This window comes from Streptomyces sp. NPDC101776, assembly GCF_044766845.1.
Lineage (GTDB): Bacteria > Actinomycetota > Actinomycetes > Streptomycetales > Streptomycetaceae > Streptomyces.
The window spans coordinates 462,194-519,021 of record NZ_JBIWMV010000004.1; the positions used below are offsets into that span (position 1 = coordinate 462,194).

Here is a 56,828-nt window from a genome sequence, read left to right on the forward strand (position 1 = left end):
CGCAGGACGATCTGTACGTGAACATCGGCGAACTCGGCCCGGAGGAGAGCGAGTTGGACGACTTCCTCTGCTCGGACGAGACCACCGCGCACACGGCCATCACCGCGGACCTGGCCGTCTGGCTGCTGGACCGGCTCCCCGACTGATCACCTCCCGTCGCGCGTAAATCCCCTCGCGGGCGCGGTCGTACGACTGCTAGCGTCCGCCGCATGAAGCGCGCCAAGCCGTTCCCGTCCTCCTGGACGACGACGCCGGAGAGTGTCCCGGCGCGCTGACTGCTGACCCAAGTCGAAGCCCCGGGGCGAGTGCCCCGGGGCTTTGTCGCGCGGTGCTCGCCTCTCGGCTCTCTGATGCCCTGATGCGCTGATCCGCGAGGAGTTCACCATGTACGACCACCGACGTCTCGGCCGCGAACTCGGCCTCTTCGACACCGACCCCCTGATGGGCGCGGGACTGCCGTACTGGCTGCCCGACGGTGCGACCGTGCGGCATGAACTGGAGGAGTATGTAAGGGAGTTGGAGTGCGCTGCCGGGTACCGGCATGTGTACTCGCCGGTCCTCGGCAAGCGGGAGCTGTACGAGATCTCCGGGCACTGGTCGCACTACAGCGAGGACATGTTCCCGCCGATGGAACTGGGCGCGGAGGAGGTCGTCCTGCGCCCCAGCCTCTGTCCGCACCATGCCCTCATCTACCGTTCGCGCTCCCACAGCTACCGCGAACTACCGCTCCGTATCGCCGAGTTGGGCGGCATGTACCGCTCCGAACTCTCCGGTGTCCTCGGCGGACTGACCCGGGTCCGTGCCATCCAGCTCAACGACGCGCACATCTTCTGCACCCTGGACCAGGCCGTCGAGGAGGCCCGCGCCGCCCTGGCCCTCATCGCCCGCGCCTACGCCGACCTCGGCATCCGCGCCTCCCGCTACCGGCTGTCGCTGCCGGGCGGGGACGTCTCGGGCGAGGGCGGCAAGTACGTTGCCGATCCGGCCCTTTGGGGGCGGGCCACCGCGCTGCTGAAGGAGGTCCTGGACAGCTCCGGGGTCGCCTACGAGTCCGCCGAGGGCGAGGCCGCCTTCTACGGCCCGAAGATCGACGTCCAGATCGCGGACGCGGCCGGCCGCGAGTCCACCCTCTCCACCGTCCAGATCGACTTCCACCAGCCCGAACGTTTCGACCTGCACTACATCGGCGCCGACGGCGCGAAACACCGGCCGGTGATGGTGCACCGCAGTGTCATCGGGAGTGTGGAACGGGCGGTGGCGCATCTGGTGGAGGAGCACGGGGGAGCCTTCCCGGCGTGGCTGGCGCCCGTGCAGTTGACCGTCCTCCCGGTGTCGGAGGCGCAGGCGGCGCAGGCGTACGACCTCGTGGAGTGGGCCCGCGCCCAGGGACTGCGCGCCGAGGTGTCCGTCGAGGGCAGCCTCGGCGCCCGGGTCCGGGCGGCGCGACTCGTCCCGTACCAGGCGGTGATCGGTGAACGGGAGGCCGCCGCCGGCCTGGTCGCCGTACGACTGCGGGACGGCCGTCGCATCGAGCCGCTGTCGCCCGCCGGGCTTCTGCACGGCATCGGCGCGCGGGTCGAGGCGCGCGGCGCCGCGCTGTGGGCGGATGCGTAAGGTCACCAGTGATCCGCCGAACCGTCCCCGAGAGGAGCCTGCCGTGACCGGTCAGCCCATCCCCGTGATCATCGACTGCGACACGGGGGTCGACGACGCCCTGGCGCTGCTGTTCGCCGTCCGGCACCCGGGTCTCGATCTGCGCGCGGTCACCTGTGTCGCGGGGAACACGGACGTGGACCAGGTCGTACGGAACACGCTGATCGTCCTGGACCACGCCGGTGCCGGTGACATCCCGGTCGCGCGCGGCGCGGCCCGGCCGCTGATCGAGCCGGCGAGGTCGGCCGCGCACGTCCACGGGCAGGACGGGATGGGCGACATGGGGCTGCCCGCGTCGACGCGCAGGCCGGTCGACGTGGACGCGGTGACGCTGCTGCGCCGGGAGATTCTCGCGTCCCCGAGCCCGGTCACGCTCATCCCGACCGCGCCGCTGACGAACATCGCGCTGCTGCTGCGCACGTTCCCCGAGGTGACGGCCAACATCGAGCGGATCGTGTTCATGGGCGGCGCCGTGGCGGTCGGGAACGCCACGCCGGTCGCGGAGTTCAACGTCTGGCACGACCCGGAGGCGGCGGCGATCCTGCTCACGGCCGGGGTGCCGATCACGATGTACGGGTTGGACGTGTTCGAGCGGGTCCAGGTCCCGGCGGCCGACGTCCAGCGGCTGCGGCAGAGCACGGAACCCCGCCTGAAGCTGGCCGGCGACCTGCTCGCCCACCGCGACCCGGCCGCCTCCGGCGACCCCACCCCCACCGGCGGCCTCGGCGACGCGGGCGCGGTCTGCGCGGTCGCGGACCCCGGCGGCCTCACCACCCGCCTCCTCCCGGTCGAGGTCTCCCTCGCCCCGGGCCCGTCCCGCGGCCAGACCATCGTCGACCGCCGCCCGCGGCACGGCGAGTCCGAGATCCACGACGGGGCACGCGAACAGGCCCTGGTGGACGTGGGGTTGGACGTGGATGTGGAGCGGTACGTGAAGCTGTGGCTGGGGACGGTGGAGGGGTGACGGCTATGCTAGGGATATAGTCCTTAGGGGTATATCCCTAACTCCCTGGAGGGTGCGTGCAGCAACACGCAAGGCCGGACAAGCCGTCACGCCTCTTCGATCGCGGTACCGAATGGGACGCACTCACCGCCTTTGTGAATCGCCCGCTGCCGCACGCCATGCTCGGCATCGTCAGCGGGCGACGGCGCATGGGGAAGACGTATCTCCTGCGGGCGCTCGTCGAGCAGCGCGGGGGGTTCTACTTCGGGGCCACCGCCGGAACCGAGGCCGAGTCGCTCCGGCAGTTCAGTGCCGCCTTGGCCGAGTACCAAGGTTCCCCGGTGCCTTTCTCCTTCGCGACCTGGGACGACGCGATCTCGTACCTCTTCGGTCTGGCCGTCCCAGGGCGAGGGGACAGTCCGCTCCTCGTGGTCATCGACGAGTTTCCGTACCTGGTCAAGGTGGCGCCGGAGCTTCCCTCGCTCATCCAGCGTGTGATCGACCGCTTCCAGGTGGAGGAGAGCGGCATGCGGCTGCTCCTGTGCGGTTCGGCGATGTCCGTGATGGGAGGGCTGCTCGCCAGCACCGCGCCGCTGCGCGGGAGGGCCCAGCTCGAACTCGTCGTGCGCCCCTTCGGATACCGGGCCGCGGCGGATTTCTGGAGCGTGGCCGACGATCCGGCACTTGCCGCACGGTTGCATGCGGTGGTCGGAGGCACTCCCGCCTACCGTCGCCAGTTTCTGGCGGACGACGTCCCGGCCGGTCTGGAGCACTTCGACGACTGGGTGTGCCGTACCGTCCTCTCGCCGTTCAGTCCGCTCTTCCGCGAGGCCCGCTATCTGCTCGCCGAGGAGGCCGACATCCGTGACACCGCGTTGTACCACTCGGTCCTCGCGGCGGTGGCGCAGGGCAACACCACGCGAGGCGGCATCGCCGGCTACATCGGCCGCAAGTCCGTCGACATCTCGCATCCGCTCAACGTCCTTGAGGACAGCCACCTGTTGGCGCGCGAGGCGGACATCTTCCGGGCCGGGAAGTCGCAGTACCGCATCACCGAACCGCTGATCAACTTCTATGAGGCGGTCATGCGTCCGGCCTGGGCGCGGCTGGAGAGCGGACAGGCTGCGGAGGTCTGGGCACAGTCGGCGGAGCGCTTCGCGGCACAGGTGGCGGGACCGCATTTCGAGGCGGTGTGCCGGGACTATGTGCTCGGACCCGGGCGGTCCTTGCTGAGTACGTCGTTGGGCGAGGTCGGCAGCGGGGTGGTGGCCGACCCGAAGGAGCGCCGGCAGATCGAGATCGATGTGGCCGTCGTCGAATCGGGGTCCGGTGCGAGCAGACCGGCGGTCGCGTTGCTGGGTGAGGCGAAGTGGGGGACCGTCATGGGAGTGAACCATCTGGAACGTCTGAGGCGAGCCAGAGACCTCCTCGTCGGCCGGGGCATGGACACGACGCGGTGCGGGCTGGCCTGCTTCAGCGGCGTCGGCTTCAGCGACGCCCTCCGTGCCGAGGCGCAAGGAGGAGGCGTGCTGCTGATCGGCCTCGACGAGTTGTACGGCCGTGCAATGCCGACGGCCCTGCTGCCCTGAACGAACGATCCCCGCCGCTCACGAACCGTGAGGCTGTCGTGAACGGCGGGGTGTCCGCAGAGATGGTCTCCGCAGAGATACGCGATACGGCTACGAGTGCGAAGCCCGCCGGCGTCGCGTGGCGACGACGATCGCCGCGCCGCCCGTCAGGAGGGCCGCCGCGCCGCCGATGATCGTGCCCGTGTTGCTGCCGCCGCCGGTCTCCGCGAGGTCACCGCCACCGCCGCCGTTGGGCGAGGGGGCCGCCGGGGGAGTGGTCGACTCGGAGTCGGACGGGGTCGGCGTGGCGGACTCCGGGGTCGACTCGGAGGCGCTCGGGGTCGGGGTCGGGGTCGAGGACTCCGAGGCGGGCGGGGTGGACTCCGGGACCGACGGGGGGACCGAGGCCGGGGCCGACGGGGACGGGGGCGTGGACTCGGTGGTCGTGCAGTCCTTCGTGCCGCCGTTCCAGGCCGCGATCAGCTTGTCCTTGATGACCGTGTGGTCGGGGCCCTTGGGCAGGTCGCCGTGGACGAGGCCGTCGCCGGCGGCGGGGTTGCCGTCGTACTTGACCGCACCGCGGTAGAGGTCGATCTGCGCGAAGCAGCCCTCGTCCGGCACCGCGATGTCGAGCGAGTCGGTCTGGCCCTTCTTCACGGTGACCGTGTCGAAGTCGACGAAGACCTGCCGGCCGGAGGTGGCGAAGGTGGGGCCGTGCGCGATGTACGAGGCGAGCGAGGCGGTGCAGGTGGCGGCGTCACCGGCGGTGCGGACCTTGATGTGGACCTTGCCGTCGTCGGTGGGCTTCAGGTTCTGGTCGTCGACCTTGACGGAGGGGAAGAAGTCCGTGCCGTTCAGCGAGAACTGGCAGCCCTCGGTCTCGGTGACCGTGCCGGCGCCGGAGCCGGGCTTGTACTGACCGCCGGACTCCCAGCCGTCACCGCCGTTGCCGCCACCGCCGTGGGCCCAGGCCCCGGACGCCGCGCCGACGGAGGCCGCGGCGAGGGCGAGGGAGGCGGCGCCTGTCCCCAACAGGCGACGCACGGTGACACGACTCGCTATGGACATACTTATCCCATCTTGGCCTGACAAGGAGTGGAGGAGCTGAGCAGCGAAGGAAACACCGGGCTCATAGGTCACATGCGCCACAGCGTGTGCACATCGTGGGTCTACCGGAAGTTGACTGTCAACTTCCGTCAGCGCAGCGGGAATTCATAAGGAGACCACGTGCCCGACCTGTCCTCCCGTGACCCGAACTGGTGGCGGCAAGCCGTCGTCTACCAGGTCTATCCGCGCAGTTTCGCCGACGCGGACGGCGACGGTCTCGGCGATCTCCGGGGCATCACCCAGCGCCTCGGTCACCTGGCCACGCTCGGCGTCGACGCCCTCTGGCTCAGCCCCTTCTACCCGTCCGAACTCGCCGACGGCGGCTACGACGTCGCCGACTACCGCGATGTCGACCCGCGCCTGGGCACCCTCGACGACTTCGACGCGATGGTCGCCGAGGCTCATCGGCTGGGCCTGAAGGTGATGGTCGACATCGTGCCCAACCACACCTCGCGGCTGCACAGTTGGTTCCAGGAGGCGCTCGCCGCCGAGCCCGGCTCCCCGGCCCGCGACCGCTACGTCTTCCGCGCCGGACGCGGCCCGGACGGCCAACTCCCGCCCACCGACTGGCCGTCGGTCTTCGGCGGCAGCGCATGGAAGCAACTGCCCGACGGACAGTGGTACTTGCACCTCTTCACACCCGAACAGCCGGACCTGAACTGGGACAACGAGGAGGTGCGGGACGACTTCCGCACCACGCTCCGCTTCTGGTCCGACCACGGGGTCGACGGCTTCCGCGTCGACGTGGCCCACGCGCTGGTGAAGGACCTCGGCGAGCCGTTGCGGGACGTCGGCCCGGTCGCGGCGTCCGCCGAGAACGTCCTCGACTCCCTCCCGCCCGGCAGCCACCCCTACTACGACCGCGACGAGGTCCACGCGATCTACCGCGACTGGCGGCGTACGGTCTTCGACACCTACACCCCGCCCCGCATGGCGGTCGCCGAGGCCTGGGTCCCGGCCGCCCGCCGCGCCCTGTACGCCCGCCCCGACGAACTCGGCCAGGCCTTCAACTTCGAGTACCTGGAGGCCGGTTGGGACGCGGACGAACTGCGCGAGGTGATCACCGGCTCGCTCGCGACGGCCCGCGCGGCAGGCGCGTCGGCCACCTGGGTGCTGTCCAACCACGACGTCGTACGGCACGCCTCGCGCCTGATGCTGCCCCGGGGCACCGACCCGAACACCTGGCTCCTGTCCGACGGCCGCACTCCACCGGTCGACCCGGCGGCAGGCCTGCGCAGGGCCCGCGCCGCGACCCTGCTGATGCTGGCGCTGCCCGGTTCGTCGTACGTCTACCAGGGCGAGGAACTCGGACTGCCCGAGGTCGCCGATCTGCCCGTGGAGGTCCTCCAGGACCCCATCTGGGAACAGGAGGGCCACACCCACAGGGGCCGAGACGGCTGCCGGGTGCCTCTGCCGTGGACCTCGTCCGGTCCGTCGTACGGCTTCGGGGCGGGGCCCGCGTGGCTGCCGCAGCCGGCGAGCTTCGGGTCGTACGCCGTCGAGGCGCAGGACGGGAGCGAGGGCTCGACCCTGGAGCTCTACCGCACGGCGTTGCGGCTGCGCCGCAAGCTGCTCGAAGGGGAGTCGCTGACCTGGGCCCCCGAAAGCCCGCCCGGAGTACTGCACTTCACGCGCTCCGCGGGCTGGCGGTGTGTCACCAACCTGTCGGCCGTGCCGGTCGCCCTGCCGCCGGGAGAGGTGCTGCTGAGCAGCGAACCGGCGGCAGGGGGCCGTGAGTTGGCGCCCGACACGACCGTCTGGCTGGGGGCGTAGCGCGCTCGGCGGCGCACTCACCCCACGGTCGGGGTCTGGGTGGAGCTGGGTGAGGCCTCGCCCGGCAGGACCGGCGGCTGGGTGGTGCTGTTCACCGGCGGGGTGAGCACCACCTCCGGCTGGCCGGCGGCCGGGGGCGGCGGGGTCAGGTCCACGGCCGGCAGCTTCGGCGGGGTCGTCTCCTGGAAGAGGACCTGGCTGAAGTTGACCAGACCGGTGTCCTCCATCACGGTGATGTGGTCCAGCACCGTCGCGTTGGCCTGGTTGGCCAGGATCCGCACCAGGGTGTTCTCGGTCGTCCCGCGGATCTTCGCGATGGTGGCGAAGATCGAACCGTGCGTGACCCGCAGGATGTTGGCGAAGTCCGTGTCGAACTGCTTGCCGCTGTCCGCGGTCAGGGTGTTGATGAACCCCTGCTGCTGCGGGCTGGGCTGGTTCGGGATCGTGATGTTGAGCATCGGCGCGATCTTGCGGACGGTCGAGTCCAGCGCCGCGTGCCCGTCGATGAGGTGCTTGCTCGCGGTGATGACCGCGGGGCTCGCCCCCTTCTTCAGACCGATCTGGCCGACGGGGTACTCCCACAGCCCTGCCGCGCGCACCTTGACCACGAAGTCGCGGTCGGCCTCGGTCAGCGGCCCCCACTGCGTGTTGGCGATCACACGTGCTGGCGCGCTGGAGACCGTGGTCACGCCCAGCATTGCCGGATAGGCCAGTGCGACGAGGGTCAGGCTGAGGGCACCCCCCACAACCATGGTTCCCGTCGCGTTCCGCGAAAAGCGCACCGTACCTCCTGTGTCGTGGACCGCCCGTCGGCGGTACGGACAGTCATCAGTACGGATCGGGGGAGCGCGCGAAGTCTTTGGTTTTGGTAAAGCCCGAGTGGGGCGCGTCACAAGTGGGGGGTGATACTTCCGGATAGGTGGGGGTTAGGGCGTCCCGGGGGTGGCGTGGTTCGGCGTGGGCGACGCTGCGGTTCGGGCGCGGGGCGCGGTGTGGTTCGGCATGGGCGGCGGTGAGGTTGGGCGCGGAGATGGTGCGGGTCGGCACGGAGAGCGTGAGGGTGGGGTCGGAGAGTGTGCGGGTGGAGACGGCCTGCGCCCGCAGCGCGGCACTCCTGGCCCCGCCCCGCCTCGCCCCCCGCCGACCCCGGACCCGACCGTCACCCCTCGCACCCACCTGGAGCAGCGCCAGGGGTCGGCTCGGTGAACTACCCCCTGGCCCCGGCGGCGCTGCTCCTCGGTTCGTCGGCCTAGGCGTGCTGACCGGGCTTGTAGCCTCCGGCGGGAATCGTGAGCATGACGTTCATGCGGTTGAAGCTGTTGATGAGGGCGATCAGCGAGACGAGCGCCATGAGCTGTTCCTCGTCGTAGTACTTGGCGGCGTTGGCCCACACCTCGTCCGACACCCCGCCGGCCGCGTCCGCGATCCGGGTCCCTTCCTCGGTCAGCTCCAGCGCGGCCCGCTCCTCGTCGGTGAACACCGTCGCCTCGCGCCACGCGGCGACGAGGTTGATCCGCAGCGAGGTCTCGCCCGCGGCGGCCGCGTCCTTGGTGTGCATGTCGGTGCAGAACCCGCACCCGTTGATCTGGCTCGCCCGGATCTTCACGAGCTCCTGTGTGACGAGGGGCAGCGACGATTCCTCGATGACCTTGCCCGCGGCGACGAAGTGCTTCAGGGCCTTGCCGGCGAGGGGGCTGACGAAGGGGTTCAGTCGAGCACCCATGGTGGGCTCCTCTGTTCTGTCCTGGCTGGCGCTTACACAGCTCTGACGGAACGGGGCCCTACGAATGTGACAGCCCTGATTGTGAGCTGGGTCTCGTGGGGTGGTTATGGGTGCGGGCGGGGGTGGGAGGCGCCGGTGTGTATCGCCTGGAGGAGGTGGGTGAGGGGGGTCGGGGTGGTGGTGAGTGTGGTGGAGTCACGAGGGCATCGACCAATTCGCCGTCCGCGCACGCGAAATTGGCGGCGAGTCGGCGCACGGTGTCCTCACTGACCCCGGCCACGCCGGACTCGATCCGGCTCAGTCGCCCCGCGTCGGTCCCCAGCGCCGCCGCTGCCTCGCGTCCAGGACTTGTTCGCCGTAGAGGCCGAGGAGGGCGAAGGGGTGGAGAGCCCGGCCCGCGCCTCCCCGGGATCGTCCTGACCTTGCACTTCAACTACCCTACGTTGGCGGAATGTTGACCGGTGTATGGCACAGCATTGGCGAACCCCGGCTATACGTTCGGCCCCATGCCACCACTCCCCCCACACCCCCAGCGCGCGGCCCGTCAGGCCCCGCTCCCCGTGCTCCCGTATCGCAAGCCCACCAAGGGCCGTGACTACTGGGTGCTGAACGACGTGCTTCCGGACGTGGACGCCGTACGGGAACGGTGTCTCGCGAAGGACGACTGGGTGAAGGGATATCCGTACACGTCGGAGACCTGGCCGGGGCTGCGTACCATGCCGGGGCTGGAGCCGGCCGAGCTGGGGCGGATCGAGCGGCTGGTCAAACAGGCCACCGGCGCCAAGGAGTTGTGGGTGCAGAAGGCGCCCGGGGGCGGGACGCTCAACCACAACTGTATCCAGGTCGTGGGGAAGGGCGAGAGCGAACCCCGGCCGCACACCGACTCCCGCTCCCTGTGCCGGTACGCCGCCGTGCTGTACCTCAACCCCTCCGTGCCGAAGGACTGCGGGACCAGTTTCTACCGGCAGCACCTGCCGGGCGGACGGCTCGGCGGCAACGTCGTCCAGGCCCCGCACAACAACCTCGTCGACGCCCTCGGGACGCGGTTCGTGGCGCCGGACGCCTTCGAGGAGGACGTGCGCGTGCCGCACAAGTACAACAGCCTGCTGCTTTACCACGCCAACCTCGTGCACAGCGCGACCGACTACCACGGCAGCACCCTGCAGGAGAAGCGGATGACCGCCGTCTTCTTCTGGATGGCCTGACCCGACCAACACCTCTGTAGAACACGGGACTTACTGCCGCCGCCGGGGTTCCGTCAGGGCCGCGCCGAACACCATCCCCACCGCGATCGCCGTCACGATCGTGACCAGTTTCAGCAGGTCGCGGAAGCCCTCGACGACATGCCCGCCCGCCAGCGTCGTCAGGCCGCGCATGCCGAGGGAGCCGACGGTGAGGGTGAAGAAGCCGGGGAGGAGCAGGACCAGGCGGGGCGGGCGACGGTCCGCGCGGGCGAGCAGCGTGGCCGCCGCCGACAGCACCGCCGCCGCCACGAACGTCCCCCCGACCTCCCCCACCAGCTTCGTGAACAGCGACTGCACGCCCACCGTGACGTACACCAGCAGGAGCAGCGGCCAGAACAGGCGGCGGGGGATCGCGAAGGCCAGCACCGTGCCGAAGGTGAACACGATCCAGCCCAGGAACAGGGCCCAGCGCGCCATGTCCGAGTCTGCCGCGATGTCCCAGAGCGCGTGGGTGGAGGTGCCGGTGGCGAACACGCCCAGCAGCACGCCCAGATACAGCTGCACCAGCAGGAACACGGCGTAGACGAGCCGGATCGCGCCCGTGGTGATGAGACCGGCGGCCAACTCGGCGGTGGCCGCGCTCAGATAGTCGCCGGGGACGAAGTAGAAGAGGGCGGGCAGCATCAGCAACACCGGTCCGCCGTGGGACGGTTCGCGGGCGAACACCTCAAGTGCCGTCACCGACACCGCCGTTGACACGACCAGCGGCAACACCTTTGCCAGGCGCGGGAGTCGGTCGGCCGCGATCGCCAGCGCCGCCGCGATCGTCGCCAGTACCGCCGTCGATCCGACCTCGTACCAGGTGGGCTGCATGAGCGGGGCGAAGCCCAGGGAGAACAGCACGATGCCGAGGAGCTTGAGCGGCCAGGGGTAGGGGGCGGGCGCGTTCTCGATTCCGGCCAGGCGGCGGTCCGCCTCCGCGACACCCAGGCGGCCCGCGACCACGTCCGTGAGCAGCGGTTTCAGCGCCGTGACCTGGTCCAGCCGGAACACCTCGGGGAAGCCCCGCACGGTCACGGTCCGCGTCCCGCCGCCCGCGGTGACCGTGAGTGCCGCCGCGTCCGGGACCAGCAGGAGGGAGGCCTCACCGCCCAGCGCGCGGGCCGCCGACCGTACGGAGTCCTCGATCAACTCGGCGCCCTCACCGCTGGATCGCAGCAGCAACCCGGTCAACCGGGCCAGGAACGCGGTGAGTTCGTCGAGCGTGGGGGCGGTGCGCTGCTGTTCCACGAACGCCTCCCTCGCCTCGACCACACACATGACCAGCCTGAACGCTCCCCGCCCCGGCGGCATCCCGAGCCCCCACCCCTCACCCGAACGGCCCACCTCGACCTGGGCCCGCCCACCCCCGTGCCGAGCCTGGCGGCATCCCCGCAACCCCCTTGGGAGGGCCCGTGGCCTCGATGGACGTCCCCGACGACCTGCCGAAGTCGAAGCAAGCAGCGGTGCGTACGCAGACGAGAACCCGGGCCGCGCCCACCCTCACCTGGGTCACCCTGGCGCTGATGACGACCTCGTCGGTGGCCAGTCTGCGGGCCGCCCCGACGATGGCCGTGTACGGCCTGGCCTGCGTGTTCCTCTATCTCGTGCCGGCGGTCGTGTTCCTGCTGCCGACCGCGCTGGTATCGGCGGAACTCGCCTCCGGCTGGAGCGGCGGTGTCTACCGCTGGGTGAGCGAGGGGCTGTCGAAACCGCTCGGATTCCTCGCCGTGTGGTGCCAGTTCGCGATGACGATCTTCTATTACCCGAGCCTGCTCGCGTTCGTCGCGAGCACCATCTCGTACGTCATCGACCCGGCCCTCGCCTCCAACGGCCTCTACACCGCGATCGTCATCATGGTCCTGTACTGGACGGGCGTGTGGGTGTCCTCGCGGGGCACCAAGGCCCTTGCGGGACTGTCCAGTTGGGGCCTCATCATCGGGACGCTCATCCCGGGCACCATCCTGGTCGTGCTCGGCATGGTCTTCCTCGCCCAGGGCAACGGCTCCGCCGCCCCGATGACGTCGAGCCATCTGCTCCCGGAGTGGACAGGCCTCGCCAGCCTGGTGCTGATCGTCAACAACTTCCTCTCCTACTCCGGCATGGAGATGAACGCCGTCCACGTCTCGTCACTGAAGGACCCGGCGAAGGAGTACCCCAAGTCGATGTTCCTGGCGATGGGGTTGGTGCTGCTGATCTTCATCCTGCCCGCGCTGGCGATCAGTTGGGTGGTGCCGTCGGACCAGACGAGCCTCACCGCCGGGGTGATGCAGGCGTTCAACGCGTTCTTCTCGTACTTCCACATCGGCTGGATGACCCCGATCGCCGCCGTGATGCTGGTCTCCGCCTCGCTCGGCGGCATGCTCACCTGGCTGGCCGGACCGTCCAAGGGGCTGCTGGAGATCTCCCGCAGCGAGGGCTATCTCCCGCCGTTCCTGCAGAAGTTGAACCGGTTCGGGGTGCAGCAGAACATCCTCGTCACCCAGGGTGTCGTGACGACCGTCATCGCCCTCGGGTACGCGCTGCTCCCCAACGTCTCCAACGTGTACTGGATCTTCTCGACCATCACCACGCAGGTGTACCTGATCGTCTATCTGCTGATGTTCGTCGCCGCGATGCGGCTGCGGAAGACCCAGCCCGACCACCCGCGCGGCTACCGCGTCCCCGCGCTCCATCTGCTCTGCACCGTCGGCCTGTTGGCGTCGGTCGCCGCGCTCGCGATCGGCTTCGTGCCGCCCTCGCAGTTCGGCGGCGGCAGCATCTGGTCGTACATCGGCATCATCGGCGGCGGCCTGGTCATCCTCGGGCTGCTGATCCCCTGGGCGTTCCTCACGTTCCGCAAACCGTCCTGGCGCACGGAAGCGCCGGCGGAGGACGCGGCGGCCGGTGGTGTCGCATGAGGACCACCCGGTTCGCCTCCGAACACCGCTGGATCTACGTCGGCGCGATCGTCGTGCTGGTCGCGCTCGCCGTCGTCGGTGTCATCCGGTGCAACAGCGTCAAGACGAGCAACGAGGCCTCGAAGAAGGCCAATCAGCTCGCCGACATCGCGGTGGAGGACGGCTATCCCCGCCCCGACACCAGCGTGATCCAACGCGCGCTCGGCACCGACGGGGGCGCGGTCTGTGACGATCCCGCGACCGCCCTGAAGTCCGCGCTCTGGAAGATCAACGTGTCCAACGGCGCCGCGTTCGTCGGCCAGCGGCCGATCATCGGCGACACGGCCTCGCTGCGGGCGGAGGCGCGGATCCTGGAGGTCTACTGCCCCGACAAGCTGCACAAGATCCAGAAGAAGCTCGACGACCTGAAGACCGACAACACGGTGAGGCAGTGACGACCATGGCTGAACTAGCGTCCCGCATCGCCGAGTCGATGCCCCGCGCGAAGACCGACCTGACCGAACTCGTCGCCATCCCGTCCGTCGCCGACCCCCGTCAGTACCCGCCCGAGGAGTGCCAGAAGGCCGCCCGGTGGGTCGCCGACGCGTTCACCGGAGCGGGTCTGCGGGACGTGCACCTCGCCGAGACCCCGGACGGCAGCCACGCCGTGATCGGCCACCGCCCGCCGCCGCCCGGCGCGCCGACCGTCCTCCTCTACTGCCACTACGACGTCCAGCCCCCGCTCGACGACAAGGCCTGGACCACCCCGCCCTTCACGCTCACCGAGCGCGACGGCCGCTGGTACGGACGCGGCACCGCCGACTGCAAGGGCAACATCGTCATGCACCTCACCGCCCTGCGCGCGCTCGGCGAAGACCTCCCGGTCGGGCTGAAGTTCGTCGCGGAGGGCTCGGAGGAGCAGGGCACGGGCGGGCTCGAACAGTACGTCGCCCAGCACCCCGAGAAGTTCCTCGCGGACGCGCTGCTGATCTGCGACACGGGCAACGCGGCGGTCGGCGTCGGCACGGCGACCACGACCCTGCGCGGCCTCGCGAACGTCGTCGTCACCGTCAACACCCTTGCGGGTGAGGTCCATTCGGGCATGTTCGGCGGCCCCGCCCCGGACGCCCTCGCCGCCCTGATCCAGATCCTGTCCTCGCTCCGCGATCCGGAGACCGGCGCCACGGTCGTCAACGGCCTGGACTGCGAGGGGACTTGGGAGGGAGTGGGCTACGACGAGCAGCAGTTCCGTACGGACGCGGGCGTGCTGGACGGCGTACGGCTGACCGGCACCGGGACCGTCGCCGACCGCCTCTGGTCCCGGCCCGCCGTCACCGTCCTCGGCATCGACTGCCCGCCGGTGGTCGGCTCGGCGGCTGCCGTACCGGCGACCGCCCGGGCCCGCGTCAGCCTGCGCGTCCCGCCCGGCACGGATCCCGGCGCCGCCCGCGAGGCGCTCACCAAACACCTGGTGGGCGCGGCCCCTTGGGGTGCGAAGGTGTCGGTCGAGACGGAGGGCACCGGGTCGCCGTTCCGCGCGGCCACCGACGGGCCGGCGTACACCGCCCTCGGTACCGCGATGCAGCAGGTCTACGGCAAACCCCTCGCCTTCCTCGGCCAGGGCGGCTCCATCCCCCTCTGCAACGTCCTCGCCGAGACCTACCCCCGCGCCGAGATCATCCTCATGGGCGTCGAGGAACCCCGCTGTCTCATCCACGCCCCGAACGAGAGCGTCGACCCGTCGGAGATCGAGCACATGGCGCACGTAGAGGCGCTGTTTCTACGGGAGTTCGCGAAGGTGCGGGCCAACTGACGGACACGGCAGGGGAGTTCACGGGACGGGAGCCGGGACGGGGGCTGTCGGGCGGGCCGGGCGGGTGGGCCGTGCGGTAGATCCCCCGCGCCCGCGTCACCCGAACGGCGCGGCACTGGTCGCGGGCCCGGGGCATCCGGGATGCGCTGGCAGTCACAGGCGGCGCGGAGGAGGCAGGGGTGACGGAACTCGACCATTTGCGGGCCAGGGTCGCCGAGCTGGAGGCGGAGGCGTCTGCTGGGCGGGGGCCGCGGCACCGGGTGCGTTCGCTGGTCGCCGCCGTGCTGGTGGTCGTAGGGTGCCTGCTCGTGCCCTTGGGGGTGGTGGCCGCGTGGACGGCGGACACGGTGGGGGACACCGACCGCTATGTGGCGACGGTGGCGCCGCTCGCCTCCCACCCGGACATCCAGCACGCCGTGGCGAACCGGGTGACGTCGGCGGTGATGGACCACCTCGACCTCACCGACCTGCTGTCCGGGGTGGCACCCGCCCAACGCCCGCTGCTGGAAAAGGCGTTGGGGGCGCTGGGCGGTTCGCTGGAGGACGCGGTCCGTGCCTTCGTCCACGACAAGGCGCAGGCGGTCGCCGCGTCGGACGCCTTCGCCGGGATCTGGAAGGACGCCAACCGTCGGGTCCACAGCACGATGAACAAAGCCCTGACCGGCAGCGGGGGCGGCGCGGTACGGCTCGACGACGGCGCGGTGACGCTCGACGTGGGCCCGGTGGTGGACCAGGTGAAGGGGCGGCTGGTCGACGACGGGATGACGGTCGCCGGGAAGATCCCCGAGCTCCACACCTCGATCACCCTGCTCAAGAGCGACGACCTCGACACGTACAAGACGTACTTCCGACTCCTCCAACTCGCCGGTACCTGGCTGCCTTTGGTGGCGGTGATCCTGGTCGCGGCGGGCGTCCTGCTGGCGGGCCGCAGACGGCGCGCGCTGGTGACGGGCGCGCTGGGAGTGGCCGCCGCGACGGCTCTCCTGGGCATCGCGCTACGCATCTTCCGCGCCGCCTACCTGGACGCCCTCCCGGCGGGGGTGTCACCGGCGGCGGCCGGCGCGGTGTACGACGCGCTGACCCGTTTCCTGCACACGACCGTACGGATGGTCGTGGCCCTGGGCGTGGTGATCGCCCTGGCCGCCTGGCTCACGGGCCCGGGCCGCCGGGCCCGTCTCGTACGACGGCTGTGGACGTCCGGCATCGGCGCGGTACGGACCACGGCGGACGGGGCGGGGTTGCGCACGGGGCCGGTCGGACCGTTCGTACGCCGGTACCGGGGGTGGATCAGCTGGGTACTGGTGGGCGGGGCGCTGCTGGCGTATCTCCTGTGGTCGTATCCGACGGGGTGGGTGGTGGTCGGGCTGGGCCTTGCGTTGCTGTTCGGGCTGGCGGTGGTGGAGTTCCTGGCGGCGGAGACGGGGGTGGAGCCGGGGGAGGGGAAGGGAGTGAGGCCGGGACTGGGGTCGGAGTAAGGGGGCGGGGCCGGGCCGGGGGCGAAGGTGGGTCGAGCAAGGTGGGGCGAGCCTGGCGGTCGCAAGCCGCGCCGGGGCCGGATTCGGGGCCGGGAGCCCCTCCGGAAGCCGCGCCCGGTATCACCCGGACGGCGTAACCCCCCTGGTGGAGGGCGTGGCCCGGTCGGATGGTCGAAGCACCACACACCACAGAGAGGTGGGGTACGGCCATGACCCAGCAGCCGCACTCGACGCAGCAGCCGCAGTCGCCGTCCGCCGGCGGCGAGGAGAAGCACTCGGCCTGGAGCGATGCCGGCGGGCGGCCCGGCCGGGCCCCCGGCACCCGGGGCTACGGCGCGCCCCCGTCCGGCGGTGGTCTCGCCGCGGGCGGCGCGGTCTTCGCCGGTGTCCTGATGCTGATGAACGGCGTCATCGCCGTCCTTCAGGGCATCTCCGCGATAGCCAAGGACGACGTGTACACCCGCGTCGGCGACTACATCTACAGCATCAACCTCACCGGCTGGGGCGTCATCCTGATCTGCCTCGGCGCGGTCGGCATGATCACCGGCTGGGGCATCCTCAGCGGCATGAGCTGGGCCCGGGTCTGCGGCATCGTCCTCGCGAGCCTCAGCGCCATCCTCCAGTTCATGTTCCTCCCGTACGCCCCCATCTGGTCGGTCCTCATGATCGCGGTCGACGTGTTCGTGATCTGGGCGCTGGCGGTCTACACCCCGGAGCGGTCCGGAGCACAGCAGTAGGGCAGCGGTACGCCGACACGGGCGCCGGGGTTCTTACGAAATACGGACGTCCGGCGCCCGAACCCGGTCCGGGGCGGCATCGACCAGGCATGTGGTGCGAGGCTGACGACATGCAGCAGCCGTACGAGAGGACCGCGCGGGCCGGGGCGACCGGGAAGGCCGGGGTGACCGGGAAGCCCGGGGCCACTGGGAAGGCCGCGAGGACCGGGGTGTCCGGGGCGACCGGGCGGGTCGCGTCGTCCGGGGCGAACGCGATCACCGGAGGGACTAGAGCGACCGGCGCAACCGGGAAGGCCGTGACGACCTCGACGATCGGAGTGTCCGCGACGGCCGGAGCGATCGGAGCTTCCGGGGCGACGACCGTGCGGGTCGTGGAATCCGGTGAACCTCGTCAGGCTCGTGAGCCCGGTGAGTCCCGTCAGTTCCGTCAGTTCCGTGAGCCCGGCGATCCCCGTGGGCCTCGTGAGTCCGGTGAGCCCCGTGGGTCCCGGGAGACCCAGGAGTCACGTGAGTCCCGGGGAACCGGCGGAGCCACCCGTGTCCTGGTCGTCGACGACGATCCGACCGTCGCCGAAGTCGTCTCCGGGTATCTCGACCGGGCCGGGTATCTCGTGGAGCGGGCCGCCGACGGGCCCGAGGCGCTTGCGCGGGCCGATGCGCACTGGCCCGATCTGGTGGTGCTCGATCTGATGCTGCCGGGGATGGACGGGCTGGAGGTGTGCCGGCGGATGCGGGAGCGGGGGCCCGTGCCGGTGATCATGCTGACGGCCCGGGGCGACGAGGACGACCGGATCCTGGGGCTGGAGGTCGGGGCCGACGACTACGTCACCAAGCCGTTCAGCCCGCGGGAGTTGGTGCTGCGGGTGGAGTCCGTGCTGCGCCGCTCCCGGTCGCCGGTCGGGTCCGCCGTACCGCTGAGCGCCGGTGGGCTGGCCGTGGACCCCGCCGCCCGCCGGGCCACCAAGGACGGTGCCGAACTCGCCCTCACCCACCGCGAGTTCGACCTCCTCGCCTTCTTCCTCCGGCACCCGGGGCGGGTGTACGGCCGGGAGGACCTGATGCGCGAGGTGTGGGGCTGGGACTTCGGCGACCTCTCGACCGTCACCGTGCATGTACGGCGGCTGCGCGGCAAGGTCGAGGACGATCCGGGGCGGCCCCGGTTCATCCAGACGGTGTGGGGCATCGGGTACCGCTTCGAGCCCGCCGGCACCGAAGCCACCACCGGTACCGGGGGAACCGACCATGCGTGACGCCCTCCTCATCGCCCTGTTCGCCTTTCTCGGCGCCGCTGCCGCCGGTGTGCTCGGTGCCGGCGCCCTGTGGCTGCTGCGTCGGCGGTCCCTCACCGCGTCCGTGTCCGTGGTCGCCGTCGTCGCCGTGACCGCGATGCTCGCCGGCACGCTGGCCGTGGCCCAGGCGATGTTCCTGTCCCGGCACGATCTGTCCGTGGTCACGACGGTGGTCGCGATGGCCGCCGTCGTCTCCCTGCTCACCGCCCTGCTGCTCGGCCGCTGGGTCGTCGCCCGCAGCCGCGAACTCGCCCTCGCCGCACGCGACTTCGGTGACGGCGGCGACTACTCCGCCCCGGCCCGCCCCGCCACCGCCGAACTCGCCGACGTCAGCCGCGAGTTGGCCGCCACCAGCGCCAGGCTCGCCGAATCCCGCGACCGCGAACGGGCGTTGGAGTCGTCACGGCGTGAACTCGTCGCCTGGATCTCGCACGATCTGCGCACCCCGCTGGCCGGCCTGCGCGCGATGTCCGAGGCCCTGGAGGACGGGGTCGCCGCCGAACCCGAGCGCTACCTCCGGCAGATCCGCACCGAGGTGGAACGCCTCAACGACATGGTCGGCGACCTCTTCGAACTCTCCCGTATCCACGCCGGCTCCCTCGCCCTCACCCGCTCCCGCATGTCCCTCTACGACCTGATCGGCGACGCCCTCGCCGGCGCGGACCCGCTCGCGCGCGAGCACGGCGTACGGCTGGTCGGCGACCGGATCGCACCGGTACCGGTCGAGGTGGACGGCAAGGAGATGAGCCGGGTGCTGGGGAACCTCCTGGTCAACGCGATTCGCCGGACGCCCGCCGACGGCACCGTCGCCATCGCCGCCGAGCGCACCGCCGACGGTGTCGTCCTGTCCGTGACCGACGGCTGCGGTGGCATCCCGGAAGACGATCTGCCCCGTGTCTTCGACACCGGCTGGCGCGGCACGCACGCGCGGACCCCGCCGGCCGGAGCCGGACTGGGGCTCGCGATCGTGCGCGGCATCGTCGAGGCGCACCAGGGGCGGGCCGCCGTACGGAATGTGTCGGGCGGCTGCCGCTTCGAGGTGACGCTGCCCGCCGCGGAGGCGTGAGCGGTCCACCCTGAGACCCTCAGGGGCGTCCACTCTGAGACCCGCAGGGGGAGGTCACACGTGGCCTATGCCGCCGCCCCCGAACGAACCGCTCCGTCCCGGCAGCCAGCGCAGCCGGTTCTGGTCCTTTCCCGTTCTGCTCCCGGAGTGGTGGAGCTGGTACGGCATCAGCCGCTCCTTCTCCTCCGTGGCGAGGGGCATCTCGTCGGGTTCCCGCATCTCGCGCATCTCGTGGACCGCGCCGCCGACGGGGAGGTGGGGCTGCTCCTCGGGGAGCGGCCGTGGAAGTTCCTGGTCCCGGACCTTCATGCCGAAATGGATGGCCCAGACCAGCGCGCCTGCGATCACCAGGCCACCGAGAAAGGCTGCGCTCACGTCGAGGGTGTTGTGCGACGCGGCCAGTAGTTCGTACGTTGCCGTGCTCATAGTCCGAGTATCACTCTTTCGGGGTGAATGTGCCGATACGGGTTAGATAGTTCGCCACGTCTGCCGGGTCCCGGGTCAGCAGCGCGACGTGGTTGTCGGGGCGGACCAGGACGAGTGCCGGGTCGGTGACGCCGTACGCCCGCCGCGCGTGCCCCTCGTGGTCCCTCAGGTCCTCCGTGTCCCCGGCGTCCACCGCGAACGCCTGCACCAGCCCCGCGTACTCCGCCCCCAACTTGCCCACCGCGTCCGCGACTTCCGGGCCGAAGCCGAGCAGGGTGAAGCGGGGGTCCGCGTAGACCTGGAAGAGCCGGACCGGGCGGCCGGAGGCGTCGAGGCAGGGGGCGTCGGGGGCGCGGTCGCCCGGGCGCAGGACTGCGGGGTCACCGACGGGGGTGCCGGTGGAGGAGTCCACGGGGGATCCGGTGGCGTCGCCGGTCCTCGCCGCGGCGGCCAGGGAGCTCCAGCGATACCCCGTGCCCATCGGCGGCGGGGCCGCGGACTCGATGCCCGTGCCGGGTTCCCTGACCGCCTCGATCGCCCGGTGCAGGGCCTCGTTCGTCACGTCGAGGGTCCAGGCGGCGACCGGGAGGCGCTCCTCCTCGTAGGTGTCCAGCAGGGCCGGTCCCGCCCCGCCCGTCGTCACGAGGGCGAGTTTCCAGCCCAGGTTGTAGGCGTCCTGGATGCCGGTGTTCATGCCGAGGCCGCCGGCGATCGGGTGGACGTGGGCGGAGTCCCCGACCAGGAAGACGCGGCCGACGCGCATCCGGTCGACCATGCGGACATTGGACCGCCAGGTGGAGAGCCAGGTCGGGTTGGCCAGCCGCACGCCGGGCATGCGTGCGTACCGGTCGAAGATGCGCTGGAAGCTCTCCAGGGACGGGGGTGTCTGCCGCCCCCGCTCGTCGAGTTCGGGGCCCGCCTGGAACTGGAAGCGGTCGGTGCCGGGGAGCGGGCACAGCAGGACACCGCCGCCCTCCGAGGTGAACCACTGGTGCCAGACATCGCGCGGGACGCCCTCGGCCTCGACGTCCCCGCAGACCATCGCCTGCGCCTCGTCCGTCGTACCGTCGAACCGCACCCCCAACGCCCTGCGGATGCCGCTGCGCCCGCCGTCGCACCCCGCCAGATAGGCGGCTCCGATGCGGCCGCCGTCCGCCAGGGTCGCGGTCACGCCGTCCGCGTCCTGCTCGAACCCGGCCACCTCCGTGCCGAGTTCGACGCCGATCCCGAACTCGGCGAGCCTCTCGCGCAGGATCTCCTCCAGCTGCCACTGGCCCAGGAGGACCCCGCTGTCGTAGGGCGCGTCCGGTGTCGGGGCGACGTCCGCGAACGGGTCGGTGTCCGACACGTGCACCCCGTCGAAGTACTTGCGGAAGGGCAGATGCGTCAGCCCGACGTCGAGCACCCGCTCGGCGACCCCGACGTCCTCCAGCACCTCCACCGTGCGGGCCTGTACCCCCTTGGCGTGCGAGTGCTGGTGCGGGACCGGTGCCGCGTCCACGATCCGCACCCCCGCACCGCGCCGGGCCAGCTCGATGGCCAGGGTGAGGCCGGTCGGCCCGGCGCCCACGATCAGGACGTCGTCGTCGCTCATGGCGGTCCTCTCGTCGTCGTTGTGTCGCGCTGTGTCCAGGGAACACCGGACGAAGAGAAAATGCAACCGGGTATCAGAAGATTCCCGGTCTCACCTGATCCCGGGTTCCATCTGCCTGGTAAAGTGGCCGGTATGGACGAACCCGCCGGTCTGCGCGAGCGCAAGAAGGAACGCACGCGGAACCTCATCGCACAGGAAGCCCTGCGCCTGTTCCGCGAGAAGGGCTTCGACGAGGTGTCCGTCGTCGAGGTCGCGGCGGCGGCCGAGGTCTCCAAGGCCACGCTGTTCCGGTACTTCCCGACCAAGGAGGACCTGGTCCTGCACCGCTTCGCCGACCACCTGGGCGAAGCGGCCCGGGTGGTGCGGGAGCGCCCGGCCGGCCTGACCCCGACCGTGGCGCTGCGCGATCACTTCCTGGCCGGTCTCGCCGCCCGCGACCCGATCACCGGCCTGAACGACCAACCCCAGGTGCTGTCCTTCCAGGACCTCGTCTATCGCACGCCCAGCCTCCACATCGGCATGAGGCTGCGGTACACCGGCCAGGACATCGACGCGCTCGCGGACGCCCTGCCGGCCGTCTCCGGCGGCAGCAACCCGCCGATCGTGAGACGTCTGGCCGCGGCCCATCTGATCGCCGTACAGCAGGAGTTGGGCCAGGAGAACTGGCGGACGATCACCTCCGGCCGCACCGCCGACGAGGCGTACGGCGACGCGGTCACGGCCGCGAAGGGGGCGTACGGGCAGCTCATGAGGGGGCTGGACGCGGGCTGAGCGGCGGGGGTGGACATGCGAACAGCCCCGCCCGACGACCGATGGCCGTCGCGACGGGGCTGCGTTGCACCCCTGCACCCGGTGCACCCCAATGCCTGGGGAAACGGGGGCTAGTTGGAGAAGTACAGGTACTTCCAGCCGGTGTACGTCGTCGAGTTGACGCTGTCGCCCGACGAACCGTTGATGTACGCGGCCCGGATGCGGGCCTTGATGCCGGACTCGCCGGGGGCGCCGAGGTTCACGGCGACCTTGCCGTTCGTGCCCAGGCCGAAGTACTCCGAGTCGGAGTCGTACCACGTGCCCTGGTAGTAGACCTGAAGGTCGAGCCGCTCCTGGCGGTCCTTGTAGTAGGTCATCGTCGTGGTGACGACCGGCGCCGAGTTCTTGTGGAACCAGTAGTACGACGTCGAGCCGATCTTCGCCGTCTTGTAGTGCTTGCTGATCGCGGTGGAGACCTTGACCTTGGCGTACGACGTGACCTTCACCGTCTTGGACGCGTAGCGCCCGTCGCCCGCGAAGACCGCGCTGACGGCGGTGTCACGGGTCATGTCCACGGTGACCGAGATGTTGCCGCTGGAGTTGACCTTGCCGGTCTTGATCAGCTTCTTCGGCTTGTCGGCGCCGAAGGGGTCCGCGTAGATCGCGACCGTGCGGTTCTTGTACGTCTTGCCGAGGTGCGCGGTGAACTTCACGTCGGCGCCGTACGCGTACAGCTTGCCGTTGTTGTTCAGGCTCAGGGACGTGGCCGCGCGGGAGACGGCGACCTTGTCGGAGGCGCTGACCGCCGCGTGCCCGGAGTCGCCCGCGTAGCTCACCTTGTACGTGACGGTGCCGCCGGCCGGCGGGGTGTCCGTGAAGGAGTAGGTGCCGTCCGCCTTCACCGCGACGGCGGGCAGCGCCTTGCCCTTCGTGGACTCCACGTCGGTACGGGTGACCTGGAGCTTCGCGCCGGCGGGCAGCGCGACCGTCGACGAGAGCTTGCCGGTGACGGTGAGCTTCTTGGCGCGGGCGGCCGAGGAGGGCGCGTTGACCGTGAGGGTCGGGACGTTCTTGTCGGGGTCGGTCAGCACCTTGAGGCTGTACTTGCCGGTGGACGTCCCGACCAGGGCGAAGATGCGGGAGGAGTCGGGGGACCAGGTCAGATCGGCGGTGCCGTAGGAACCGACGGTGTACGAGCGGATCGGCTTCGTCGCTCTCGGCCGGTACGTGGTGATCTTGTTGCCGTCGACCTGGGCGACGAATCCGACCCGGGAGATGTCGGCCTGCTGGGACGCCGGGAGAGTGCCGGACTGGGTGAACTTGCCGTCCGCGTAGGCGTCCAGGGACTGGCCGTTGACCAGCACCTGGTCGGAGCCCGCGACGAGGTCGATGTCGCCGATGCCGTTGTTCAGGGTGTAGTCGCCGTGGTGCCAGGCGGTGAGCACGGGCGTGCCGCTCGACACGTCGAGCACGGCCATGGAGTCGGTGGACAGGCCTGTCTCGCCGATGGCCAGTACGCCGGGCCGCAGCGGGTCGGTGTCCAGGAGGGCCTCGCCCCAGATGTCGACGGAGGTGCCCGAGTTCGGGAACTGCGCCATCGTCACCGGGTCGGTGCCGCTCGCCGGGTCCACCGCCGGGTCCACCGCCGGGTCCACGGAACCGAGGTCGCCGTCCCACTGGTCGCCGTAGGTGAACCACACCTTGCCGCCGCTGAAGGCGATGTGGCGCGGGCCGGTGTCGGTCGGGATCGCGTAGCGGGTCTTGACGGCGAGGGTGGCCGCGTCGATCGCCACGATCTCGTGGGTGTTCTGCACCGCCGCGTACACCGTGGCCCCGTCGTCGGAGACGGTCAGGCCGGTGACCGAGCCGATGCCGCCCACCGAGGCGAGGACGTTGCCCGAGTAGTCGGTGGCCGCGACGGTTCCGGCCGAGGTGTCACCGACGAACACCCGCTTGAGGGCCTCGTCCGCGACCAGGCCGCCGGGCGAGGTCACGCTGGCGGTCGCCGCCGAGGCCGTACCCGTCGCCACGACGCTGAGCGCCGCCGAGCCGAAAAGTACCGCGAGCGCTGTCGCGGTCGAGATGCTGCGCATCCGCACTGCTGTTCCCCCCACAAGGAAAACCGGTCCGGGGACCGGGAGTTGAGAGCGCCGCGCAACACCCGGACGTGACCGCGGATGAGAGACGCGGTGACGCGCGGGGCGCGGCTGCTGAGAGCAGCGTATGACATGGCTGTGACAGGAGGGAAAGGGGTTATCGCGCACACGGGCCCGCCGGGAGGGTGCGGCACCTCCCGGCGGGCCCCGCAGGCCAGGTGGGCCATGCGGGCCGCGCGGGCTTTGCCGTGCGTCAGTTCTGGTGGACGACGTTCCGGCCGGGGCCGCCGGACAGGACGTCCGTGCCCGCGCCGCCCCACAGGGTGTCGTTGCCGGAGTTGCCGTAGATGGTGTCGGCGCCGGCGTTGCCGTAGAGGACGTCGTTGCCCGTGCCGCCGTAGATGAAGTCGTTCCCGGCGCCGCCGGAGATCCTGTCGTTGCCGGCGCCGCCGGTCAGGCTCTGGTTGTCCGCGCCGGCGGTGATGACGTCGTTGCCCGCGCCACCGTCGGCCGCGCTGCCGGTGGTGGTGATCGTGTCGTTGCCGTTGCCGCCCTGGGCGATGGTGCCCGCGCCGCCGCGCAGGGTGTCGTTGCCGTTGTCACCCCAGCCCACGGAGTACTTGCCGAGGGTGAGGCTGTCGTTGCCGGTGCCGCCGGAGACGTAGTTGCCGTCCACGCTGCCGTCGTCGGTGGACTGGTCGTTGCCGGCGCCCAGGTCGATCGAGGCGAAGTAGTACGCCTGGTTGGTCCTGTTGTGGTAGCTGAGGGTGTCGTTGCCGTCGCCGAGCATCAACTCCACGCCGGGGTACGGGTCCTGGCTGTCCAGGATGGTGACCGTGCAGGACACCTTGGTGTGGTCGGCGGCCGTGGGGTACGCGCAGCCGGCGCCCGGCTTGATGGTGACCACGTCGTCGATGACGTACGTGATGGTGTCGCTGCCGGTCACATGGGTCGCGGTGACGACCGCCTTGTTGGCCTGGCCCGCGGCGGCCGTGTAGAGGATCTCGTGGTCACCGTTGGCGAGCGCGGCGGTGGCCGGCGCCGCGGCAGCGCTCGCCGTCCCGGCGAGGAACAGCGGCGCGGCCAGCGCGGCGGTGAGGGCGAGCGTCAGCGCCGAGGCGGAACGCAGCGCGCGGCGACGGGAAGAACGAGCGGACATCGCACAACCTCCGTGGAACGTAAGGGAGTTGACGGAAACTGAGGAATTTCTGATTCCGGCAAAGCGTCTGACCGTCCCTCCGGCCCCTTGGTTGTGCGCCCTTTCGCACGGGTGCCTTGTCCCCGCGAAGTGTCAGCCGCGGTTCAGCGCGAGTTCACGAAGTGGTCCGCCGATCCACCACAACCATCGCTAGGGCCGGGCGAGTTCACCCGCGTCGCGGCGGAACGCCCACCGCAGTTCCGGTTCCGTCACGCAGCGGAAGACCCGGCGCACCGGCGCGGTGCACAGCGCGGTCACGACGGCGGCGGCGACCACGGTCACCGTGATCTCGCCGAGGGGACCGTGGACCCACGAAGGGCCGTACCAGCCCCAGGACTTGGCGCCCTGTGCGAGGAAGCCGTGCAGGAGATAGCCGTAGAGCGTGCCCGCGCCCAGGGCGGTGAACCAGGTACGGCGGCGCGGCACCAGGGCGAGGAAGCAGCCGACCAGGAGCGTCGAGCAGGCGAACAGGGCCAGCGTCATCAGCGGCCCTTCCCAGTCGGGCGCGCCGAGTTGCTCCGCGCTCGCGTTGTGGAAGAGCCAGGCGTAGTCGAGGCGCGGGACGGCCCAGTGGGCCGCCGCGAGCGTGACCACGAACACCGGCAGCGCCAACTGCCTTACCCCGGACCGCTGTACGAGCCGGAAGTGTTCCGGCCGCAGACACAGACCGAGCACGAAGTACGGGAGGAACTGCAACACCCGTTGCAGATCGAGGTCGTTGCCGATGGACGGGGAGAGGGTCGCGAGCATCGCGATGACCAGGGCGAGCGGCAGCGGGTGGCGTACGTGCGTCCAGACCGGCGTGGTCAGCCGCCAGACGAACAGCGCCGCCAGGAACCATGTCAGATACAGCGGGTCCAACAGGCTGATGGCGCGGTCGGGTTGGTGGTCGGTCCAGCGCGTGTAGAGCGTGTACGCCGTCTCGAACACGACGTACGGCACGACGACCCCGCCCAGCAGCCGTCTGATCTGCGACGGGGTGGCACGGAAACTCCGCGAGAAGTACCCGGAGATCACGATGAACGCCGGCATGTGCACGGCGTAGACGAGCGTGTACAGCGCGGTGACGCTCCGGCTGCCGGAGCGCAGCGGCTCCCAGGAGTGGCCGATCGCCACGAGGACGATCGCCAGGTATTTGGCGTTGTCGAAGAACGGGTCGCGCTGCTTAACGGGGGCGGGCTCCGCCGCGCCGCCGACGGCGGCCGACGGTCGTACGGGGGTCTCGGCGGAGGCGGTGGGGGAAGCGCGCATCCCGCTCGCCTCACCGCTTCCCGGCGATCCAAACTCCCTCGTCCGTGTGACGCGGGTGACGTGCACGACACACGTGTCGCACGTGTCGCACGTGTCGCATGTATCGCATGTGTCGCTCAGCCGAAGCGGCCCGCCACGTAGTCCGCCGTCCGCTCGTCCTTGGGGGAGCCGAAGACGTCGTCGGTGGCGCCGGCCTCCACGATCCCGCCGGGGGTGCCCTGTTCGGCGAGGAAGAACGCGCACCGCTGGGAGACGCGGGCGGCCTGCTGCATGTTGTGGGTGACGATCACCACGGTGACCTGTCCGGCCAGTTCGTGGATGGTCTCCTCGACCCGGCGGGTGGAGGTCGGGTCGAGCGCCGAGCACGGCTCGTCCATGAGCAGTACCCGGGGGCGTACGGCGAGCGCGCGGGCGATGCACAGGCGCTGCTGCTGGCCGCCGGAGAGCGCGCCGCCGGGCTGCCGCAGCCGGTCGCGGACCTCCTTCCACAGACCCGCCCGGGTCAGCGACTCCTCGACCAGCCCGTCCTTCTCACGACGGTTCACCCGCGTGCCCGTGAGGCGCAGTCCGGCCACCACGTTGTCGTAGATCGACATCGCGGGGAACGGGTTCGGCTTCTGGAAGACCATGCCGATACGGCGGCGGGCGTCCGTCAGCCGCCAGGAGGCGTCGTAGATGTCCTCGCCCTCGAAGAGCACCTCGCCGCCGAAGGCCGCCGACGGGATCAGCTCGTGCATCCGGTTGAGGGTGCGCAGGAACGTCGACTTGCCGCAGCCGGACGGGCCGATGAGCGCGCTGACCTGGCCCGCGGGCATGGTCAGCGACACCTGTCCGAGCACCTGGTGGGTGCCGAACCAGGCCGAGACGGCGCGGGCTTCGAGGGTCGCGGGGGCGGCCGTCGGATCGACGGAGGGCAGGACGGCGGTGTCGGTCACGGTCATGTCTGGTTACCTCGGTTCACAGCAGGTTCGGCAGCAGTTCGGTGGTGCGCGTGGCGACCTGGAGACCCAGGACCGCGACGAGCGGGGCGAAGACGATCCAGGTCTGATGACGGCCCCAGCGATGCCAGGCCCATACGGCGGCAACGGCGGTCAGCAGCAGCGCCTGGAGCCACATCACCAGGGGCCACGGCACCCCGTCGGGACGGGCGAGGGGTTCTTCGGAGTCCGGCAGGGTGCCCGAGCGGATCACCGCCGCCGGGGTCTGGAAGGCCTTCGAGATCAGGTCGGCGTCGACACGGAGCACGCCGGACGGCATGAAGTGCGGGCCGGTCGCCGAGACCAGGACCAGCCGGCCCGCGCCGGCGGCGAGCGCGGCGGGCGCCGGATCACCGGCCCGGCGGACGTCGGTGACCTGGTAGGTCGCCTTGCCCTGACCGGTGGTCACGGTGAACGTGACCCCCTCGCGGAGTTCGGCCAGCCGCCCGAACGGGCCGCCGTAGGCCGCCGCCCGGCCCATCAGCACGCTGGTGCCGGACTGGCCGGGCAGCGGGGTGTCACGGCGGTGCCCGGGACCGTCGGTCAGGACGGTGGAGTCGGTGCCCTCCAGGACGACCTGGCTCAGACCCAGGGACGGGACGGCGATCAGGGCGACCGGGGTGCCGGGCGCGAGGAGCTTTCCCTGCTGGTCGGTCTGGGACACCGGGGCGGTGCCCAGGGCGAGTCGGCCGCGCAACTCGTCGAACGAGGCGTGCTGCGCGGAGTGTTCCTGGGCGCCGCTGAACACGAGCAGTTGCGCGGTGATGCCGAGCAGGAGGGCGGCGAGGCTGAGCAGCCCGCCGCGGGCGATGTGGCGGACGGCGGTGACGCTCCGCACGCTCCGGACGAGCGTGCGCGGCGCGGCCGGCGCGAGCCTGATGGGGGTGGCGACGGTCACGGCGGCCCGCCTCCTTCGCTGTCGTCGTCTGCTGTCGTTGTCATGGGCCGCCGGGGAGACTCTGAGGTCTCCCCGGCCGCACGATCGGTCAAGCGGTCAACTGGCCGTGGATCAGGTGGACTTGATGACGAAGTTGGCGCCGCTGCGGGCGTTCACCGTCGTCGAGCCCGCGAAGTAGGCGTGCAGGGTGTGCTTGCCCTTGGCGAGCTTCGGCAGGGTGACGGTGACCTTGCCGCCGCTCAGGGTGCCGGTCGCGAGGAGCTTGGTGCCCTCGTAGATCCGCACGGTGCCGGCCGGCGTGGTGCCGGTCGCGGTGACCTTGACGGTGACCTTCGCGCGGGCCGTGTGGGCGATCGAGGCGGGCGCGGTCTTGGTGATCGCCGGGGTCGCCTTGGCGATCTTCAGGGAGACGGTCGCCGAGGACGCGTTGAGCTTGGCGGCACCGGCGTAGGAGACGGTCAGGCTGTGCGTGGCGACCGTGAGGTGGTTCGACACGTTGACGGTGACCTTGCCGGCGCTGTTCAGCGTGCCGGTGCCGACGACCGTCGTGCCGTCCTTCACGGTGACCTTGCCGCTGGGGACGACGCCGTGCGTGCCGGTGACGGTGACCGCGACCTTCGGGGTCACGCCGTACGCCGTGGTGGCGGTGGTCGCCTTGGTGGTGCTCGCGTACTTGACCGCGCCGGTCCAACCGGCCGCCGTACCCGAGCCGACGAGGTTGGCGGCGGAGACCGAGGCGCTGTACGTGCCGTTGGCCAGACCGCTGAAGGTGTACGTCCGGGCGCTCGCCGCCAGGTCCTTGACGGCGACGACGGCGCCGTCCGAACCGGTCAGCGTGACGCGGTAGTCGGTGACCGGGAGGGCCGGGTCCGCCGGGGCGGTCCAGGTCAGCTTCACGCTCGCGTCGCCGAGGGTGCTCTTCAGGACCGGCGCGGCGGGCAGCGACTTGTCGATGCCGGTGCCTTCCAGGCCGCCCACCTTGGCGTGCTTGGCCTGGTTGACCGAGCCGTTGTACGACTCGTTCAGGAAGCCGAAGGACGAGATGACCGCCTCGGAGCTGTCGGAGGCGAGGCCGGCCTCGTGGGTGCCGCTGGTGACGAAGACGTCGTAGAGGTTCTTGTCGAAGAAGACGCTGGTCGGGTCGATCGCGCGGCTCGGGACGACGTTGTAGACGTCGCGGCCGAAGGTGGCGTTCTCGTAGTAGCCGCCGACCGGGGTGAGCTTGCCGTTGACCGTGGTCACCGGGCTGGTCGCGCCGGTGTCGCCGGGCAGGACGACGGAGGCCAGGTAGCCGCCCGCGGCCACCGACGTCTTGGTGTAGTCGGGGGAGATGCCGTTGTTCTGGGCGATCCAGCTGCCGACCGAGAACGGGACGATCGCGCCGTCCTCGGTGAGGGCGGCGTTGCCCTGGTTCTCCTGGACGACCGGGATGCCCGCGGCGAGGTCGCCGTTGGCCACGCCGATCGCGTTCAGGAAGAACTTGCGGGTGCCGGAGTCGGTCTGCGGGAGCTTCGGGTGCAGGGTCTGGCCGTTGATCTCGGTGAGGTGGCCGATGTAGATGTCGCGCAACTGGGCCACGGTCAGGTTGTTCAGACCCGAGCCGCGCACCGCGACACCCACCGCGTCCCGCGCGAACGGGACGTAGGTGAGGGTGCTGCCCGAGGCGGACGGGCCGCCGGAGGAGCGGGCGAAGTCGACCTGGCCCTTGATGACGGGACCGGTGCTGCTCAGGTACTTCTCGCCGGTCAGCGCCTCGCTCAGGGCGGTGCGGCCGGCGCCGGAGCCGTTCGGGCGCGCGAAGGCCGGGCCGCCGGAACGGGTCGTGATGGTGGACGCGGTGGAGCCGGTGCCGGGCTCGATCGCGTCGTAGGAGGCGATGCCCGCACCGGTCGACGACTTCACGGCCGTGGCGGAGTAGCTGATGCCGTTGACGGTGTCGCCGGCGAGGGCGTTGACCACGTCCTGAGTGGTGTCGGAACCCACGCCGACGAGCTGGCGGAAGGTTCCGGCGGGGGTGGGGTCGGCGGACGCCGGGCTCGCCAGAGCCAGCGTGCCGGACACCACGGCGGCGGCGACCATGGCCGCCGAGAGGCGCATTCTGCGCATTGCGGTTCTCCAGAAGGTGGATGGATCTGGGAGGGTGGTGCGAACCGTCCGCCCCGACTGCCTTTCGGGGCGGACGGTGGTTCTTGGGGAGTTCTGAACTCCGTGAGGTGGAGCTTTTTAGGGGCGCGCGGCTGTATTAATCTGCGGCTCCGCCGCGTGGGCGCGACCAGCCACGACGGTCTCGCAGCCGACGAACTGCCGTCAGTACGTTGCCGATTGACACCCGCCCGCCGCCGGCGAACGGAGCCCCGACACCGGCCACCGCACCGAGCGCCGCACCGACCGGCACCGCGTACCGCAACGGACTCGCCGGGTCGGCGGGCGTCGTCCCCGCCGCGGTCGTCTGCACGGCCTTTCCGCCGTCGTACGACGGTGAGTCACTCGGCGTGACAGCCGCGGTGGACGGGGTGCCGTCGGAGGCCGGGGCACCCGAGATGACGCCACTCGAACCCTCCCCGGAGCCGATCGTCTCGCTGCCGCTGCTGGACCCGCCGCTCCCGGTCGAGCCGCCCGCCTTCGAGGGACCGGTGTAGTCGACCAGCGCGGTGGCCGCCCGCCCGGCAGCCGCACGGAACTTGGCGGGCAGCGGCGCGTAACCGACCGGGAGCAGCCCCGGGTCGGCGCCACTGACCTGACCCCCGCCGGTCGCGTACCGCAACAGCGCCGCGTAGTCCTTGCGCGCGGCGGCGTTGATGACGCCGGGCCGGACCGCCGCGTAGACCAGCTCCGCGAGCGGGTACGCGGTCTTCGCCGTCGCCCCGGCAGGAGTGATCTCGGCGACCGGGCCGCCGGTCGCGCTCGTCGCGGCGGCGACGAGAGAGGAGGCCGTCGGAGCGACGAACTTGCCCGCGCTGTTGCGCAGTCGGGCCGTCTGGAGCCCGTACCGGGCGGCCGAGGCCGCGTCCGTCACGGTGATCACGAACCGGGAACCGACGGTCTGCGGACCGGAGCTCTTGTACGTGGGCGGGCTGGCCTGCGAGTCCCAGGACGACTTCCACAGGGTGTCGGCACGGCGGGTGTGCAGGGCACCGGCGTGCATGTCGTCGACGTAGGGATGGAAGTCGACCATGCACTGCTTGTACGTGCCGCCGCTGCCCGGCGGGATCGTGCACCAGGGGTCGCTCTTCAGGTACTCGTCGGCGTGCGACGGGTCGAAGGCGAAGCCGGACGGGTTCACGTCCACGTTGGTGCTGTAGTACGGGTTGACGCGCATGCCCCAGTCGTCGGAGACACCGCCGAGGAACTGCCGTGCCTCCTTGTCCGCGGTGATCCACTGCCACAGGGCGCGGGCCGTGTCGCTGTGACCGAGCGCGGTGAGGAGATCGGTGTCGGTGGACGGGGTCTCGGCGATCGAGAGATGCGCGAACTCCGGGTTCAGGGCGAGGAATTCGGGGTCGGTGGCCAGACCGGCGGGGTTGTTCTTCGCCCAGCCGTAGTGTGCGGCGGCGGTGCCGTTGATCACCGCGCCCCAGGGGGAGTTGCGGTACGACTCGGTGAGCAGCTTGGCGACCAGGCGGGGGGTGAGGTCGATGGAATCGACCTTGGTGCCGGCGAGTTTCTCGACCGCGTCGGGGGCGCCCGCCTCGGGTCTGCGTTCGATGGTGAAGCCGATGACGGCTCCGGACAGGGCGACCGGGGCGTACGTCGTCGTACCGGACGGCGGCGTCGTACCCGCGTCGGCGCCCAACGCCCTTGTTGTGAAGGCGAGTCCGGTGGTGTCGTCGCCGATGAGGTGGGCCCGGGCGTCGGGCTCGCCCAGCTCGGTGTAGCCGTAGACCGTGCCGGTCGGGCAGAGCGCGGTCTGCCAGCTGGTCATCGCGTCGGCGACGAGTTCGCTGCCGGTGGTGGGGCGTTCCTTCGCGCCGAGCGCGCAGTTGGTGCCGACCGAGTTGAAGTTCAGGGGGATCGCGACGCGGTTGTTCCAGTTGGTGGAGGAGACCGGGGAGCCCGCGTTGACCTGGCTCTGGTCGGTGTACGGCTTGCCGTCCAGGTCGAGATGGCCCTGCGGGACGATCACCAGCCAGCAACTCCGGGGTTTCGTCGCGCCGTTGGTGGTGACCGGGGTGCCGCAGCCCAGGTGCGGGGCCTCGTTGGCGGTCTGGATCTCGAAGTACTCCTTGCCGGTGCCGTCGGCGCCGGTGCGGGCGAAGTCGACCTCGTTGGTGGTGTTGTGGTTGAACAAGGCGTTGTTCTGGGTGTTGCTGGTGACGACCGTGCCGTCGACCGACTTGAAGGGGACCTCGCCGGGGGCGTTGGGGTTGGCCGCGCCGTAGCGGTTGTCCTGGCCGTAGTTGGTGGGGTCGGCGCTGTAGAAGACCTTCCGGGTGTCGTCGTAGTCGTTGCCGGGCCAGCTGCCGCGGTCGGTGGTCGGGGAGGCGCCGTACTGGCACTGGGTGCGGGACGGGCCGGGATTGGCGGGGACCGTGCCGTCGTCGTCGCCCCAGCACTGCATGATCTGCACGTAGTCGGTGTTGAACAGGGTGCCCGCGAACGTGGTGGGGGTGCCGCCCGTCCAACTCACCGTCACCGCCTGGCTGGTGAGGTGGGTCGTCTGGTCGACGGTGAACTTCATGTCCTTGAACTCGCCTCGGCCGGAGACGGTGACCGCGGAGCCGGCCTGCGCTGCGGTGGCGGGTGGGGCGGACTGGGCTACGGCGAGACCGACGAGGGCGCCGATGGCTGCACCGGCGATGAGCCGGAGCAGACGCCTCGGCTTCGCCTTCGGCCCCTTCGTGTTTCCCACCCGCACCGCCCGTGCGGCTTTCTTCGTCGGGTGCGGGTGGCCCTTGTGGGGCTTGTTCGCCGTTGGCGGCTGCGGGGTCGGGGCCAGGTGCGGCTGGGGGGCCTCGGGTGTGTTCGTCATCGTGAACTCCCCTCGTCCTTGCGGTCGTTGGTGCGGGCCGTGATCAGCCGGGAGGCGATCGACGGGAGGAGCAGGAGGCCCAGGATCAGGACGGCCGCCAGCAGCATCAGGGTCTGGGTGGTGGTCCAGCCGTGCTTGGCGGAGACCGCGACCGGCTGGGCGAGGGCGATCGTGCCGTCCGCCGCGGCTGCCGCCGTGCCGGTGCCGGTGCCTGCGGAACCCGTGCCGGTTCCGCCGGAGGTCAGGGCTTGGCCGGTGTCCGGGTCTACGGAGGGTTGCGCTGAGGTGCCGCCGGTTGTCGCGCCTCCGGTGGTGGTGCCGGTGGTCGTACCGCCCGTGCTGCCGCCGCCCGTTGTGCCGCCCGAACTTCCGTTGCCCGTGGACGACTTGGCGCCGCCGCTGCCCGTCGTGCAGGCCGCCGCGCCCTGCTTGTCACAGGCCGACGGGTAAGGCGCGGTCTCCGCCAGCTTGTTGCGGCCGTCGGTGGTGAAGGTCGGGTTGTTGCAGTTCTTGATGTTGATGTTCTGCGCCTGCACACCGGGGATGCGGCGGATCTGGTCGAAGCCGGCCTTCACCAGGTTGATCGGGAGGGGTGAGTAGCCGAGGGAGGGCGCCTGTTGCTGGCCCTGGCACATGAAGTAGTAGGAGAAGGCGCCCAGCGTCTTGCCCTTGGTCTTCGTGAACGTGCCCTGCACCTTCAGCGGCAGGATCATGTACGAGTAGCTGGACAGCGGGTAGTTGCGCCTGTCGCTGTCGTTGTAGACGCCGTCGAGCTGCTGGGTGAGGTAGTCGGCGGAGCTCTTGTTCGTGTTGATCTTCGCCTTGAGGAGCGAGACCGCGACGTTCTTCGAGGTCGGCTCGGTGTAGTAGCCCGCGTGGTTGAGGACCTTGGCGACCGGATAGTGCGCGTTGAGGGCGTAGGAGTAGTTGACGTAACCGATCGCGCCCTCGCCGTAGTTCTGGGCGATGTAGCCCGCCACGCCCAGGTCGCCGGACTGGGCGATCATGCCGGAGACGGTCGGGTAGTACGAGGTCTGCCCACAGGCGCCCGAGCGGCCGACCTTCGCGCAGTACGCGTTCCAGAGCGACTTGTGCTGGGCGGCCATCCACATCGTGAACTGGGCGGTGGAGCCGGAGCCGTCGGAGCGGACGACCGGCACGATGGTGCGGTGGGGCAACTGGAGCCCCGGGTTGTCTGCCTTGATCACCGGGTCGTCCCAGGTCTTGATGACCCCGGTGAAGATCTTGGTGACTACGGCGCCGGAGAGGCGGAGGTTGGTGACCCGCCTGCCGTTGACGGTGAGGTGGTACATGAACACCGTGCCGCCGGCCACGATCGGCATGTAGGCGTACGAGCCCGAGCCGGGGCGTTCGGCTGCGCTGCCGTCGGTGGGGTGGGTCTGGAACGGGATGTCCGACACCGCGAAGTCGACGGTGCCGCTGAGGAATTGACGCCGTCCGTCGGAGGAACCGGTGCCGGCGTAGCTGATCCGCATGCCGTACTGGTTGACCGCGCGGCGCCATTCGTCCACGGCGTTCTCCGCCCAGGTGGAGCCGGCGCCGGCGATGGGGGTGTAGCTGTCGGCTGCGGCGGACTGGGTCAACGGGCCCGCGAGGAGTCCGGCTAGCACGGCCAGCAGTGCGCCGAGGGTGCCGAGCGCCCGCAGGGGGCGGGGGAGGCTGAGATGGCTGGGCATCAGTCGGTCGTCTCTCCGGGGGCGGGCGCGGGCGGGTGGGTGGCGGGGTTTTCGTTCCCACCCGCACCACCCGTGAGGGTTTCGTCGTCGGGTGCGGGTGGCCCCTGTGGGGCGGGTTCGTCGTCGGCGGCTGCGGGTGCGTCGTGGTCGGTGGGGGCGGCTGCGGGTGTGTCGTGGCTTGCGTGCGCGCCCTCCGTGTCGGCTTCGCCGCCACTGCGGGCGCTGTTCGTGGCGGGTTCGACGTCGGGTGCGGGTGGCCCCTGTGGGGCGGGTTCGTCGTCGGCGGCTGCGGGTGCGTCGTGGTCGGTGGGGGCGGCCGTGGGTGTGTCGTGGCTTGCGTGCGCGCCCTCCGTGTCGGCTTCGCCGCCACTGCGGGCGCTGTTCGTGGCGGGTTCGACGTCGGGTGCGGGTGGGACCTGCGGGGCGGATTCGCCGTCGTCGGGTGCGGGTGGTTCTGTTTGGGTTGGCGTGGCTGCCGACGATTCATGGGGAGGCGCGTCGAACAACGACAGCCCCGGCCCCCGGAGTTCGTCGAAGCGGGTCACGTCTCGGCGGGACGCCCTGGCCGTGCGGCTGGCCTGGGATCGGGTCTGTTGGCCCGGGCCTCGGCCGCCGATCACGCGGGCGATCACGAACAGGACCAGTACCAGGGCCATCAGTACCGCCGCCGCACCGAAACCGCGGGCGATCATCGCGGGTTCGGGGGAGCGGACGAAGCTGAAGACCGCGAGAGGGAGGGAGATCATCGGGCCGTGCAGCGGGTCGTAGTTGGTGGCGGCCGTGAAGCCCGCGGTGAGGAGGACCGGGGAGGTCTCGCCGATGCCGCGTGCCGTGCCGAGGATGACCGCCGTGGCGAGCCCCGAGCGCGCGGTCGGCAGGACCACGTGCCAGACCGTCCGCCAGCGTGGTGCGCCCAGCGCCTCCGCCGCCTCGGTGAGCGTGCCGGGGACCAGCCGTAGGACCACGTCCGCCGCCCTGATCACGATCGGCAGCATCATCACGCTGATCGCGAACCCGGCCGCCAACCCCGATTTCTCCATGCCGAGTTGGAGGACCCAGACGGCGTACACCATCAGGCCGGCCACGATGGAGGGCAGCGCGGTCATCGCCTCGACGATCGTGCGGACGAAGCGGGAGAACCGGCCGGGGATCTGGTTGAGGTACACCGCGCAGGCCAGCCCCAAGGGGACCGTGATCAGCAGCGCGATGGTGATCATGAGCAGGGTGCCGACCATCGCGTGGGCGATACCACCGACACCCAGCGGGTCGAGCGGGCCCGCCGCCTGCATGTCCTGGTGGAAGAAGTTGGTGTAGGTGAGTGCCTCCCGGCCTCGCCAGAGAGTGAAGCCGACGACCAGGGCCAGCGCCGCGAACAGCAGGGCCGCCGCCGTCCACAGCACCACCGTCATCACCCGGTCGCGTACCGCCTGCCCGTTCTCCTCCAGGCCGGTGAGCACGCCGTAGACCGTGAGGAACACGACGTACCAGGTGACGGCGAAGCCCAACGCGCCGGAGAAGGGGGCCAGTTCACCGAACAGGAGCACGCTCACACACAGGCCGGACACCGCGGCCCCGGTCAGCGCCAGCACCCCGGACCGGGTCGGACCGCCGATCCGCCGCGGTACGTCGAGGGGGACCACCGAGGTGTCCGCGGGCTCGTCTACGCGCGTCTCGACCGGGCGCGTCTGATCTACGACCGTCATCTCATGCCTCGCTCTGCGCGCCGGACCGCGAGCGGGCCGCGATCGTGGAGGCGGTGAAGTTGACCGCCAGGGTGAGGAGGAACAGCGCCAGGCCGGCGGCCATCAGGGCCGACATGCCGAAGGAGGACGCGTCGCCGTAGTGCAGGGCGATGAGGGAGGAGACCGAGTTGGAGCCGGTCTGCAGGATGTGCGGCTGGATCACGAAGACCGGCGAGATGATCATGTAGACGGCGATCGTCTCGCCCATCGCCCGGCCGAGCCCGAGCATCGTGCCGCCGATCATGCCGCCCTTGCCGTACGGCAGGACGACCGCGCGGATCATGCCCCAGCGGGTGGCGCCGAGCGCGTAGGCGCCCTCGCGTTCGCCGGCCGGGGCCTGGGCGAAGACCTCGCGCATCACCGAGCACTGGATGGGCGCGACCATCAGCGCGACGACGATCCCGGCGACGAACGCGGACGCGGTGTACACGCTCGCGGAGGCGAGCGGGTCGCCCGGGTGGGTGCCGTCGACCTTGAACAGGGGGATCCAGCCGAACCAGTCGGACAGCCAGCGCGACAGCCCGATCACGTGCGCCTGGAGGAAGAAGAGACCCCAGAGGCCGTAGACCACGGAGGGGACCGCCGCCATCAGGTCCACCAGGCTCACCAGGGTGCGGCGCAGTCCGCGCGGGGCGACGTCGGAGATGAACAGCGCCGTCCCGACCGCGAGTGGCACGGAGATCGTGACCGCGACCGCGGCGATCAGCAGGGTGCCGGTGAGCACGGCCGCGATGCCGAACTTGTGGACGTCCGGCTGCCATTGGGCCGTCGTCAGGAACGACGGGCCGGTGGCCCGCAGCGCCTGCGTCGCCCTCAGCAGCAGGAACAGTCCTACGGCGGCCATGATGCCGAGGACGACGACCCCGGTGGCCGTCAACTGGTAGCGGAAGACGCGGTCGCCGAGCCCGCGGGCGGCCTGTGGCCGTCTGGGCGGCCGATCGAGCACGGGTCTGTGAGGCTCCGATCTGCCGGAGCCCTTCTGCGCGGACAGCACGTGTCCCCCCACCTCAGGAAACGAAACGAAACGAAATGAAACGAGGCGCTTCGCGACTCCGGGTGGATGCCGCGCGGAGTGAGTCAATGGCCGGATTCTTTCGGCGCAGAGCTTCACATGTGGAGACTCGGTGAACGGGTCATGTCACTTCAGTGGGACTGCTGTGGAGGAAGCGCCAACGAGAGCACCCCGGGGCCGGCACGGATCCGGGCGGCGACCTCGTCGAGGTGACACTGTGTGCGGATGCCGGATGCCGGATGCCGGATGCCGGATGCCGGGTGGCCGTCCCTGCGAAGTGGGGGAGGCGCTGCTGGTGAACACCGCCTCGCTGTGCGCGCCGGACGCCGACCACTTCACCTCGCCCACCGGCTGATTCACACGGCCGATTCGCGCGGTTGATTCACTTCGTTCGCGGCCGAACGGTGGGAGCCTCCCTCATGGGAGACCAGCTTCGTGTCCGAAGACTCTTCGACGGGCGATCGCCGCTGATCGCCGAACTCGGCGCCGTGAACGTCCTGTTGGTGGATACCGCGACCTTCGCCGTGGCCGCGCCGCTGTACGCGCTCGGGGTGCGTGGTCTGTCCGAGGCGCAGGCTCAACGGCGGGGCGGGTGGCCGTCGTTGCGTGCTTACCGTCGTGAACTCGCGGACAGGTAACGCTTCGTGGCGGCCACACCGTTGCTGCTGGGCCTGTGCCTGATGACGCTCACCACCAGGGGCCTCGACCAGGGCTGGAGCGCCTTACTCCTCCCGGTGCACGGCCGCGAGGAACTCGGCGGTTCCGTCGAACTCGGGCTGCTGAACGCGGCGTTCGGCGTCTGCGCACTCACAGGAGCGCTGGTCTACGGGGCGGTGGGCGGCCGTGTCCGGCGGTGGGCCGTGTTCACGATCGGCCGGACTGCCCGCCACGCTGCTGCCGGTCGGCGGCGCGTATCTGCTCGCCACGCTGTGCCCGGTGATCTTCCCGGCCTGGCGGGAGATGGACAGCACCGGGTCTCCCCATGGCGGGGCAGAGGGCTCGCTGTCATAGGGGTCGATGGCGAAGCGGGTGAAGCGGGTGAAGCGGGCGTAGCGTCGTGGGCAGTCACGCCGACGGCCGCGACGCCCCTGAACCGTCCGGAACCGTCGGCTCTAGCCCTCCTTGGGCCCCGCCTGCTGAACCACCTCGAACGTCCACAGCGTCGCGCCCGTCGCGGCGGGCTTCGGCCGCTCACCCTGCGCGGACCCCTCCTGAGACCCGCCCTGAGACCCGTCCCGCGATCCCTGCGGGGAACCGTCCTGAGGGCCGCCCCGGTGCGCCGCCTGCCCCATCCCCGACATCCAGTTCTGGAAGTCCTCCTCGGCGCGCCAGCGCGTGTAGACGAGGTACGTGTCCGTGCCCTCGATTGGCCGGAGCAGCTCGAACCACTCGAAACCGTCCGAGCCGTCCACCGTCCCGGCCCGGCTGGCGAAGCGCTTCTCCAGCGTCTCGCGCTGCTCTTCGGGGACGGTGAGTACGTTGATCTTGACGATGCTCATGGGCCCATTGTCCCAGCGCCGCCACCCGGCCCGGTGAACTGGGGCGTCCTTCGGGGCGGTTGTGTGCCGAACGGCCGTTACCGGCGGTCCTCTTTCGGGTGATCTGTGCGCGGCATAACGGACGTAACGTTTCCTCACTTCGCCCGCTGAGCTGCGTTTTTGCTGGTGGGGCGGCCAATTTGGCTCGCGCGTTCGAATCGTGTCACGTTCCCGCCCCGATCTTGATCCGTTCTACAGTCGTCCCGCTCGTCCAAGATCACTTCCCCATCGAGGCGTGTGTTGACCTTCCGACTGCCCAGCGCAGCCCCGCTCTTGAAGACGCCGCAGACGGCCGTCGTCGAGGGCATCGCCGGTTTCGTCCCCCCGGACACCGTGCCGAACCACGCCCTGCCCGCCGCGTGGGACGTCGACGACGCCTGGGTCCGCAGACGCACCGGCATCGGCGAGCGCCGCCGCGCGGCACCGGGTGTGACCACCGGCGACCTCGCGCTGGAGGCGGCCGGCCGGGCGCTCGCGGTCGTCGGCGGCCCCCTGGTCGACGCCGTCGTCGTCGCCACCTCGACCCCCGACCGTCCGATGCCCGCCATGGCACCCCGGCTCGCCACCCGCCTCGGCCTCGGCGAGATCGCCGCCTGGGACGTCTCCGCCGCGTGCAGCGGTTTCGTCTACGGCCTCGCAGCCGCGGTCGGCGCCCTGACCTCGGGGTGCGCGGACCGGGTCCTGCTGGTCGCGGCCGAGGTGTACTCGACCCTGCTCGACCCGCAGGATCGTTCCGCCGGAATCCTGTTCGGCGACGGCGCGGCGGCGGTGGTCCTCCGGCGCGGTGAGCGGGACGAACCGGGCGCCGTCCGCGCGCTGGACCTCGGCAGCGACGGCTCGGGCGACGAACTGATCCAGGTGCCCGGCGGCGGTGCGCGGGAACGCTCCCGCCCCGACGCCTACGGCCCGGACGACCGCTACTTCCGGATGCGGGGACGTGAGGTGTTCCAGCATGCGGTGACCCGTATGACCCAGTCCGCCCACGCCGTGCTCAAGCGCGCGGACTGGGCGGCCGAGGATGTGGACAGGTTCTGCGCCCATCAGGCGAACGCCCGCATCCTGTCCGCCGTCGGCGCCCGCATCCCGGTACCCGACGAGCGGCATGTCACCAATATCGCGCGCGTCGGCAACACCGGCGCCGCGTCCATCCCGTTGGCCCTGGCCGACGCCGCCGCGCGGGACGAACTCCGCGCCGGGCAACGGGTGTTGCTGACCGCCTTCGGTGCCGGGCTCACCTGGGGCTCGGCGGCCCTGGTGTGGCCGGAGCTGCCGACCGTGCCGCACATCGACGTCGACATCGACGTCGACATCGACGTTGACATCGACGTCGACACCCGTATCGACACGCATATCGCCTGAGAGCGCCGGGCCGTTCTTGGGTGCGCCCTTTGCTCGCCCCCGCTCGTCCACTCATGTCTGTCATGCAGAAAACCGGTCGGATGACCCGGTTCCGGTAGGGATTCCGGTAGTCGCTCGCCCCGGAACTCCGCCCTCCCCGGAACTCCTCCCGCCCCGTCGAAAGGAACCCAATGTCCCCCGTCCAGACCGCCGTGACCGCCGTACTCACCGAGAAGTTCGAGGTCAGCGCGGACAGCATCCGTCCGGAGGCCACCCTGGAGAGCCTCGACCTCGACTCCCTCGCGCTGGCCGAACTCGCCCTGGCGCTCCAGGAGACGCTCGGGGTTCCGGTGGCGGAGGAAGAGGCCGCCAAGCACAGCACCGTGGGTGAGCTCGTCGCCGCGCTGAACGCCAAGCGGGCGTGATGAAGGCACCGTGCGCACCCGTCTCCGTCACCGGCCTGGGGCTCATCACCCCGGCCGGGGTCGGCCGCGAGGCGACCTGGGAGGGGATGCTGAGCGGGCGGTCCGCCGCCGCCACGGACCCCGAACTCAAGGGCTGCGCCGTCGACTTGTCCTGCCGTATCCCGCTGATGACCCCGGAGCAGGCCCGGATCGGCGGCGGCAAGGCCTGGCGCATGGGCCGGTTCAGCCAGCTCGCCGTGCTCGCGGCGCGCGAGGCCGTCGCCGACGCCGGGCTCGACCCGGCCGGGTGGGACGGTGCGCGGGTCGCCGTGGTGATCGGTTCGGGGCTGGCCGGAGCCGTGCACCTGGAGGACCAGGCGATCCGCCATCACCAGGGCGGTCCCGAACTCGTGTCGCCCGCGCTCGTGCCCATGCTGATCTCCAACATGGCCGCGGGGGAAGTGCTGTTGGACCTCGGCGCGCATGGTCCGTCCCTGGCGACCGAGACCGCGTGCGCCTCCGGGGCCAGTGCCCTGGCCGTCGCCCGGGGGCTGCTGCTCGCCGGGCTGTGCGACATCGCGGTGGCGGGCGGCGCGGAGGCGGCCGTCACCCCGGTGATCACGTCCGGCTTCCAGCGGATGGGCGCGCTCTCGTCCCGCGTCGACGAACCCGGCCTGGCCTCACGGCCGTTCGCCGCCGACCGGGACGGCTTCGTGATCTCCGAGGGGGCCGCGATCCTCGTCCTGGAACGCGAGGCGGACGCGCGCGCCCGTGGACAGCGGCGCTACGCCCGGCTCGCCGGGGCCGGTCAGACCTCCGACGCGTATCATCCGACGGCCCCCGCCCCGGGGGGAGTTCACGCCGAGAAGGCGCTGCGGTCGGCGCTCGCGGAGGCGGGGCTGCGTCCGGCCGACGTGGATCACGTCAACGCGCACGGGACCTCGACCCCGCTCAACGACCTCACCGAGGCGGAGTTGATCGAGCGCGTACTGCCCCACCGGCCGAGTGTCAGCGCCGCCAAGGGAGTTCTCGGGCACAGCCTCGGCGCGGCCGGTGCGATCGAGGCGGCGCTCACCGCCCTTACCGTGCACCGCTCCACCGTCCCGCCGATCGCCAACCTCACCCCGGACAACCTCCCCTTCGACCTGGACTGCGTCACGGGCGCACCCCGCCAGCAGCGCGTCCGGGCCGCCGTCAGCCACTCCTTCGGCTTCGGCGGACACAACGTGGTGCTCCTCCTCACCACCGAGGACTGACCGAACTGCCTGAAGGCCGCACCGGATTTACTTGATGAGAGGCCAATGACTCTGCACAGCACCATCGTTCACGCCACCGTCCACATCCCCGAAGGACGCCAGAGCGTGGCCGCCGTGGAGGACCGGTTCCGGGCGGGCAGCCCCGCCGTGCCGCTGTCGCGCGGGGTGCTCCAGCGGATGTACGGGCTGGCCGAGCGCACCGTGGCCGACGACCTGGAGCAGCCCTCCGACCTGGCCGCGCACGCCGCCCGGCGCCTGTTCGAGGACACCGGCAGCGGTCCGGGCGACGTGGACCTGCTCCTCTACGCCGGGATCCTCGCCGACATGGAGGAGCCGGCCACCGCCCATGTCGTCGCCGACAAACTGGGCCTGGGCTGCCCGGTGTTCGACCTGAAGAACGCCTGCAACGGAGTGCTCAACGCGCTGGAGGTCGCCGACGCGTTCATCCGGAGCGGGCAGTACCACCGGGTGCTGGTGACCACCGCCGAGGTCAGCACCCGGGAGAGCCGCTGGCAACTGGACGACCCCGCCGACCTGTTGACCGCACTGCCCAGCCTCAGCACCGGTGACATGGGCTCGGCGCTGCTGGTGGAGGCGGGCGAGCGGCCCGGCATCCTCGGGTCCCGGTTCTTCGCCAACTCCTGGGGCTGGCGCGCCGCGACCCTCCCCAACCCGTACGCGCAGCACCGCCGCCTCGGTCATCTCCGGATCGACTCCGCCCAGTTGGTCGGGTCGTTCGAGGGGCTGCCCGGCAAAGTGCGGGGCGCGATGCGTGAGTTGGGCATCGAGGGCGACGACCTGGACCTCGTCTGTGTGCACCAGCCCTCGGTGCCGTTCACCAAGGTCGTCTGCGACTGGGTGGGCGTGGACCCGGGCCGCGTCCTGGCCACCTTCCCCACCCACGGCAACGTGGCCACCAACACCATCCCGCTCCAACTCGCCGCCGCCCTCGACAGCGGACGCCTCCAACGCGGCGACCTGGTCGGCATGTTCGGCTTCGCGAGCGGGGCCAGCGCGGGAGTGGTCGTCTGCCGCTGGTGAGCGCCGCCGGCCGGCCACGACAACTCCCCGACGCCGTAGGAAAGTCCCCGCACCGTACGCATCCGGAAGGGCCATGACCGTGACCCCCACGCCCCGTATCGCTCCCCTCCCGCCCGTCGAATGGCCCCCGGTCCTACGGTCGTTGCTCGCCGACTCCCGGCAGGACGGCCCCGGCCGGGAGAACCTGTTCGGCACCCTCGCCCATCATCCCGTGCTGGCCCACGCCTGGCTCTCCCTCGCCCGCGTCCTCACCCACGAGGGCACCCTCGGCCACCGCAGACGCGAGTTGATCGTCCTGCGGGTCGCGCACCGGCTCGACGCGTCCTACGTCCACCGCCGGCACCGCATCCCGGCCACGGACGCCGGACTGACGGACGCGGAGATCGACGCGACGGCGGCCGGGCTGAGCACTCACCCGTGGTCGGCGCAGGACCGCGCCCTCCTGGAGGCGGCCGACCTGCTCGCCGCCAACTCCCCGCTACCTGGCGGCCTTTGGGAGCGGCTCGCCCACGCCTTGAGCCCGGAGCGACTCCTCGAACTCCTGGTCCTGGCCGGCCAGACCGCCACCATGTGCACCACGCTCAACACCCTCCGCACTCCCTCCGACGCGGACACCGACAGCGCGGCTCGGCAGCCGTCCCTCGTCGTGCTCCTGGACCGGGACCGCTGTTGCAGCGCGGGCCAGTGCGTCGGCGCGGCGCCCGAGGTGTTCGAGCAGGACGAGTCGGACGGCCGGGTCGCCCTGCTCGTCCCGGACCCGGACGCGCGGTACGCCGACGAGGTGCGCTTCGCCGCCGATCTGTGCCCCGGCGGAGCCATCACGCTGCTCGACCACGAGGAGACCGCCCACCCATGACCGTCGCCACCGCCCTCGAACTCCCGGCCCCTTACGGCAGTTGCCCCTTCGATCCGCCGCCCACTTACACCGCCGCCGCCCGCGAGGCCGCCGTCACCCGTGCCGTGCTGCCGGACGGCACCGCGTGCTGGCTGGTCACCGGCTACGACGAGGTGCGGGCCGTGCTGGCCGACGCCCGGTTCAGCGCGGACGCGCGCACGCCCGGCTTCCCGTTCCTCTCCGCCGGGCAGCGTGAACTGGCCACCGCCAAGCCGAGTTTCATCCGCATGGACGACCCCGAACACGCCCGGCTGCGCCGTATGGTCACCAAGGACTTCCTGGTCAAGCGCATCGAGCAACTGCGCCCCGGCATCCAGGACATCGTCGACCGGGCCGTGGACCGGATGACCGAGGGCCGCACCTCGGCCGACCTGGTGGCGGACTTCGCGCTGCCGATCCCCTCGCTGGTCATCTGCCTGATGCTCGGAGTGCCGTACGAGGACCACGAGTTGTTCCAGTCGCTCAGCCGGACTCTTCTCGACAACCGCACCACCCGAGCGGAGGCGGAGCGTGCGCACGCCCAACTCATGGGATATCTGGCCGGGTTGGCGGAACACAAGAGACGGCACCCCGGCGACGACATCCTCAGCAGGCTCGCCGCCCGCGAGGACCTGACCGACCAGGAGACCGCCTCGCTGGGCTTCCTGCTGCTGGTCACCGGGCACGAGTCCACCGCGAACATGACGGCCGTCAGTGTGCTCGCCCTGCTGCGCCGCCCCGACCAGGCGGAACTCCTGCGTGAGGGGCCGGACTTGGTGCGCGGGGCCGTCGAGGAACTCCTGCGCCACCTCACGATCATCCACCTGGGTCTGGGCCGGGCGGCGACCGGGACCGTGCGGGTGGGCGAGGTGACGATCCCGGCGGGCGAGGGCGTGATCTGCATGCTGTCCACGGCCAACCGCGACGAGCAACTCTTCGGCCCCGCGCACGACTTGGACCTCACCCGGGACGCCCGCCGCCATGTCGCCTTCGGCTACGGCGTCCACCAGTGCCTCGGCCAGACCCTGGCCCGGGTGGAACTCCAGACCGTCCTCAGCACGCTGCTGCGCCGCCTGCCCACCCTGCGCCTGGCCGTCCCGGCGGCCGAACTCACCTACAACCAGGACAACATCGTGTACGGGCTGAGTGCGCTCCCGGTCGCCTGGACCTGACCGAGATCTGGTCAGAAGACGCGGCCGAGGTCCTGCTGCACGATCGTCCGCATGCTGTGCTCGGCGAGCGCGGCGATCGTCATGGACGGGTTGCAGGCGCCGGTCGAGCCCGGGATGCGGGCGCCGTCGAGGACGTAGAGGCCCTTGTGGCCCAGGACCCGGCCGGTGAGGTCGACGGCGTCGCCGAACGGGACGCCGCCCAACGAGTGCCAGGTGGACGGGGCTTGGGCGTTGGTGTCGATCATGATGCCGCCGCCCGCCGTGGCGATATCCTGCATCCGGGCCGCGATCAGCGCTTGCAGTTCGGCGTCCGTGTCGGTCGGCCAGGTGAGGACGGCGTCGTCGGTGGTGGCGTCGTAGGCCCAGGTGCCCGCGCCGTCGACGATGCCGAAGCCGACGACGGTGAGGGCCGTGACGCCGGTCTGCTGGATGGGTGATCCGGCGTGCACGACCGTGAGCGGGATCGCGCTGTTCGGGTCGCGGCCGCCGACGCAGGCCGGGCCGCCCTGCTGGGTGCCCGCGTCGCCGGTCGGGTTGATCCAGGCCCAGATGCGGTCGCCGTTGTTGCCCCAGCCGGTGCCGATGGCGTCGGGCAGGTCCGGAATCAGGCCCTTGGCACGGGACTTGACCAGCAGCCGGGTGGTGCCGGGCGAGCCCGCGTTGAGGAAGACCGCGTCCGCCGTGATCCGGATCTGCTCCTGCACGGTGCCGGCCGTGTCGATGCGGTCGACGGACAGTACCCACTTCTTGTTCGCGTCCATCGCGAGATCGCGCACGACGTGCAGCGGCGCCACCTGCACCAGCCCGGTCGACTCCGCCTGCGCGAGATAGGTGACGTCGATGGAGTGCTTGCCGCCGTTGTCGACGCCGAACGCGATGTCGCTGGTGGTGTACGTCGGGTCGTACAGACCCTCCAACTCGCCCCGGACATAGGCCCAGTCGATGGGCAGCGGCACCTTGAACGGGGTCAGGCCCGCCTTCGGCGCGATGTCCTGGAAGAGGCGCGAGGACTTGTAGGGGTCGGAGGCGAGCACGTCGTAGGGGATGGTGGAGATGCCCAGCATCCGCGAAACGGTGGGGTAGGCCCAGAGGTTGAGGTCGTCGTAGAGGCCGGCCGCCTGCGGGATGGAGGTGGCGAAGTCCGCCTTCGTCGGTTGCAGGGTCATGCCGTGGTACATGATCGATCCGCCGCCGACCGCCGCGCCGCACATGGCCGTCATGCCGTTTCCCACGACGGCTTCGAGCACGCCCGTGTACGGCGTCCAGGTCTGGCTGCCGCCGCCGACGACGGCGTGGTCGGTGAGCCAGGCGGAGCGGTTGTCCATGTTCGCGAAGCGGCAGAACGTGGTCGCGTCCGGGCCGGTCGGCCAGCGCCGGCCGCGCTCCAGCACCAGGGTGGAGACGCCGGCTTGGGCGAGGCGTAACGCCGTGACGCCGCCGCCGAAGCCGGTGCCGACGACGACGGCCCGTTCGCGAAGTTCCGTGACGGCGGACTTGGTTGAGGCCGCGGCCCGGGTCTGTCCGGCGGCGGCCAGGGCGACCGCGCCGAGGGCGGTGGCGCCGAGCAGGCTGCGGCGGCTGAGGGTGGGGTGGGGGGAGGTGTGTGCGGGCATGGGGGGACTCCGGCAACCGTAGGGGGAGTGCGAGTCGCCGGGAGCGTAGCGCGATTGGACATGACACTGTCAACAAGCGATAATGCAATTCTCGGATTGGAGAGTGATGATTTCGCTCCGTCGTCCCCGAATCGTGTGGTGGTTCGGGGTGGGTCTCTTCCATGTCCCGTGAATCCGATCACCGCCAAGTGTTCGGTCTGTACACTCCGTTACCCGTCGAAACCGTGTGTGAGGGTGAGAGGTGGGACGGTGTCGGTGACGCCTGCGGCCGGGGACAGGATCGACGGCCGCTATCTCCTGCACGAGCCCATCGGCACCGGTGGCATGGGCGTCGTGTGGCGGGCCTGGGACGAACGGCTGGAGCGCTGGGTCGCGGTCAAGTGCGCGCGCCTGGACGACGATCGGGCCACCCGGCGGCTCATGGGCGAGGCCCGCAACGCGGGGCGGCTGCACCACCCGAACATCGTGGCCGTCTTCGACTACGTCGACAAGGGCACCACCTGCTGGATCGTCATGGAGTACGTCCCCTCCCGCAGCCTCGCCCAACTCATGGCCCAGCGCGGTCCGTTGACGCCTGAGGAAGCAGGGTCGATCGGCTGCCAGATCGCGGACGCGCTGGTGAAGTCGCATCGTGCGGGGGTGGTGCACGGCGATGTGACCCCGGAGAACATCCTCGTCACCGACGAAGGCGTCGCCAGACTCACCGACTTCGGGATCTCCCGCGCCCTGGGCAACGATGCCACGACCAGCACGACCGGCACGGTGCGCGGCAAACCCCGCTATCTGGCACCGGAGTTGGCGAAGGGGCAGCCCGCGGGCGAGAAGGCGGACGTGTTCTCCCTGGGCGCCTCGCTGTTCGCGGCGGTCGAGGGGCAGTCGCCGTACGGCGAGGCCGAGCACCTCATGACGTATCTCGCCCGGGCCGTCGAGGGGCACATCGAGCCCGCGCGCCGGGCCGGTCAACTCGCTGCACCGCTGGCCGCGTTGCTGGAGGTCGACCCCGGGGACAGACCCGACGCCGCGCACGCCAGGAAGCTGCTGACCCGCGCCGCCCCGCCGCCCGCGCACATCCAGGAGCGACTGGACGACCGCCGCACCCTCGACCTGGAGTCCTCGACCCTCCGGCTGGGCTGTGCCTCCCGCCGCACCCGGGACGTCCTCACCCTCTCGCTGCCGCGCCGCGTACGCCGCCGCCCGCTCGCCATCACGGCGGCGACGCTCGTCACGGTGGGCGCGGTCGCGGCGGGCCTCGTCGCCCTCCACCCCTGGGGTTCAACGGGTTCCGACCACAAAGATGTTGGCCTCGCCGACGCGAAGCCTTCGGCCGGCGCACGGGCCGGGACCATGGGCGACGAGCGTACGGCGGACCCCTGCGGGCTGGTCGACGCCGCCTCGCTCAGCCGCTTCGGGCACACCGGACTCGACCCGGACTACGGGGAGATCGACCGGTGCGACGTCCTGGTGCACAACACGAGCGGTGACGACATCGCGGACCTTCAGGTCAACCTCGACGCGGACCGGGACGACTTCGACGACGTCCGGTCCACCCGCCTCGTCGGCAACCTCACGGTCGTGACCGTCAAGCGGGACGGCGAGACCTGCGAACGGGCCGTCCTGCCCACCGACGGCACCCAGATCCGGGTCGTCGGGCGGCAGTTGGCCCCCTCCTCGCCCGACCCGTGCCAACTGGCCGACGCCGCCACCGATCACCTGGTCGGCGTCCTGGCCGACGGCCCGGTACCCCGACGCGCGGTGGCACCGGCCGCCGACTCCCTGGCCCGGCTCGACACCTGCACCCTCCTCGACGCCGCCGACCTGACCCGCGTGCCCGGCGTCCAACTCGCCAACCAGGACCGCGGGTTCGGCTCCTGGGACTGCGACTGGTCCAGCGACGACGGCAAGCGCGAGGTCGAGATCCAGTTCGGCCGGGACAACTCCCTCGACGCCGACGACGGCACGCTGGTGAACGTCGCCGACACCAAGAGCTACTACGTCGCGGACGAGGCCGAGGACGACAGCTGCACCGTACGGACCCCGCACCGCACGTACACGGACTCCGTCGGCGAGGAGACCACCGAACTGTTCCAGCTGACCGTGTACGCGCCCGGGCCCGGCAAGCAACTCTGCGGTGTGGCAGAAGAGTTGGCGGGCCGGGTCGTGGGGAACATCGCGAAGCGACTGCCCGCGCGCTGAGGAACGCGCTCAGGGCTCTCAGGGTTGTACGGGCATGGTCCAGCAGTTGGAGACGGTGGGCCTGCCGGCCAGGCGGTCGGTGAGCCAGTTGATGGCGTCGGTCTGGTCGGTGAGCAGGGGCGCGAAGTGGTTGAGGAGCGCGCTGCCGACACTGGGCAGGACGACGGCCTTGTACGTGACGTCGGCGCCCTTCGCGCACCAGTCGAGGGCGAGTTGGCGGGCCTGGGCGTGCGGGACGAGGTTGTCGCTGACGCCGGTGACGACGCGGACGGGCCCGGACGGTTTCAGCGTGCCGATGCGCTGGCTGTCGAGGAAGTCCTTGAGTGCGGGAGTCGCGGCGATGATGGCGCTGATGGACTGCCCGTCGGTGGTCCAACTGGTGCTCTTCGCATAGCCGTAGCCGAGCAGCGCGTCGGCGACGCACATCGTCGACAGGTCGGTGAGCGCGGCCTTTCCGGCGTCGTTGAGATGCGCCTCGGCGAGGGGCTTCAGGTCCGGGTCGGACTGGAGGAACCCGTTGAGCGACCAGCCCAGCGCGCCCGCGAGTTCGCTGCCGTCGATGGCCTTGGTGACGGAGGTGAGATCGGCGGGCGGGGCGCCGGCGTAGGTCCCGGCGAGGGTGACGTCGGGGGCGTAGGAGGACTGGAGTTCGGCCGCGGCCGCGGTGGCGCCGCCGCCCTGGCTGTAGCCGTAGAGCCCGACCGGCGAGGCGGCGGTGACCGAGGTCCCGCCGACCGAACGGGCGGCGCGTACGGCGTCCAGCACCGCGTGCGCCTCGTCGATCCGGTTGACGTAGGTGTGCAGCCGGTCGGTGGCGCCCAGGCCGACGTAGTCGGTGACGACGACGGCGACGCCCTCGGCGAGGAGGCGGTAGATCGCCAGATCCTCGTAACCGACCGAGACCGTCTGGCTGTTGAGGGAAATGGGATGTTCCAGGCCCATGGACGCGGAGCACTGGTCGCCCTGTCCGAGGGTGCCGGGGGCGACCGCGACGAGGGGGCGCGGGCCGGAGCCGGACCAGTCGGCGGACGGTTCGATGTAGGCACCGGTGACGGCGACGGGCTGTCCGTTCGAGTCGGTGGACTTGTACATCAGGCGCGTCGCGGTACCGGGGAGCGTGCCGTCGAGTCCGGGCAGGCTCAGCGCGAGGGGGAGGGGCTCGGTGCGGATCAGGGTGCCGTCGGTGGTGGGGAGGGTGGTGGGCGGGTTGTAGAACTCGGGGATGGTGACGCCCCGGGAGACGACTTCGGCGGAGGCGGTGGAGTCGGTGGACTCCGTTGCGGCGTTGGCGGTCGTCAGGGCGAGGCACTGGGCGCCGAGACAGGCGGCGGCGGTGAACGCGGCGGCGAGCAGGCGTCGTTGACGTGCGGGCATGGCAAGGCGTGCGGGCATGGCGAACCTCCTGTGGAGCGGCTGGCAGGAAGCGGCGCCGCGGTGGCGCACCCGCGTCCCACGGGAGCGCCACCGCCGCTGGGGAAGTGGTTCGCCTGGAACTTACCTGCGGGTAAGTTACTCGTGATACCCGTCGGTAGGTTACGTTTCGGTAATGTGACTGACGGTCAGCGGATTCTGTGCGTCGGTTGTCGGGCGGCCGTCAGTCCGCCGTCACCGTCGCCGCGACCCGCTCCAGGAACCCGGCGACGGCCTCCGGCTCGCTCACCATCAGGTCGTGACCGGTGTCGATGTCCCACAACCGGCCTGCCGCGCGCGCCGGTTCGAGGTCGGCGGGATCGCGGTAGGGCAGGGTCGACGTGCAGACGATCTGGGACTGCGGAAGCGCCCGCACCCCCGCCTCGTCCGTGAGCCGCAGTGGCTGGGTGAAGCACTTCCAGGGGTGTGGCGTGATTTTCGGCGCGAGCCAGGCGATGTCGTCGGGATCGGTCAACCCGTAAGCGGGCATGGGCCCTTCGCCGGGAAAGTTCACCAGCTCCACCCCGTCCACCACCCGCCCCATCGCCCGCGACGCCGTCATCAACTCCGGTGCGAGATCGGCGAGGGACTGGCCGTTCGCCGGGGTGGCCGCGTCGAGGTAGACGAGGTGGCCGACGTGGTCGGGGGCGCGGTCGGCGACTCCGGTGATGACCATCCCGCCGTAGCTGTGCCCGACCAGAATCGCGCCGAACAACCCTTCGTAGCACAGCACTTGAACCACATCGGTGATGTGGGTGTCGAGGTCGACCCCGGGCCCGAGCAGATGCGCCCGCTCGCCGAGCCCGGTCAGGGTCGGGGTGTACACGTCGTGCCCGCTCGCGCGCAGGATCCGCGCGACGCGCTGATAACACCATCCGCCGTCCGGGACCCAACCGACGGCCGGGCCTAGCCGATGACCAAGAGATGACCTGTCAGCGCCGGCCGCGCACGATCTACCTCAAGGGGCAGGTCCCTCAGAGGTGTTGCTTACCCTGGCTGACAAGTCGGCTGATACCGGCGCGGGTTCGCTCCCTCCGGGCGTCGAACTCGTCCCTGCCGTCGGCCTTGGGCATCACCGTGATGTCGGCGAGCACGTCCTCCGCGGCCCGGCTCAGCGCCTCGTCGTCCGTGAGCATCTGCACCCGGAACAGGGCCTCTTGGGCGTTGGAGCGGAGGTCGTAGGCTCGGACGCGGACCGTGGCGGCGTCTTCCGGTGGCGGCTGTTCGTGCTCGCAGAACCAGAGGTGGACCAGGCAGCGGCGATAGTTGATCAGCGCGCCGGCGTAGAGGGAGTAGGCGTCGAGCCGCTCCTGCCGGAGCCTCTCGCGGCGCGCGAACTGGTGACTCCGGTCGGTGCTGCGCTGCTGGAACGCCAGAGTGATCCCCGAACCGAGCAGAGTCCCCAGGACGGCTATGCCACTGGCGATGATGGTCTCCACGCGGCAAGCTGATCACGCGAGGTAGGCGTCGGCATGCCGTATGCCCAACTCCGAGGGATCACGGGCAGTTGGCTCCCCTCTCTCCCACCTCGGCGATGTCAGTCCTTCGTGCCATCATCCTGGCGTGCTGAGGATCCCCGGATACGAAGGCGGCCCGCTGGTCGAGGGCGGCGCACATCTGGACAATCCGTTCTTCTGGCCTGTGCATCTCGGCAGTTGTCTGCGCGGTGAGGACGCGCAACGAGCCGCGTTCGGGGCGGACTGGGACGCGGCGATGCGGCTCTACGACGTCCTCTCCGCCGAGCAGCAGTGGCCGACGTTCAGCGTGCCCCTCCGCTCAGGCCACACCATCCACGTCGTCTACCGCAACTACGACGGGGACCGCGGGGTGGACTACCTGATCCACCACCCGACTTGGCCGACTGCGGAAACCCTGGCCGTGGACGACGGTCACTTCATGGGCCCGGGCCTGGCGTGGTCGGAGCTGCTGTCCGCTGCTGGACAGGCGCCAGCAGGGGGAGTTGACGCTCCCGATGCCCGCCTCTTGCTGCTCTTCCCCACGCTCGGCGACGCCCAACTGCCTGACGACGCGGCCGTTTCCCTCACCGCCGCGCTCAGTGCACTCACCTGGATCGAAGAGCCCGCCGAGGTAGCGGGCATGCTCCTTGAGAAGCAGGGGCAATGGGCTCCCGCCTACTGGAGCTTGGCGAGCGGCGTCCGCATCAACGACGGCAGCCATTCGTACCGGAACCCCGGCAACGGCTTCGCTCTGGCCGGGGGCCGCCTGCGGGAGATCAGCGACGCGCTGAACGGCGGTGGTGAAGCGGCGGATCAGTGGACATCTGGCTGATGCTCTGCGTTGGGGAAGCTGAGATCATCTGTCCCCGGCGCGGTGTTGGGGGACGCCTGGGGCTTCGTCTTTCGCCGGCGCTGGTGCCAACGCTCCGACAATTCCCCGGTCACGACGGAGACAGCGGCCATCTCGGCACATGTCGGCCAGCTCTTGGAGTCGCCGATGACCAGACCGACGAGGCGGAACGACACCGTGACCAGGCACCACCAGACGACAAACCCGGCTGCCGCGCGGATCCACCTGCGTCTGTCGCTCACGGGGCAAAGGTAGCTGGCCGGTGGTGGGCGCCGGCGGTTGCTGGGATTGCCGTACTTCGCTGCTGTACCGCAGGATCGAACGATGTCCCGAACAGTAGGCGCGCACACCGCCGACCCGTGCCCTCGATGCTTCCTTGAGGCGGTTCGTCCGGGCAAGCCGATGAGCGTGGGTGGGCGTGATGCGGTCGGTTACCTCTGCGATCACTGTGCGCATGCGTGGACCCGGCCGGTTGAGGACGACCTGGACGTCTACGACACCGTCAGGGTGGACCTCCCCGACGTGACGCTCTACGGCACCGTCTGGCAGGTGGATGACGATCGCGTCCAGGTGCGTGGCGTGGGCGGGGAGTGGTTGCGGTGGGTCGAGCGGTGGAGGGTGATCGTCTACTGAAGGCCCATTTCCCACTGCGGTGGTGGGGCGACTGGTCGTTGGTGCCGACCCGGCTCCGGGTCTCGCTGGTCGCGGTGAACGGGGCGGCACGGGACGGAAGTTAAGTCGCGACGAGGACAAGGTGTCCCCGACCGAGTGACGTAGAGCCCGTTCGGCATCCGTGATCAGGCAGGGTCACCTATGGTGCGTCTCGCTCTTGCACACTCAGCGAGCCGGGGAGCCGACACACAATGACGACAGCGCCTGATCAGCCGCCTGCCCAGCCGTACGGGCAGCCTCCGGCGATCATCATCAACAACAACATCTCCACCGTCGCGTCTGCCTCAGCCGTCATCGGCGGGGTGGGCCTCAGGCGTCGACGTCAGTCGCTGTGGGTTCACTTCTGGCTGTTCATGTTCACCGCAGGTCTCGGAAACGTCTTCTACGCGGTGCACGTGAGCCGCTGGAACCGCGACAGAGGTCTGTGACATTGGGCAGAGCTACCCAGAAGCCCCTTCCGGCTCGACACCTCCGGAAGGGCCTCCTTCTGTGCCTCCAGCTAGCGGCCAGAGATATGAATTGGGGCTAGCTGAGCCCCCAGCTTGGGAAGCTGGGGGCGTTTGGGACTGGTACGGGCGGTGACCTGGGCGAACGGTTCGGGTGCGGCCTCGTCGGGCTCGGCGGCTTTCACCGTGGTTCCCCGCTGTTCCCCGCTGGATCTGGTGCGGTTGGTGCAGAGCTGCGGCGACCAGAAGGGATCAGCCTTCTACGTTCCATTCGTCGAGGCGGATCTTCACCTGATGGTTGTGGTCCGCGTGCCAGATCACCTCACCGGTGACGGTGTTGTCCATGGCAGGCAGCTCCATGTGGTGAGGCATCGCGGTGACCTCGGCAAGGCCGACCGCATTGGGCACGGCATCGAGGAGGAGGAAGACGCCGAACGGCTGTCGGCCGATCACCCGTCCGCTGACGTGAGAGCCAAGGGGTAGTGCGGAGACCGTTGTTGGCCAGCTCCGGTCTACGACATCCGCGGCCGGCACTAGGGAGGGGACTTCGCTCCGGGTCGATGTGCACAACCCGGGGTTCCCGGCAGGTGTGCTGCTGCGGTGCCCCGATGCCGACGATGCGCATGGGCGCGGGCTGCTCCTCGTCGACTCCATCGCCGAGTCCTGGCATTCCGGGCCGAGTTGCTTCGGCGGGACGGTTGTTTCGTTTGTGGTGGCCGATGTTTGGGGCGCGGACTGATCGAAGTTCGTCAGGTACGGCAGGGAGGCCCAGGTCGTCGACCTGGGCCTCCCCTGTTGAGCTGAAGCAGTCTCAGTCCGTCGACCCCGGCTTCACCACCGTGCTCACGAAGTCGCCGATCGCTTCCAGCGTCGCCCCCAGCGCCTCGATCTGGGGGAAGTGGGCCGCGTCCGGGATCGGGGCGAAGTGGCCGTTGGGGAAGGCGTCGGCGTAGCCGCGGCCGTACTTGAGGGGGGCTATGCCGTCTTCCTCGCCCCAGACGACCAGGACGGGGACGGTGACGCGGTGCAGGCGGCCGCGGAGTTTCGGGTCGTAGGTGAAGTGGTCGCCGCCGTAGATCGCGAGGGTCTTCTGGTTGGCGGCTCCCGCGGCGCGCTGCTCGTCCGTGAAGGAGGCGAAGTCGGGGCGGAACTTGGCGTTGGCGAAGGAGAGTTGGCTGATGTCGGACGGGGCCATGGTGCGCGGGTCGACGACGCGGTTCTCGACCATGTGGGCGTGGATGCCGACCGCGTTCAGCAGGGTCAGGGCGCCGATCCGGCCCTGGTTGTCGCGCAGGGCCATCTCCGCGGCGATCCAGCCGCCGACGGAGTTGCCGACCACCATGACGCCCTTGAGGTCCAGCGTGTCGAGCAGGTCCAGATAGGCGATGGCCAGGTCGGCCACCGTGTCGAAGCGCTCCGGGCGGGGCGTGCCGTCGAAGCCGGGGTGGGTCGGCGTGACGACGTAGACGTGCTCGGAGAGGGCGTTCGAGATGCCCGCGACCGTGCGCGGGCCGGCGCCACCGTGCAGTATCAGCACGCCCGTGCCCTCGGTGTTCTCGCCGAACTCCTGGATGGTGACGGAGAGTCCGCCGGGGAGGGCGACGGTGCGGGTGGGGGCGGGGGTGGCGGCGGAAGCGGGGGTGGTCATGGGTTCAGTCCTTGTCGCTGGTCTTTGTCTTGGTCGTGATCAGTTGTGATCAGTTGTGTTCGGCTGCTCTCGGGTGTTCTCAGTCGTTCTTGGCTGCTGCTGAGAGCTGGCTCTCATTAAGGTAGGGGGTCGGCTCTCTTTATGCAAGTTCACTCTCATGATGAGGGTGGGGTGTTGGTGCGGGTGTGGGGGAGGGGCGCGAACGCTCCCGGGGTTCGATGACAAGTACTGAGTGAGACCGTCGTCCGGCGGTCGGGAACGGAGACTCGGTGAAACCGGATGAACGCGGCGACAGCGAAGCCCAGTTGACGCGGTCGGCGCGGGGCGACTCGGCGGCCTTCACACACCTCGTGAAGGCGCACTCGGCCGCCCTGCACGGCTACTTCGCTCGGCGTATGCCCATCGCGGCGGAGGATCTGCTCGCCGAGACCTGGCTGCAGGCGTTCGCCGCCCGGCGCACGTTCGACCCCGCGCGGGGTTCGGCCCGGGGCTGGCTGTTCGGGGTGGCGCACAACGTGCTCGCCCAGTATCTGCGGCGGGCCGGGCGGCGGGAGCCCGCACTCGGACCGGAGGTCATCGACCCCTGGCAGGTGGTGGACCAGCGGCTCGACGCCGCCGCGATGGCCCCCGCACTGCGCCGGGCGCTGGCTGAACTGCCGCCCGAAGAGCGGGAGTTGCTGCTTCTGATCAGCTGGGAGCAGCTCACCCCGGCCGAGGCCGCCGCCGTCGTGGGGATCCCGGCCGGCACCGCCCGTTCGCGGCTGCACCGGGCCCGGGGCCGGCTGCGTGACCGGCTCGTCGTGCCCCGCCCGACCGGACCGACGGGACGGAACCTGACCGCGACCGGAGATCTCGCATGACCGCGTACGACAACAATGAGGAGAACGACATGAACGAGCGAGGCACACTGCTGGACTTCCCCGGCGCCGACGAACTGGCGATGGCCGGGCAGGTCGAGCCGCTGTCGGAGCCGGCGCTGGCCAGGGTGCTGACGGCGGTCGAGGCGGCCGTGGCGACGGAGGGGGTCACGGGCACTGCGGGTAGTACGGGACGGGTC

The 56,828-nt window shown here is 70.6% G+C and carries 52 protein-coding genes and 2 pseudogenes (2 of these 54 running past the window's edge); 29 read left to right on the forward strand and 25 right to left on the reverse strand.

The genetic code is table 11. The features are described 5' to 3' along the window. The 4 genes from ACIRRY_RS17390 to ACIRRY_RS17405 all read left to right on the forward strand — a co-directional run. Positions 1-146: the final stretch of an esterase/lipase family protein gene (locus tag ACIRRY_RS17390; protein ID WP_403973139.1), read on the forward strand. The gene continues 1,063 nt to the left of window position 1, outside the view; 146 of the gene's 1,209 nt are visible here — the last part of the coding sequence; its start codon lies off the left edge, out of view; the stop codon is at positions 144-146. A gap of 220 nt (positions 147-366) precedes the next feature. Next, positions 367-1,614, forward strand: coding sequence for a threonine--tRNA ligase (gene thrS, locus ACIRRY_RS17395; protein WP_403973625.1), 1,248 nt, complete (start codon positions 367-369; stop codon positions 1,612-1,614). Positions 1,615-1,657: 43 nt separating this feature from the next. Further along, positions 1,658-2,617: a nucleoside hydrolase gene (locus ACIRRY_RS17400; protein WP_403973142.1), complete on the forward strand. Its 960-nt coding sequence runs from the start codon at positions 1,658-1,660 to the stop codon at positions 2,615-2,617. Between the two features lie 56 nt (positions 2,618-2,673). Continuing rightward, positions 2,674-4,185: an ATP-binding protein gene (locus tag ACIRRY_RS17405; protein ID WP_403973145.1), complete on the forward strand. Its 1,512-nt coding sequence runs from the start codon at positions 2,674-2,676 to the stop codon at positions 4,183-4,185. Positions 4,186-4,275: 90 nt separating this feature from the next. On the opposite strand, the gene ACIRRY_RS17410 is transcribed toward ACIRRY_RS17405, so the two are convergent. Continuing rightward, positions 4,276-5,232: an LAETG motif-containing sortase-dependent surface protein gene (locus tag ACIRRY_RS17410; protein ID WP_403973147.1), complete on the reverse strand. Its 957-nt coding sequence runs from the start codon at positions 5,230-5,232 to the stop codon at positions 4,276-4,278. A 159-nt stretch (positions 5,233-5,391) separates the two neighbouring features. Between ACIRRY_RS17410 and ACIRRY_RS17415 the strand changes: the two genes are divergently transcribed. Then, the gene (locus ACIRRY_RS17415) at positions 5,392-7,044 is read left to right on the forward strand and encodes a glycoside hydrolase family 13 protein (protein ID WP_403973149.1); all 1,653 of its coding nucleotides are present in this window, start codon (positions 5,392-5,394) and stop codon (positions 7,042-7,044) included. Between the two features lie 17 nt (positions 7,045-7,061). On the opposite strand, the gene ACIRRY_RS17420 is transcribed toward ACIRRY_RS17415, so the two are convergent. Together ACIRRY_RS17420 and ACIRRY_RS17425 are read right to left on the reverse strand one after the other, a co-directional pair. After that, on the reverse strand, positions 7,062-7,790 hold the full coding sequence (locus ACIRRY_RS17420; protein WP_403973628.1) for a DUF4142 domain-containing protein: 729 nt from the start codon (positions 7,788-7,790) through the stop codon (positions 7,062-7,064). A 503-nt stretch (positions 7,791-8,293) separates the two neighbouring features. Then, the gene (locus ACIRRY_RS17425; RefSeq protein WP_403973151.1) at positions 8,294-8,767 is read right to left on the reverse strand and encodes a carboxymuconolactone decarboxylase family protein; all 474 of its coding nucleotides are present in this window, start codon (positions 8,765-8,767) and stop codon (positions 8,294-8,296) included. Between the two features lie 506 nt (positions 8,768-9,273). Here ACIRRY_RS17425 and ACIRRY_RS17430 point away from each other — a divergent pair. Further along, entirely contained in the window at positions 9,274-9,972 is a 699-nt protein-coding gene (locus tag ACIRRY_RS17430; protein WP_403973153.1) for a DUF6445 family protein, read from the forward strand. Positions 9,973-10,002: 30 nt separating this feature from the next. On the opposite strand, the gene ACIRRY_RS17435 is transcribed toward ACIRRY_RS17430, so the two are convergent. After that, positions 10,003-11,241 carry a threonine/serine exporter ThrE family protein gene (locus ACIRRY_RS17435; protein WP_403973154.1) on the reverse strand — a complete coding sequence of 413 codons (1,239 nt, stop codon included), beginning with the start codon at positions 11,239-11,241 and terminating at the stop codon, positions 10,003-10,005. Between the two features lie 164 nt (positions 11,242-11,405). Between ACIRRY_RS17435 and ACIRRY_RS17440 the strand changes: the two genes are divergently transcribed. From ACIRRY_RS17440 to ACIRRY_RS17470, 7 genes are all read left to right on the forward strand, one after another. After that, on the forward strand, positions 11,406-12,890 hold the full coding sequence (locus ACIRRY_RS17440; protein WP_403973156.1) for an APC family permease: 1,485 nt from the start codon (positions 11,406-11,408) through the stop codon (positions 12,888-12,890). After that, positions 12,887-13,324, forward strand: coding sequence for a hypothetical protein (locus ACIRRY_RS17445; protein WP_403973159.1), 438 nt, complete (start codon positions 12,887-12,889; stop codon positions 13,322-13,324). Before ACIRRY_RS17440 ends, ACIRRY_RS17445 begins: the two co-directional genes overlap by 4 nt. Before the next feature lie 5 nt (positions 13,325-13,329). Beyond that, positions 13,330-14,682: a dipeptidase gene (locus ACIRRY_RS17450; RefSeq protein ID WP_403973161.1), complete on the forward strand. Its 1,353-nt coding sequence runs from the start codon at positions 13,330-13,332 to the stop codon at positions 14,680-14,682. Between the two features lie 179 nt (positions 14,683-14,861). Beyond that, on the forward strand, positions 14,862-16,157 hold the full coding sequence (locus tag ACIRRY_RS17455; RefSeq protein ID WP_403973163.1) for a hypothetical protein: 1,296 nt from the start codon (positions 14,862-14,864) through the stop codon (positions 16,155-16,157). 209 nt (positions 16,158-16,366) lie between these two features. Further along, positions 16,367-16,894 (forward strand): hypothetical protein, encoded by a 528-nt coding sequence (locus tag ACIRRY_RS17460; protein WP_403973165.1) that lies wholly within the window; start codon positions 16,367-16,369, stop codon positions 16,892-16,894. A gap of 542 nt (positions 16,895-17,436) precedes the next feature. After that, complete coding sequence (locus ACIRRY_RS17465) at positions 17,437-18,144, forward strand: response regulator transcription factor (RefSeq protein ID WP_403973630.1); 708 nt, start codon at positions 17,437-17,439, stop codon at positions 18,142-18,144. Next, positions 18,137-19,249 (forward strand): sensor histidine kinase, encoded by a 1,113-nt coding sequence (locus ACIRRY_RS17470; RefSeq protein WP_403973168.1) that lies wholly within the window; start codon positions 18,137-18,139, stop codon positions 19,247-19,249. The genes ACIRRY_RS17465 and ACIRRY_RS17470 overlap by 8 nt, the downstream gene beginning before the upstream one ends. 54 nt (positions 19,250-19,303) lie before the next feature. Here the strand turns inward: ACIRRY_RS17470 and ACIRRY_RS17475 are convergent, their stop codons facing one another. Continuing rightward, positions 19,304-19,675, reverse strand: coding sequence for a DUF6479 family protein (locus tag ACIRRY_RS17475; protein WP_403973170.1), 372 nt, complete (start codon positions 19,673-19,675; stop codon positions 19,304-19,306). A 10-nt stretch (positions 19,676-19,685) separates the two neighbouring features. After that, a complete protein-coding gene (locus tag ACIRRY_RS17480; RefSeq protein WP_403973173.1) occupies positions 19,686-21,335 on the reverse strand; it encodes an FAD-dependent oxidoreductase in 1,650 nt (549 codons plus the stop codon). Between the two features lie 66 nt (positions 21,336-21,401). Between ACIRRY_RS17480 and ACIRRY_RS17485 the strand changes: the two genes are divergently transcribed. Next, positions 21,402-22,040 carry a TetR family transcriptional regulator gene (locus ACIRRY_RS17485; RefSeq protein WP_403973176.1) on the forward strand — a complete coding sequence of 213 codons (639 nt, stop codon included), beginning with the start codon at positions 21,402-21,404 and terminating at the stop codon, positions 22,038-22,040. A gap of 110 nt (positions 22,041-22,150) precedes the next feature. Here the strand turns inward: ACIRRY_RS17485 and ACIRRY_RS17490 are convergent, their stop codons facing one another. The 10 genes from ACIRRY_RS17490 to pstC all read right to left on the reverse strand — a co-directional run bounded on the left by ACIRRY_RS17490 (position 22,151) and on the right by pstC (position 37,793). Then, positions 22,151-24,112 carry a YncE family protein gene (locus tag ACIRRY_RS17490; protein ID WP_403973178.1) on the reverse strand — a complete coding sequence of 654 codons (1,962 nt, stop codon included), beginning with the start codon at positions 24,110-24,112 and terminating at the stop codon, positions 22,151-22,153. A 256-nt stretch (positions 24,113-24,368) separates the two neighbouring features. Next, positions 24,369-25,274, reverse strand: coding sequence for a calcium-binding protein (locus ACIRRY_RS17495; protein ID WP_403973181.1), 906 nt, complete (start codon positions 25,272-25,274; stop codon positions 24,369-24,371). 189 nt (positions 25,275-25,463) lie between these two features. Beyond that, positions 25,464-26,564 carry an acyltransferase family protein gene (locus ACIRRY_RS17500; RefSeq protein ID WP_403973183.1) on the reverse strand — a complete coding sequence of 367 codons (1,101 nt, stop codon included), beginning with the start codon at positions 26,562-26,564 and terminating at the stop codon, positions 25,464-25,466. Between the two features lie 116 nt (positions 26,565-26,680). Continuing rightward, positions 26,681-27,505, reverse strand: a complete 825-nt coding sequence (locus tag ACIRRY_RS17505; RefSeq protein ID WP_403973185.1) for a phosphate ABC transporter ATP-binding protein — start codon at positions 27,503-27,505, stop codon at positions 26,681-26,683. A 16-nt stretch (positions 27,506-27,521) separates the two neighbouring features. Further along, positions 27,522-28,439 carry a sortase gene (locus tag ACIRRY_RS17510; protein ID WP_403973187.1) on the reverse strand — a complete coding sequence of 306 codons (918 nt, stop codon included), beginning with the start codon at positions 28,437-28,439 and terminating at the stop codon, positions 27,522-27,524. 111 nt (positions 28,440-28,550) lie between these two features. Further along, a complete protein-coding gene (locus tag ACIRRY_RS17515) occupies positions 28,551-30,545 on the reverse strand; it encodes an Ig-like domain repeat protein (RefSeq protein ID WP_403973189.1) in 1,995 nt (664 codons plus the stop codon). Positions 30,546-30,681: 136 nt separating this feature from the next. Beyond that, positions 30,682-33,408, reverse strand: a complete 2,727-nt coding sequence (locus tag ACIRRY_RS17520; protein ID WP_403973191.1) for a hypothetical protein — start codon at positions 33,406-33,408, stop codon at positions 30,682-30,684. Beyond that, a complete protein-coding gene (locus ACIRRY_RS17525; protein ID WP_403973194.1) occupies positions 33,405-35,105 on the reverse strand; it encodes a substrate-binding domain-containing protein in 1,701 nt (566 codons plus the stop codon). The genes ACIRRY_RS17520 and ACIRRY_RS17525 overlap by 4 nt, the downstream gene beginning before the upstream one ends. Further along, positions 35,105-36,808, reverse strand: coding sequence for a phosphate ABC transporter permease PstA (gene pstA, locus ACIRRY_RS17530; protein WP_403973196.1), 1,704 nt, complete (start codon positions 36,806-36,808; stop codon positions 35,105-35,107). Before pstA ends, ACIRRY_RS17525 begins: the two co-directional genes overlap by 1 nt. A gap of 1 nt (position 36,809) precedes the next feature. Continuing rightward, positions 36,810-37,793, reverse strand: a complete 984-nt coding sequence (gene pstC / locus ACIRRY_RS17535; protein ID WP_403973198.1) for a phosphate ABC transporter permease subunit PstC — start codon at positions 37,791-37,793, stop codon at positions 36,810-36,812. Positions 37,794-38,091: 298 nt separating this feature from the next. Between pstC and ACIRRY_RS17540 the strand changes: the two genes are divergently transcribed. Both ACIRRY_RS17540 and ACIRRY_RS17545 read left to right on the forward strand, forming a co-directional pair. Continuing rightward, positions 38,092-38,214, forward strand: a complete 123-nt coding sequence (locus ACIRRY_RS17540) for a hypothetical protein (protein ID WP_403973201.1) — start codon at positions 38,092-38,094, stop codon at positions 38,212-38,214. Between the two features lie 64 nt (positions 38,215-38,278). Further along, positions 38,279-38,497, forward strand: a complete 219-nt coding sequence (locus tag ACIRRY_RS17545) for a hypothetical protein (RefSeq protein ID WP_403973203.1) — start codon at positions 38,279-38,281, stop codon at positions 38,495-38,497. Between the two features lie 84 nt (positions 38,498-38,581). Here ACIRRY_RS17545 and ACIRRY_RS17550 read toward each other — a convergent pair whose 3' ends face one another. Both ACIRRY_RS17550 and ACIRRY_RS17555 read right to left on the reverse strand, forming a co-directional pair. Beyond that, positions 38,582-38,830 (reverse strand): hypothetical protein, encoded by a 249-nt coding sequence (locus ACIRRY_RS17550; RefSeq protein WP_403973205.1) that lies wholly within the window; start codon positions 38,828-38,830, stop codon positions 38,582-38,584. A 141-nt stretch (positions 38,831-38,971) separates the two neighbouring features. After that, entirely contained in the window at positions 38,972-39,358 is a 387-nt protein-coding gene (locus tag ACIRRY_RS17555) for an antibiotic biosynthesis monooxygenase family protein (RefSeq protein ID WP_403973208.1), read from the reverse strand. A gap of 279 nt (positions 39,359-39,637) precedes the next feature. Here ACIRRY_RS17555 and ACIRRY_RS17560 point away from each other — a divergent pair, with 279 nt between their 5' ends. The 6 genes from ACIRRY_RS17560 (at position 39,638) to ACIRRY_RS17585 (ending at position 45,482) form a co-directional block, all read left to right on the forward strand. After that, entirely contained in the window at positions 39,638-40,756 is a 1,119-nt protein-coding gene (locus tag ACIRRY_RS17560) for a beta-ketoacyl-ACP synthase 3 (RefSeq protein ID WP_403973211.1), read from the forward strand. A gap of 170 nt (positions 40,757-40,926) precedes the next feature. After that, positions 40,927-41,160 carry a phosphopantetheine-binding protein gene (locus ACIRRY_RS17565; RefSeq protein ID WP_329254213.1) on the forward strand — a complete coding sequence of 78 codons (234 nt, stop codon included), beginning with the start codon at positions 40,927-40,929 and terminating at the stop codon, positions 41,158-41,160. Continuing rightward, a complete protein-coding gene (locus ACIRRY_RS17570; protein ID WP_403973632.1) occupies positions 41,160-42,395 on the forward strand; it encodes a beta-ketoacyl-[acyl-carrier-protein] synthase family protein in 1,236 nt (411 codons plus the stop codon). Before ACIRRY_RS17565 ends, ACIRRY_RS17570 begins: the two co-directional genes overlap by 1 nt. A gap of 45 nt (positions 42,396-42,440) precedes the next feature. After that, entirely contained in the window at positions 42,441-43,436 is a 996-nt protein-coding gene (locus tag ACIRRY_RS17575) for a 3-oxoacyl-ACP synthase III family protein (protein ID WP_403973214.1), read from the forward strand. Between the two features lie 73 nt (positions 43,437-43,509). Continuing rightward, positions 43,510-44,292, forward strand: a complete 783-nt coding sequence (locus tag ACIRRY_RS17580) for a ferredoxin (RefSeq protein ID WP_403973217.1) — start codon at positions 43,510-43,512, stop codon at positions 44,290-44,292. Continuing rightward, on the forward strand, positions 44,289-45,482 hold the full coding sequence (locus ACIRRY_RS17585; protein WP_403973219.1) for a cytochrome P450: 1,194 nt from the start codon (positions 44,289-44,291) through the stop codon (positions 45,480-45,482). The genes ACIRRY_RS17580 and ACIRRY_RS17585 overlap by 4 nt, the downstream gene beginning before the upstream one ends. A gap of 11 nt (positions 45,483-45,493) precedes the next feature. Here the strand turns inward: ACIRRY_RS17585 and ACIRRY_RS17590 are convergent, their stop codons facing one another. Continuing rightward, positions 45,494-47,095, reverse strand: a complete 1,602-nt coding sequence (locus ACIRRY_RS17590) for a GMC oxidoreductase (protein ID WP_403973221.1) — start codon at positions 47,093-47,095, stop codon at positions 45,494-45,496. A gap of 249 nt (positions 47,096-47,344) precedes the next feature. Here ACIRRY_RS17590 and ACIRRY_RS17595 point away from each other — a divergent pair, with 249 nt between their 5' ends. After that, the gene (locus tag ACIRRY_RS17595) at positions 47,345-49,288 is read left to right on the forward strand and encodes a protein kinase (protein ID WP_403973223.1); all 1,944 of its coding nucleotides are present in this window, start codon (positions 47,345-47,347) and stop codon (positions 49,286-49,288) included. A gap of 18 nt (positions 49,289-49,306) precedes the next feature. Here the strand turns inward: ACIRRY_RS17595 and ACIRRY_RS17600 are convergent, their stop codons facing one another. From ACIRRY_RS17600 to ACIRRY_RS17610, 3 genes and pseudogenes are all read right to left on the reverse strand, one after another. Then, complete coding sequence (locus tag ACIRRY_RS17600; RefSeq protein ID WP_403973635.1) at positions 49,307-50,662, reverse strand: alpha/beta fold hydrolase; 1,356 nt, start codon at positions 50,660-50,662, stop codon at positions 49,307-49,309. Between the two features lie 220 nt (positions 50,663-50,882). Further along, positions 50,883-51,566: pseudogene (locus ACIRRY_RS17605) on the reverse strand (alpha/beta fold hydrolase); the annotation flags it as partial. 106 nt (positions 51,567-51,672) lie between these two features. After that, entirely contained in the window at positions 51,673-52,137 is a 465-nt protein-coding gene (locus tag ACIRRY_RS17610) for a hypothetical protein (protein WP_403973226.1), read from the reverse strand. A gap of 124 nt (positions 52,138-52,261) precedes the next feature. Here ACIRRY_RS17610 and ACIRRY_RS17615 point away from each other — a divergent pair, with 124 nt between their 5' ends. Then, entirely contained in the window at positions 52,262-52,987 is a 726-nt protein-coding gene (locus ACIRRY_RS17615; protein WP_403973229.1) for a hypothetical protein, read from the forward strand. Here ACIRRY_RS17615 and ACIRRY_RS17620 read toward each other — a convergent pair. Beyond that, the gene (locus tag ACIRRY_RS17620) at positions 52,969-53,247 is read right to left on the reverse strand and encodes a hypothetical protein (RefSeq protein ID WP_403973232.1); all 279 of its coding nucleotides are present in this window, start codon (positions 53,245-53,247) and stop codon (positions 52,969-52,971) included. The two genes, ACIRRY_RS17615 and ACIRRY_RS17620, sit on opposite strands and share 19 nt — an antisense overlap. A 166-nt stretch (positions 53,248-53,413) precedes the next feature. Between ACIRRY_RS17620 and ACIRRY_RS17625 the strand changes: the two genes are divergently transcribed. Both ACIRRY_RS17625 and ACIRRY_RS17630 read left to right on the forward strand, forming a co-directional pair. Further along, on the forward strand, positions 53,414-53,638 hold the full coding sequence (locus ACIRRY_RS17625) for a hypothetical protein (RefSeq protein WP_403973235.1): 225 nt from the start codon (positions 53,414-53,416) through the stop codon (positions 53,636-53,638). A gap of 230 nt (positions 53,639-53,868) precedes the next feature. Continuing rightward, entirely contained in the window at positions 53,869-54,105 is a 237-nt protein-coding gene (locus ACIRRY_RS17630) for a hypothetical protein (RefSeq protein ID WP_403973237.1), read from the forward strand. Positions 54,106-54,375: 270 nt separating this feature from the next. On the opposite strand, the gene ACIRRY_RS17635 is transcribed toward ACIRRY_RS17630, so the two are convergent. Further along, positions 54,376-54,576: a hypothetical protein gene (locus ACIRRY_RS17635; protein WP_403973240.1), complete on the reverse strand. Its 201-nt coding sequence runs from the start codon at positions 54,574-54,576 to the stop codon at positions 54,376-54,378. An 82-nt stretch (positions 54,577-54,658) separates the two neighbouring features. Between ACIRRY_RS17635 and ACIRRY_RS17640 the strand changes: the two are divergent. Then, positions 54,659-54,862: pseudogene (locus tag ACIRRY_RS17640) on the forward strand (ATP-binding protein); the annotation flags it as partial. Positions 54,863-54,934: 72 nt separating this feature from the next. On the opposite strand, the gene ACIRRY_RS17645 reads toward ACIRRY_RS17640, so the two are convergent. Beyond that, on the reverse strand, positions 54,935-55,771 hold the full coding sequence (locus ACIRRY_RS17645; RefSeq protein WP_403973243.1) for an alpha/beta fold hydrolase: 837 nt from the start codon (positions 55,769-55,771) through the stop codon (positions 54,935-54,937). A gap of 269 nt (positions 55,772-56,040) precedes the next feature. Here ACIRRY_RS17645 and ACIRRY_RS17650 point away from each other — a divergent pair, with 269 nt between their 5' ends. Both ACIRRY_RS17650 and ACIRRY_RS17655 read left to right on the forward strand, forming a co-directional pair. Further along, positions 56,041-56,631 (forward strand): RNA polymerase sigma factor, encoded by a 591-nt coding sequence (locus ACIRRY_RS17650; RefSeq protein ID WP_403973245.1) that lies wholly within the window; start codon positions 56,041-56,043, stop codon positions 56,629-56,631. Then, positions 56,628-56,828, forward strand: partial view of a hypothetical protein gene (locus tag ACIRRY_RS17655; protein ID WP_403973247.1) — the beginning only. 756 nt of this gene lie beyond the right edge of the window; the window shows 201 of its 957 coding nt (coding positions 1-201); it begins with the start codon at positions 56,628-56,630; its stop codon lies beyond the right edge, outside the window. Before ACIRRY_RS17650 ends, ACIRRY_RS17655 begins: the two co-directional genes overlap by 4 nt.

Bases quoted from the DNA above. Each gene is read 5' to 3' on its own strand.
- ACIRRY_RS17525 (WP_403973194.1), bottom strand. From the start codon at position 35,105: ATGCCCAGCCATCTCAGCCTCCCCCGCCCCCTGCGGGCGCTCGGCACC.
- pstA (WP_403973196.1), bottom strand. From the start codon at position 36,808: ATGACGGTCGTAGATCAGACGCGCCCGGTCGAGACGCGCGTAGACGAG.
- ACIRRY_RS17470 (WP_403973168.1), top strand. From the start codon at position 18,137: ATGCGTGACGCCCTCCTCATCGCCCTGTTCGCCTTTCTCGGCGCCGCT.
- ACIRRY_RS17460 (WP_403973165.1), top strand. From the start codon at position 16,367: ATGACCCAGCAGCCGCACTCGACGCAGCAGCCGCAGTCGCCGTCCGCC.
- ACIRRY_RS17505 (WP_403973185.1), bottom strand. From the start codon at position 27,505: ATGACCGTGACCGACACCGCCGTCCTGCCCTCCGTCGATCCGACGGCC.
- ACIRRY_RS17565 (WP_329254213.1), top strand. From the start codon at position 40,927: ATGTCCCCCGTCCAGACCGCCGTGACCGCCGTACTCACCGAGAAGTTC.
- ACIRRY_RS17545 (WP_403973203.1), top strand. From the start codon at position 38,279: ATGGGAGACCAGCTTCGTGTCCGAAGACTCTTCGACGGGCGATCGCCG.
- ACIRRY_RS17410 (WP_403973147.1), bottom strand. From the start codon at position 5,232: ATGTCCATAGCGAGTCGTGTCACCGTGCGTCGCCTGTTGGGGACAGGC.
- ACIRRY_RS17590 (WP_403973221.1), bottom strand. From the start codon at position 47,095: ATGCCCGCACACACCTCCCCCCACCCCACCCTCAGCCGCCGCAGCCTG.
- ACIRRY_RS17445 (WP_403973159.1), top strand. From the start codon at position 12,887: ATGAGGACCACCCGGTTCGCCTCCGAACACCGCTGGATCTACGTCGGC.
- ACIRRY_RS17430 (WP_403973153.1), top strand. From the start codon at position 9,274: ATGCCACCACTCCCCCCACACCCCCAGCGCGCGGCCCGTCAGGCCCCG.
- ACIRRY_RS17540 (WP_403973201.1), top strand. From the start codon at position 38,092: ATGCCGGATGCCGGATGCCGGATGCCGGGTGGCCGTCCCTGCGAAGTG.
- ACIRRY_RS17585 (WP_403973219.1), top strand. From the start codon at position 44,289: ATGACCGTCGCCACCGCCCTCGAACTCCCGGCCCCTTACGGCAGTTGC.
- ACIRRY_RS17580 (WP_403973217.1), top strand. From the start codon at position 43,510: ATGACCGTGACCCCCACGCCCCGTATCGCTCCCCTCCCGCCCGTCGAA.
- ACIRRY_RS17515 (WP_403973189.1), bottom strand. From the start codon at position 30,545: ATGCGCAGAATGCGCCTCTCGGCGGCCATGGTCGCCGCCGCCGTGGTG.
- ACIRRY_RS17630 (WP_403973237.1), top strand. From the start codon at position 53,869: ATGACGACAGCGCCTGATCAGCCGCCTGCCCAGCCGTACGGGCAGCCT.
- ACIRRY_RS17645 (WP_403973243.1), bottom strand. From the start codon at position 55,771: ATGACCACCCCCGCTTCCGCCGCCACCCCCGCCCCCACCCGCACCGTC.
- ACIRRY_RS17520 (WP_403973191.1), bottom strand. From the start codon at position 33,408: ATGACGAACACACCCGAGGCCCCCCAGCCGCACCTGGCCCCGACCCCG.
- ACIRRY_RS17475 (WP_403973170.1), bottom strand. From the start codon at position 19,675: ATGAGCACGGCAACGTACGAACTACTGGCCGCGTCGCACAACACCCTC.
- ACIRRY_RS17485 (WP_403973176.1), top strand. From the start codon at position 21,402: ATGGACGAACCCGCCGGTCTGCGCGAGCGCAAGAAGGAACGCACGCGG.
- ACIRRY_RS17450 (WP_403973161.1), top strand. From the start codon at position 13,330: ATGGCTGAACTAGCGTCCCGCATCGCCGAGTCGATGCCCCGCGCGAAG.
- ACIRRY_RS17575 (WP_403973214.1), top strand. From the start codon at position 42,441: ATGACTCTGCACAGCACCATCGTTCACGCCACCGTCCACATCCCCGAA.
- ACIRRY_RS17425 (WP_403973151.1), bottom strand. From the start codon at position 8,767: ATGGGTGCTCGACTGAACCCCTTCGTCAGCCCCCTCGCCGGCAAGGCC.
- ACIRRY_RS17490 (WP_403973178.1), bottom strand. From the start codon at position 24,112: ATGCGCAGCATCTCGACCGCGACAGCGCTCGCGGTACTTTTCGGCTCG.
- ACIRRY_RS17495 (WP_403973181.1), bottom strand. From the start codon at position 25,274: ATGTCCGCTCGTTCTTCCCGTCGCCGCGCGCTGCGTTCCGCCTCGGCG.
- ACIRRY_RS17500 (WP_403973183.1), bottom strand. From the start codon at position 26,564: ATGCGCGCTTCCCCCACCGCCTCCGCCGAGACCCCCGTACGACCGTCG.
- ACIRRY_RS17600 (WP_403973635.1), bottom strand. From the start codon at position 50,662: ATGCCCGCACGTCAACGACGCCTGCTCGCCGCCGCGTTCACCGCCGCC.
- ACIRRY_RS17570 (WP_403973632.1), top strand. From the start codon at position 41,160: ATGAAGGCACCGTGCGCACCCGTCTCCGTCACCGGCCTGGGGCTCATC.
- ACIRRY_RS17555 (WP_403973208.1), bottom strand. From the start codon at position 39,358: ATGAGCATCGTCAAGATCAACGTACTCACCGTCCCCGAAGAGCAGCGC.